Here is a 57,671-nt window from a genome sequence, read left to right as displayed (position 1 = left end):
ACCGTGAGTAGAACGATGCTGATCTACTTGATAAATATATGAGAAAACCTCAGCTACTACCTCATATAATTCATTTGGAATTGCTTGATGTATCTCCAATTGTGATAATAATTCAACTAATGAAGCATCTTCCTGTAAGGGAATTGCATGCTCTTTCGCCCTAGCTATAATCTCTTCAGCTACATATCCTTTTCCTTTTGCCATAACTTTAGGAGCAGGCTCACGTGTTGGGTCATATCGAAGGGCAACAGCTTGCTTACGTTTAGAGTTTTGTTCACTCATATACGAATATCAACTCCTCTATAAGTTGAATAGTTTTGGTCATTTGTTTGTTGTTTTTGCTCTACTTCATTTAACTTTTTCCAGTTAACTGAAAGGAGCTGATACTCTTTTTGCTGTAATGCATTTTTTAACGTTGGTGTTAAAAGACTAAGCAATGAATGAGGTTGATCCTGTTCATTGTGAATCGTTACCGATACAATTCGATTTTGAATCATGACATCAACGACTGTCTCTTGCAAATGTTCTAACGTTAAATAAAATAAGATTCTACAATAATCAGGATTTAATTGTCCATCTTCATTCTTTTGTCCTTCCCATTGCATGGTCATATTTGTATGGAATGCACCTAGCTGTAAAGGAATTGAAAAAATATATTGATGAAATGACCCTAATTGCTCATGTGATAGAAGTTGCTGAGCTGTCAATTTATTCACAATTGTTGATGCAACGGTTTGAAGGTCCGTCCTCCCATTTTGTTGCTGCATCGATAGTAGCAAAGCCTTAAGGTTTTGCTGAGCGATTGTAAGGGGTGCTAGTTCATTTGCTTGAAGGTGCTTCGTTAGTACTTGTTCGTAATCAAACCCTAGTAATGAACCTAGTAACTGAAACTGAGGCATTTGCATTCGACTTCTTTCTCCCCCGTACAATTGCATAAGTAATTGCCTTTCCCCTTGAGAGAGTGCTTCAGAATGGAGGCTACTTAATCTTGACTCCATAGCATGTAGTGATGGGTGATTAGAAATTTGTCGAATAAACATTTCGATTTCACTGTTGCGCATTTGTGAAATAAACGTGGTGAATTCATTTCTTTGCCTTCCCTCTCCTACATTTGCCTCGGTGTGTCCAAGTGCATGGTAGGATTGTTGCGCTCTAAGTGCTTGTATAAGCTCTTCTTGGTTCAAATGAACCCCTAGACGTTGTAAAATCATACGAGCAGATTGTTCTTCCTTTCCCCCCTCACTCAACGCAGTGATTAGTAGTTGCTGAATAGGGGAATGTGCTGATTTTGACAAAGTCGAAGCTTGCATAATTGATTGTACTTGTTGAAGCCATTGTTTTGAGCGAGAATCACTTGATTGGCCGAGAAGCTTGATCAGTGCTTGTAATTGCTCGGATAATTCCCCTGTACTTCCACGTGCCCAATAAGCATCGAATACCGCGGGAGTTAACGGTAAATTACGCTGCACCATTTGTCCAATGAGCTTCATCGTTTTATCCGATGGCAGTGATGAATGATTTAACAGCTGTGAGCTTGCTTGAATCATCTCTCTTGAAAAGGAAAGACCTTGCCGTTGAAACGCTGTAATGACCGTTTCAGCTTCCTTGATATGAGAAGCTCCTAAATGACGCAGTAAATCTGCTATTGATGCAGCTTTCTGTTGATTAGCTCCCTTCGACTGATTAGAACGATACTCCAACACTTTCAAACGAGGTAATCCTTTACTTTCCTTCACCTCAAACCAATAACGTTCACCCGCTATTAACGATGCCTCTAATACCCCTGTCATTTTCATCCCGTTAATTTGTAAGGAGGCTAAATGGTTCGGAAATAGCTTTAGCACTTTCCCTTGGAAAATTTGACCTGGTGTGAATGAAATGGTTCGTACTTGGTGCTGAGGTGAATGAATTTGTTGAGTAGATTGAGTTGGAATCATACGACCACTCCTTTCATAGAGGCCACGGAAAAAGTGAAAATCGCACTTTTTTTCGTGGCCTTTAAGTAATGTGCGTAACCGTTGCCTATTTTGAAAAGCTTGATACGAGTGGGGTTCTCGTATCATGCTAGCAACGAGTGAAGCCATTACTCTTCTTTGAGTTACTAGAAAGGACTTTTTCAGTGCCCTTCTTTCATAGAGGGAATCAATTGCAGTTGTAAAAGTTTGGTTTTAACTTGTTTGATGCCCTCCTAATTTGCTAATAGATCAGTAATTGGTTTAAATGATTGACGGTGCTCCTTTGTAACTCCTAAACTCTCTAATGCTTCAAGATGTTCTTTCGTTCCATATCCTGCATGATTAGCAAAGCCATAACCCGGATATTGATTTTCTAACTCCTCCATATAGCGATCACGGGCTACTTTAGCAAGAACAGAACTGGCCGCAATCGATATACTTTTTTGGTCACCTTTAATAATAGACGTTTGCTTCGTTACAATCGGCAATGTCATCGCATCAACAAGTACATGGTCTGGTTCATATTGTAGCATTTCAATCGCTTGACACATCGCTTTTTTCGTAGACTGATAGATGTTCATTTGATCAATTTCAAACGCATGTACCATTGCTATCGAATAAGAAACGGCTTCCTTTTTAATTTGTTCAGCAAATGTTTCTCTTTTCGCCTTCGAAAGCTTCTTAGAATCCGTTAGACCTAATAACTTAAAATCAGTAGGTAAGATGACTGCACAAGCAACTACAGGGCCCGCTAATGGCCCTCTGCCTACCTCATCGATTCCTACAATCATATTGGATCCATTCTCACGTAACGTTTGTTCATAAACTGTCATTTGTCTGTGCATATCTTCAAGCTGTCTTTCTTTCTCTTGACGTCTTGTAAAGGTTCGTAATAATCTTTGCGCTCCTTTTCGATCATCACTTTTTAATAGTAAAAGACATTCCTCCATATCCTCATTGTTTTTTAACTTCATTTCTATTTCTTTAAGAGATAATCCCATGACTAATGTCTCCTTATGATATGTATCGGATTATTGAAACCAATTCTTAATTGCGACGTACATAGTTGTTATGTAAAAGTTGATCTTTTTTTGTATGTGTCGTTCTTACAGATAAACGTTTAACATCCAAAACCGACGCCATCTAATCAGTAAAAATGACACCTACATCCAACGTAATAGATGTAGGTGTATGTGAGTCTATTCTTCTACTCGCTCTAATGTAACCGGTCCTAACGTTCCAGCACGTAGCTCTCTTAAAATAATCTCTGCAGCTTTGTCATAATCAACGTAACCACCACTCATTAAACAACCACGCTTTTTTCCGATTTCATCAAACAATTCAATTGGATCTTCAGGAATTTCATCAAGCTTATAACGTTCTTTCAAGCGATCTTGATAATACACCTTCATTTTTTTTAAAACAAATAGGGCAATGTCTTGAAAGTCAAGAAGCTCATCTTTTATAGCACCTGTAGCTGCTAGCAGGTAACCTGTTAATTGATCCTCGAACTTAGGCCATAAAATACCTGGTGTATCTAACAATTCAAGGGTTTTCCCGACTTTAATCCATTGTTGTTGCTTCGTTACACCTGGACGATCTCCTACTTTGGCCGTTCGCTTCGACGCAAGTCTATTAATTAATGTTGACTTCCCGACATTTGGAATGCCTAAAATCATCGCCCTTATCGCTCTTGGCTTCATTCCCTTTGCTTTTAACTTTTCTATAAGGGGAGATGCAAGCTCTCGACATGCTTGGGCGATTTTTTCCGTTCCTTTTCCGTTTTGACTATTGATCACTAATACTTTCATACCCGCTTCTTCAAAATAACGTACCCACTCTGTCGTTACTGCTGGATCTGCTAAATCAGCCTTATTCAATAAGATAAGACGTGGTTTATGTGCGGTTAGCTCATCAATCATCGGATTTCTCGAAGCTAGTGGAACACGAGCATCCACTAGCTCAATAACTACATCAATTAAAGATAATTTCTCTGTTACTTCTCTACGTGCCTTTGCCATATGGCCTGGAAACCATTGGATTGTCATATCATCACCTACTCCGCCATTCTTATGTTAGATAAAGGCCAGAAAACAATATTAGCCCTCCCAATTACTTCATCCATATGAATCGTGCCAATATCTCGGCTGTCTTTGCTTCGGCGACGATTGTCTCCTAACACAAAAACTTGGTCTTCAGGAACAATAATCGCCTCAAAATCATGAGTAAGATTCTCAGAAGAGTAACTCGTTCTTAGCTCATCTAAATAAACCTCAGCAACTTCTTCTCCGTTTACATATAATATATCGTTCTCAAATTTAATTTCATCACCAGGTAAGCCAATAATTCTCTTTATGTAATCTTTTCCTGCTGGAGCGTGAAACACAATAATATCAAATCGGTTCGGATCACTAAATGTGTACGCCATTTTATTAACAATCATTCGATCACCATGTTCCAATGTGGGTACCATCGACTCTCCATCGACAATCACCGGCGCAAATAAAAATTGTCGAATGATAAACGCAATCGCAAAAGCAATAAGTATTGCTTTTATCCACTCCCATGATTCTTTTTTTCCTGCTTTTTCTTCCTCTATTAAGGTTTCTTCACTCATAAAGGCGCCCTCCATTTTCTAACTAACAAGCTTTAGTTTATCATACCTTTATGAAAATCTCATGCCAAAAATAAGACTTGTCATGGATTTTAAAGATACCTATATAAAAATGAAAAGAGGGTGTTCAAAACAAGGCTAGCACCTCATATGAACACCCTCAACTCAATTATTTCTTCTACATGCTACTTAACGAATTTCTTTAATACGAGCCGCTTTACCGCGTAGGTACGTAAGTAATAAAGCTTAGCACGACGTACTTTACCGCGACGCTTCACTTCGATCTTATCGATCTTAGGTGAATGTAATGGGAATGTACGCTCAACACCTACACCATAAGAAATCTTACGTACAGTGAATGTTTCACTAATACCAGTACCACGACGTTTAATGACGACACCTTCAAAAAGCTGAATACGCTCACGAGTTCCCTCTACTACCTTAACGTGAACGGTTAACGTATCACCAGCACGGAACGTTGGAATGTCATTACGTAATTGTTCATTCGTAATTTCTCGGATAATGTTGTTCATAACTTCCACTCCTTCCTTACAGATGCTCTTATCAGTCGAACCTGCAGCGGAACATCGTAATTACGGGCAATTAGCCACAAGCCTTATAATACCATAGCATTCATAACTTCTCAAGATGATTCATCTTTTTTTTGTGAAAATTCACGTATCCATTTCTTTTCTTCATCATTTAGCTGCTTCCCCTTTAGTAAATCAGGGCGACGGCTCCATGTTCTCTTCAATGCTTCTTTTCTACGCCACTCCTCAATTCGTTCATGATGACCTGAAAGTAATATATCCGGGACTACCTTCCCACGAAATTTAGCTGGTCTTGTATATTGGGGGTGTTCCAATAACCCCGTTGAAAAAGAATCTAGCAAAGCTGAATTGGCATTTCCTAACACCCCAGGTAATAATCGAACAATGCTATCTGTCATAGCCATTGCTCCGATCTCACCACCCGTTAAGACATAATCACCTATCGAAATGTCTTCATCTACTAGATGCTCTCTGATTCGCTCATCATACCCTTCATAATGACCACAAATAAAAATCAAATGCTCTTTTTGCGTTAATTGTTCTGCTTTTGCCTGTGTATATGGCTCTCCTTGTGGGCAAAGAAGAACGACGTGAGGGTGCTCATACTCAGATGCTTGCTTCACATGCTCGATTGCATCAAAAATAGCTGCGGTTTAAGTACCATTCCAGCACCTCCGCCATAAGGATAATCATCCACTTTTTGATGTTTATCATTGGCAAATTGACGATAATTAATCGTATTTAATGAAACAATTCCAGCCTGCTGTGCTTTTTTCAAAATCGATGTTTCAAACACCCCATCAAACATTTCAGGAAATAGCGTTAAAATGTCAATCTTCATTCAAGTAACCCTTCCATTAAATGAATCGTTATCTTTTTATCCGCTATGGAAATGTCTTTAACAACATCATCAATAAAGGGGATCAAAATGTCCTTGCCACCACTACTTCTTTGAACAACCCAAACATCATTCGCTCCCGTTTGAACAATTTCCTTTACCTTCCTATCGTTGCTCCTTGATCTGTCATAATGCTACAACCGATGATTTCATAATAGTAATACTCATCCTCATCAAGATCTGTTAAATACTGACTAGACACATATAATGTACACCCTTTAAATTTTTCGACATCATTTATCGAGGAGTAGCCTTCAAATTGAAGTAAATCAAACTGCTTATGTATGCGATGATGACTAACTGTTACGCTTACTTCCTCATTCGTCTGTAAGCGTATCATTAGTTCAGAACCTACCGCATATCTTTCATCACTGAAATCAGTTGATGAAATAACCCGCACTTCGCCCCTAACTCCATGGGTATTAACGACTTTGCCTACTCGAAACCAATCCTCAGCCATCACTTACCCTCCTTATTCGTAAGTATTGTATATTCCTCACTAAATGGATAATATATTTGTTTAAATCAATCATGATGTAACAACAGACACATCTTGTTATTTTAAGCTAAATTCAAAGACTATATTCTTAATTTGTACAAAAGGAGGTTGAGGCAAAAGTGTTTTCATAAATAAGAACCCGAATAAATACATGGCGGTGTAAATAAGACACTCCTAAAAATATAACTTCGCTTTCCGCGGGAAGCTGACGAGCCTCTTCATGCTACGCGAGGCCACTGAAAAAGTTTAGTTTTAACTTTTTCAGTGGCTTTCTTTACATCCCGCAGGAATCTTCGCATATGTCATTCGCTTCGTTCGCCCATTGTTCGAATCTTCAATTTAACACTTTCGTTATGTCCCAGCCTCAATATGTACAGAAAATGGGTGAGGATCCCCTCACCCATTACTTGCACATTACTATTCCATGATGTCTAATTGAACACGCTTATACGATGAAGGTGCTGCATAGAGAATCGTACGAATGGCTTTAGCTGTTCGTCCTTGCTTCCCTATTACTTTCCCAATATCCTCGCGATGGACATACAATTGCAACCGCAACGTCTGTCCTTCCGTGACTTCTTCAATCCGAATATCTTCTGGATGATCGACAATTGCTTTCACCATATGTTCTAGTAACGCTCTCATTAGATTCTCCTTTTCGAAGAATTACTTTTGGTTTTTGGCATTATGAAGCTTTTCCATTAAACCAGCATTTGAAAACAGGTTACGCACTGTATCAGAAGGCTTTGCACCTTTTAACATCCATTCAAGTGCTTTTTCCTCTTCAAGATCAACCTTTGCTGGCTGTGTTAATGGATTATACGTTCCAATTTCTTCAATGAAACGTCCATCACGTGGTGAACGTGAATCTGCTACTACTACACGATAAAATGGGGCCTTTTTTGAACCCATGCGCTTTAAACGAATTTTTACTGCCATTCGTTAAACACCTCCACTAAAATTTAAAATATATGATCAATTTTTATCACATACCACCGTACATGATAAAAAAGGATTTAACTAAAAAGGTAACTTGAATCCACCAAGACCTTTGCCTTTTTTCTTCCCTTTCCCTGAAGACATATTGGTCATTTGCTTCATCATCTTCTTCATATCTTCGAATTGTTTTAATAGTCGGTTTACATCTTGAATAGACGTTCCACTTCCTTTAGCAATTCGTCTCCTTCTACTTGCATTAATGATAGAAGGCTCTTGCTTTTCCTTTGTCGTCATTGAACGAACAATGGCTTCAACTTTCCCAACCTGCTTTTCATCAACTTGTAAATCTTTCATTCCCTTTTTGTTCATTCCAGGCATCATATTGAGAAGTTCATCTAATGGCCCCATATTACGCACTTGATCTAGTTGCTCGAGAAAGTCTTCGAACGTAAAATCCATCGTTCTCATTTTCTTTTCAAGTTGCTTTGCCTTTTCTTCATCAATATTTGTTTGAGCCTTCTCAATGAGTGAAAGGACATCTCCCATACCAAGAATACGGGAAGCCATACGTTCAGGGTGGAACGGTTCAAGTTGATCAATCTTCTCACCCATACCAGCAAATTTAATTGGTGTGTTCGTAACAGCCTTAACAGAAATCGCTGCCCCTCCACGAGTGTCACCGTCCAATTTGGTTAACACTACTCCAGTCACATCCAATTGTTCATTGAAGCTCTCAGCTACATTAACTGCATCTTGCCCTGTCATTGCATCGACAACAAGTAGAATCTCATCAGGACTAGCTATTTCTTTTACTTGCTGCAATTCTTGCATTAACTCTTCATCTACGTGTAAACGACCAGCTGTATCAATAATGACATAATCATGATGATCTTCTTTTGCTTTATCAATTGCTTGCTTAGCAATCTCAACAGGACTAACTTGATCACCTAGGTTGAACACAGGCATGTTAAGCTGCTTTCCTAGCGTCTCTAGCTGTTTAATTGCTGCTGGCCGATAAATATCAGCGGCAACTAATAATGGCTTACGGTTATGGTTTTTACGTAAATGGTTCGCTAACTTAGCTGTCGTTGTTGTCTTACCAGCACCTTGTAAACCAACCATCATTACAACCGTCGGGGATTTAGATGAAACGGCAATCTTACTCTGTTCTCCCCCCATCAATGCTGTTAATTCTTCATTAACAACCTTAATGACTTGCTGTCCTGGCGTTAAGCTCTTCATCACTTCTTGTCCAAGAGCTTTTTCACGTACACTTGCTATGAATTGCTTTACTACTTTAAAGTTAACATCCGCTTCTAGCAAGGCTAAGCGAACTTCACGCATCATTTCTTTAACGTCTTGTTCACTAACTTTTCCTTTACCACGTATTTTCGTTAACGTTCCTTGCAATCGCTCCGCTAAACCTTCAAATGCCATGTTGTCGCCTCCTAGTCTAATTTCTCAAGAGTGTCAAGCAGTGACAGAACCTCTTCAGGAGTCGCTTTTTGATGAATCAATGTTCGTAACCTCGCCATAAGATCTGTACGCTGCTCAAATTTGAACAAGAGCTTAAGCTTATTCTCATATCCTTCAAGCATCGCTTCTGTTCGTTTAATATTATCGTAAACAGCTTGGCGACTAACGTCAAATTCTTCAGCAATTTCACCTAAAGAGAAATCATCTAGGTAGTAAAGTGACATATACTTACGTTGCTTCTGTGTTAGTAACGACTGATAAAAATCAAACAAATAGTTCATTCGGAGCGTCTTATCTAACACATCATCAACCCCTTGTTAAGTGATTTCCCTTTACGAATCATTATCTTACACGAATGAAAAGTATGTGTCAAGTTTTTTTCTTAACAAGTACTATTTCCCTTCTTGATCCTGCTCTTCAATCACTTCTTTAAACAGGCCATACACAAACTGTTCCGCATTAAAAGCTTGCAGATCGTCAACCTTTTCACCTAATCCAACAAACTTCACTGGAATATCTAGCTCATGTCGGATCGCTAGTACAATTCCACCTTTTGCTGTACCATCTAGCTTTGTCAAAACAATGCCTGTAACATTTGTTGCGGCGCTGAATGATTTTGCCTGTGAAAGAGCATTCTGCCCTGTTGTCGCATCCAATACGAGTAGCACTTCATGAGGAGCACCAGGAACCTCTCTTTCGATCACGCGTTTCACCTTTGCTAGTTCGTTCATTAAATTCACTTTATTTTGTAACCTTCCAGCAGTATCACAAAGTAAGACATCAATATTTCTTGCCTTTGCCGCTTGTAGAGCATCATACATGACAGCAGCTGGATCAGACCCTTCCTGGTGCTTTATAACATCAACACCTACACGTTCTCCCCACACTTCAAGCTGTTCAATCGCTCCAGCTCTAAACGTATCACCCGCTGCAAGTAAAACTGATTTCCCTTCTTCTTTCAATTGGTTCGCTAACTTCCCAATTGTTGTCGTTTTACCTACACCATTTACTCCAACAAAGAGGATGACACTCATGCCATTTTCATTTAATTGTAACGCCGTTTCATCTTGCTTCTCTAATAAACCTGCTAGCTTTTCTGAAATAATCGGTTGAATATCCTTTGTATCTTTAATGTTTTGAAGTCTAACCTCGTCCTTGATCTCATCAATTAAATCCATCACTGTTGTTACACCAACATCTGATTCAATTAAAATCTCTTCTAGCTCTTCAAAGAACTCCTCATCTACTTTGCGATAGCGTGAAACGAGCTCATTCATTTTACCGACGACCGAATCTCTTGTCTTTTCTAATCCTTCTTTAAACTTGTCTGTCACGTCTACTGTTTGGTTGGTTATTTTTTCTTTCAGTTTTTTAAAGAAACTCATGTGCTCACACCTAACTTTCTATTAATTCTTTCGTTTCCTCCAGCCGGACAGAAACGAGCTTTGAAACACCTGATTCTTCCATTGTCACACCGTAGAGAACATCTGCTTCTTCCATTGTCCCGCTTCGATGTGTAATAACAATGAATTGAGTCGCTTCACTAAATTCCTTTAAAAATTGTGCAAATCTACTGACATTTGCTTCATCTAATGCTGCTTCTACCTCATCAAGAACACAAAACGGAACAGGCCGTACACGTAGTATCGCAAAAAGTAATGCGATCGCTGTCAATGAACGTTCTCCTCCTGAAAGCAAACCTAAGTTTTGCATTTTTTTTCCTGGTGGCCGTGCCATAATTTCAACACCTGTATCAAGTAGGTTGTCTGGCTCTGTTAGAACTAAATCGGCTTCACCACCACCAAATAGCTTTTTGTATATCACTTGAAAATGTGAGCGAATATGAACATACGTATCGTAAAATCGTTTCGTCATTTCTTGATCCATTTCAGTAATAACCGTATGCAGTGTCTCTTTAGCTTCCTGCAAATCCTTTTGCTGTGTCGTAAGAAAATCATAGCGTTCACTCACACGTTCATATTCCTCAATTGCACCAATGTTTACTGTACCTAATTCATCAATAGACCGCTTCATTAACCTTACCTTCGTCTTCGCTTCATTGGCATCAATTGTAAGCTGATAGGCCTGTTGTGCAGCTTCAAAGGAAAGCTCGTATTCCTCCTGGAGAGAAGATAAGCGATTATCTAGATCGACATCCATTCGATTAACCTTTACTTCAATCGACGTACATTCATTGCTAACAGCAGACTGTAATTGTTGTTTTTCCTTTTGCGCTTGTTCTACTTGTACTAATCGCTGCTCTTGCTGTTCTCTTTCTTCGCGCAATGATGTAATTTGTACAGTTAATTCTTGCTTTTTTAGCCTGCTTTCACTAATCATTTCATTAATGTGATCTTCCCCATTCGTACGGTCAGACATTTCATGAAGTAAATCTTTATATTGATCATTAAGGTCACGATATTCACTCTCAAATTGTTCTTTCATCGTCCCCCAATAATCGACCTGTGACGAAATCGCTTGGTATTGTTCTTTTATACGCGCAAGTTCAATTTTTCCAGTCGTTAATTGTTCTTGTAATGTTTCCTCAGATTCTTTTTGTTCTTTTTGTTTTCGCTCTAATGCCTTTACCGTTTGTTCTAATTGCTGACCTTTCTCTACCATAACGTCATAGGTTGAGTTTAACGTTTGAATCCGTTCAGTCATTTGACTGATCTCATTCGTAAAGCTATCTTTTTCTCGATCGAAGCGTGTAAATTGATCTTTTGTCAATTCCAACTCTCGCTCAATGACTGTAACGTGAGATTTCATCTCCTGCCATTCTTGCCTAATGGTCTCTCCGCTTCCTCTTAATGATTCTCGTTTCTCCATTAATTGTTGAGAAACATTTTTTAACTCCTTCACTTCCTTTTCTAATGAATCGGCGACTTTCTTTAGATCTGAAAGCTTATTTTGTAAATCTTCTAGTTCTCGTTTACGACCAAGAAGTGGTGTTTGCTTTTGTTTCACTGCCCCCCCGGTCATCGAACCACCTGTATTAACAACATCTCCTTCTAATGTCACGACACGAAAGCGATGTCCAATCCTCTTGGCTAACTCATTAGCAGCCTGTAAATCTTCAGCAATAATAACATTGCCGAGCAGATGCTCTAATACAGGTCGAAATCGCTCATCCGAACGTATAAGACTTGCTGCAACACCTAAGAAGCCTGAATGTTCACTCAAAGCCTGTACTTGGGCTGCTGGTATCGTCCTTGCCTTTAATACAGGTAAAGGTAAAAATGTCGCTCGTCCAATTCGGTTCAGTTTTAAATATTGAATCGCCTTTCGTGCATTCTCTTCACTATCAACAACAATATGTTGTGTTGCTCCACCTAATGCAATTTCGATCGCCGTTTCATATTGCTTCGGCACACGTAATAATTCAGCAACAGCCCCGAGTATCCCTGTCAATTTACCATTTCGTTCCTTTAGGATTTCCTTAACACCATGAAAAAAACCAGAAAAGTCCGATTGCATTTCCTCCAATACATCTGCACGTGATTGGAGCTTTTGCTGAAGCTGAAAGGTTTCATACAGCTTTGATTCTTTCTGTTGATACATCGACTCCTGCTTTTCAGCTTGACTCGAAATTCGCCGATATTCGTCCGTTATTCGCTCCAACTCTCGTTGCTTAACCGACTCTTTGTGCTTAGCTTCCTCAAGCTCATTTAGCCACTTTTGATGAACTTGAACAATATCTTCATTTTCTGTTAACAAACGTTGTTGCTTCTTTTTTTGATGATCAATTTGTTCTTCTAAGTAACGTTTTTCATTACGAATACTCGCTTGTTCATTCAAAACTTCTATATAGTCTGATTTTAATTGATCCATTTCCTCTTCTAAATCGGTTGCAGAACGATTAGCAAGCTGCTCCTTTTCTGAAACAGTACGCTTAAATTCATTTAAACGAGATCGAATTTCTTGCTCTTTCTTCTGCTCTTCTTCGAACTTTTTTTGTGCTGACTCTAATTGCTCTTTCTTTTCAGCAATCGATTTCTCTAACTGCTCTTTATGTTGTGATGCATTTTTCCGTCGTTCTTTTAATACTTCTTTACGACCTTCATTTTTCTCTAACTCTTCACTAGAATGAAGGAGTTCATCCTGCATATTAGATAGACGTTGACTCATATTACTTAAGTTCTCACGTACCTTAAGACGCTGCTCTTCTAAATCAGTCAACTCTTCATTTAGATGTTGAAGTTTCTCCGTCTCTGTCGCCAGTTGTTCTTTTTTTAATAGCCAATTCTCATGTAATTGCTCAATTTCAAACACCATTAAGGCAATATCTATTTCTTTTAATTCCTCTTTAATCGCTAAATATTCCTTCGCAAGTGAAGCTTGTTCCTTTAATGGCTCCACTTGCGACTCAAGCTCATGGAGAATATCCTCCACACGAAGTAAATTATCTTGTGTCTCGGTTAAACGTTTCTCGGCTTTGACTTTTCTCGTTTTATATTTCAAAAACGCCGGCGGCTTCTTCAAAAATGACACGACGATCTTCAGGCTTATTGCTTAAAATTTCTTCTATTTTCCCTTGGCCAATGATTGAATAGGCTTCCTTTCCAAGTCCAGAATCAAGGAACAAATCAACAATATCCTTTAAACGACAAATCTGCTTATTAATAAAATACTCACTATCACCCGACCGATAAACCCGCCTCGTTACACTGACTTCACTATAATCGATCGCTATGTATTGATCCTCATTGTCTAGTATTAAGCTCACTTCAGCATAGTTTAGTGGTTTACGACTATCACTTCCAGCAAAAATGATATCCTCCATTTTTGCTCCTCTTAATGACTTCGCCGATTGTTCCCCAAGAACCCAGCGTATACTATCTGAAATATTACTTTTCCCACTTCCATTTGGTCCAACGACTGCCGTTACACCTGGAACAAAATCAATATTCATTTTTTCAGCAAATGATTTAAATCCGACGACCTCTAGTCGTTTGAGGAACATAGTCTTCTCCTCCTAACTATGTATGACAACTAAATAATTTTATCATATTAACAAAAGAATTGACATATAGAGGTTGTTCAAAATGGACGGTTTTTCCCTTTTTGAACATCCTCTAGGCAATGAGTGTAGTCGCTACATCGTTTAAAGTCTTGTGGTGAGTGTTTTTTTCGCCACAAGACGAGTAGCAAACGAAGCCATTGCTTGTCAAATCAAAGATACTGAAAAAGTTGATTTTTACTTTTTTAGTGGCCTCATAAACCCGAACTTTTTCACTACCTTCTTTTTCAATGTAAATTGGATTTAGAGAGGACAAAGTGGAATAGCTATGGTACGATGAAATCACTAGAAATGAGGAGTGAGATCATGAATTTAGATACTCAATCGAGAGAAAACATTGAATTTATGCTTGACTCAATTAAAGACAAGCTACAAATTGTAAATGCTAGCGCATTAAATTCAAAAAACTTCGACACTGAGCAATATGACGATTTACGTGATATTTATGAGCATGTCAAAAAACAGTCTAGTTTTTCAGTAAGTGAATTGGATGCAATCGTTACTGAATTAGGACAACTACGAAAATAATGCAAGTTATTGTTAGGAGAGGCTGGGACAAAAGTATCCAAGCCTCTATTTAGCATTTTTCTTTGTTTTTAAAATGCTCCATAAACACCCCATTGAAATGATCAGACTTTTATTTAATTGTACTCGTTTCATGGTAAAATAAATTTGGGACAATAATTGAACAGTTACAACAAGTATATAGGTCTGTTATTTATACTGGAGGATGTAGCAATGGAAAATTTGGATTTCAAAAAAAAGTTAACGATTATGGTCGCTGTCATGTCTGCCCTTCTTTTTGCTGCTTTAAACATGACAATTATAGGAACGTCATTACCTAAAATTGTTGCTGATATTGGTGGAATGGATTTTTATAGTTGGGTGTTCACGATTTATATGTTAACAGCTAGTACAACCGCTATACTAGTTGGTAAATTATCTGATATTTATGGTCGCAAGCCATTTATTTTAACTGGTATTGCCATCTTTACAATTGGTGGCTTACTAAGTGGCTTTTCAAATACGATTATTCAACTCATTATTTTCAGAGGCATTCAAGGTTTTGGTGGAGGCATGATTATGTCATCTGCTTTTACGACAATTGGAGACTTATTTTCACCTCGTGAACGAGGTCGCTGGCAAGGATTAATGGGTGGTGTATTTGGAGTTTCTAGTTTAATTGGTCCAACATTAGGTGGTGTCATTGTCGATAACCTTAATTGGTCATGGGTATTCTGGATTTTTCTACCTGTTGGTGTTTTTGCATTCTTGATGATTCTCAGACTGTACCCTCAAGTTGAGAAAAAAGCAGGCGAGAAAATTGATTATTTCGGATCAATAACATTAGCTGTGGCTATCCTTTCATTATTGCTAGCAGTCAGCTGGGGAGGGAACGATTACGGTTGGACTTCCATTCAAGTCATAAGTATGTTCCTAGTATTCTTCGTATCATTCTCACTTTTTCTATGGATAGAGCAACATGTACCAAGTCCTGTTGTTCCTCTCAACTTATTTAAAAATCGTATCGTTTCTGTTTCGAATTTAGTTTCTTTTTTATCAGGGGTTGGTATGTTTGGAGTCATTATGTACGTTCCTTTTTTCGTTCAAGGGGTTTTAGGACGCTCAGCTACAGTTTCTGGATTAACCGAAATCGCTATGACTCTGTCGATGGTCGCCTTCAGTACAATTGCCGGGCAGCTCATTACGAAAACTGGGAAATATAAACACTTTGCTTTAATTGGTTTTCTACTATTTTCTATTGGCCTTTTTCTTAATTCCACTTTATCAACTGAAAGCTCACTAATTACACTCATTTTTTACTTAATGATTTGTGGTATAGGCCTTGGTTTAACGATGCCGATTTTTACTTTAACCGTGCAAAACGCAGTCGAACATCGATATTTAGGTGTCGTAACAGCAACTTCTCAACTTTCTAGACAAATGGGAGGAACAATTGGCGTCGCTTTACTTGGTACGATTTTAAATGCTCGTATGGGAAAACAATTAAACGAAATGAGTATCCCAACTTCATTAGAGGGAATGTCTATTGATCCCTCTCAGCTAATGAACCCTAGCTTATTAATGGAACCAGGAGAAGTTGAATTAATCCGAAGTCATGTACCGCATGAGTCCATCGCTATCTTTGATCAACTTCTCTCTTCCTTACAAGAAATGTTAAGTGCTTCTTTATCCTCTGTATTTCTTACAGCATCCATTATAATAGGCTTAGCCTTAATCGTGACAGGCTTCTTAAAAGAAATCCCACTTCGAGAATCGAATGAAGAAAAGTCGATGTGATGATAGCTACACTAGCTACTCACATCGACTTTTTTAATCGTCGCGATCACGATCAGACTTTTCCAATTCAGCTATTAAAATATGCTGAGGCATATGCATATTTTGCTACAGTGGGAGCTTTAATTTTTCTGACCAGCTTATGCGATTATCGACAGGCTGAGAGTCACTCTATGACTAGCTCCATTATTTTAACTTTTCTTTTTCATTTACATTCATAAGTGCTTGTTGAGCAGCATGTTGTTCAGCTTCTTTCTTTGAGCGCCCTGTACCGACTCCAAGAGTTTCCCCATTTAATTGCACCTCTGATACAAATTCACGATTATGGGCAGGCCCACGCTCTTGAACGATTAAATATTGGATTAAACCGAGGTTATCACGTTGAATAAATTCTTGAAGCTGACTTTTAAAATCCATCATATGAGAAAAAGCACCATCGTTTATCTTAGGATAAATCGTATGATTTAGAAATTCTAAAACCGTATCAAGTCCTTGATCAAGGTAAAGAGCACCAATAAATGCTTCAAATACATCGGCTAATAAAGCCGGTCTTGCTCTTCCACCTGTCATTTCCTCGCCTTTTCCTAACAACACCATCTCCCCAAATTTTAACTCTTGGGCAAATAGAGCTAGAGAAGGTTCGCATACAATAGAAGCACGGAGCTTTGTCATATCTCCCTCACTCATCGTATTAAATTGTTTAAATAAAAATTGAGAAACAGATAGTTCAAGAACAGCATCACCGAGAAATTCTAAACGTTCATTATCTTGACAAGAAAAAATACGATGCTCATTCACATAGGATGAATGGGTAAAGGCTTGAATTAATAATTTACGATTATCAAAATTTAATTGCAATCGCTCCATTAACTCATCAAACTTTTGCTTTTGATCTTTTGAAAGCACCATTTTACGAGGTGCACGTCTACGATCATGCTGGTACCTAGCACGTTTTGAAGGTCTTGAAGATTGTGGCATTCATAAACCACCTCCGTCTTTTTCTAACACAAAAAAATAACGTAGCAATCTTTTCTTAATAAACAGTAGAGGTTGGGACAAAAGTGTTTTAATCAATGAGAAATCGAACAAATACACAGTCGTGCAAATAAACCACTCCTGACATTCGTTCGCTTTCTGCGGGAAGCTAGTGAGCCTCCGCGTTCTACGCACAATGTTCGAATTCTCAGCTAAACACTATCGTTATGCCCCAGCCTCCATGCCTTCCTATTAATTACGGCTGTTTATGTAATCAACGACATCTCCAACCGTTGAAATTTTCTCCGCTTCTTCGTCGGAAATTTCTAGGTCAAATTCATCTTCTAGCTCCATTACAAGCTCTACAACATCTAATGAATCTGCACCAAGGTCGTCTTTAAATGAAGCTTCTGGCTTCACTTCTGCTTCTTCAACACCTAGACGATCAACAACAATCTTCGTAATACGTGATAAAGTATCTGCCATTTTCGTTCACCTCCTCTCAAGAGTACCATTCTATCTTATGGCATAACCATTCCGCCATCAACATGTAATGTTTGTCCTGTCATGTAATTCGCATCTGAACTTGCCAAAAAGCGAATGGTATTGGCTATATCTTCAGGCTTACCTAATGTTGCCAGCGGAATTTGATTTAACAGCTGAGCTTTCATGTCTTCTCCTAGCTCATCTGTCATATCCGTTTCAATAAAACCTGGAGCAACTGCATTCACATGAATATTACGGTTAGCTAACTCCCGTGCAAGAGTCTTTGTTAACCCGATTACACCCGCTTTCGCTGCGACATAATTCGCTTGACCCGCGTTTCCTAAAACAGCTACTACCGAAGCAACATTAATAATACGACCATATCGTTGCTTCATCATTTGTCGACTAACTGCCTTTGCACATTGAAAGACTCCTTTTAAATTCGTATTGATCACATCATCCCATTCGTCATCCTTCATACGCATTAGCAAGTTATCTCGTGTGATTCCAGCATTGTTAACAAGAATATCGATACGCCCGAATGCATCAACTGTTTGCTTAATTAACGCTTTCACTTGTTCTCCATCAGCAACGTTTGCTTGAATGGCAATAGCGTCAACTCCAAACCCTTTAATCTCCGCGACCACCTCTTCTGCTCTTGCTTGACTACCTGCGTAATTCACGACAACATTAGCCCCATTACGTCCAAGCTCAAGTGCCGTTGCACGACCAATCCCACGAGAAGCGCCTGTCACAATCGCTGTTTGACCTTGTAGCATTATTCACTCACTCCTTCTAATTGCTCCTTGACTTTCATAACATCTTCTTTTGACTGTACAGAGATCGCTTTTACTTTTCTGTTGATCTTTCGAACTAGCCCGGTTAAAACATTACCGCTTCCTATTTCAACAAATGTGTCGACACCATTATCTAATAAAGTGTGAATCGTATCCTCCCATAAAACAGGCGAATAAACTTGCTGAATCAGGTTCTCACGAATGGCTGAAGCATCATTGACCGCAGTCGCAGACACATTAGCAATCACAGAAATGTTTGCATCTTCTATTTCTAACTTTTCTAGCACCGTTGCAAGTTTCTTTGCAGCTGGTTTCATTAACGACGAATGGAACGGTCCGCTCACTTGCAATGGTAACACACGACGTGCTCCTTCTTCTTTCGCTAATCGGCTAGCCTCTTTTACACCAGCAGCAGAGCCTGAAATCACAATTTGTCCTGGACAATTTAAATTAGCTAGCTCAACTATTCCTTTATGTTCCTCGGCTCTCGTACAAATTGTTTCTAATGTAGCACGTTCCAAACCTAATACAGCGGCCATTGCACCTTCACCATTTGGTACAGCTTCCTCCATAAACAATCCACGTTGACGCACCGCATAAACGGCATCCTCGAATCTCATCGCTCCTGCTGCAACTAAAGCACTGTACTCACCAAGACTGTGACCAGCAACAAAGTCAGCCGTTAAACCTTCTTCCTGCATTATTTGAAGTAGTGCCACACTCATTGTAACAAGTGCTGGTTGAGTATGTTCTGTTTTCTTCAACTCTTCTTCTGGACCTTCATACATAATCGTTGATAACGAGTAATCAAGAACGTGATCTGCGCGTGCAAAACAATCAGAATCTACATCCTTACCCATTCCAACTGATTGTGATCCTTGCCCCGGAAACAAAAACGCTACCTTCCCCATCATATCTCTCCTATTCTTCATTTACTGATTTAGCTACTTCACTTTTAATGATTGTTACCACCTGCTGATCAACCATCTCATACGCCTGTCTAATAGCATGAAAAACAGCCGTCTCATCTGAAGATCCGTGAGCTTTAATCACGGGTGCTTTTAAACCATAAAGCCCAGCGCCCCCATATTGCGAATAGCTCATTTGATTTTTTATTTTTCGAAAGCGCGGTTTTAATACTGCCGCAGCCATTTTTGAAAAAAGTGAGCTTGTTAATTCTTTCTTCATAATCGAAAAAAGAGCTCCAGCAGTCCCCTCAATGGACTTTAAAACAAGATTTCCAGAAAATCCATCACTTACAACGACATCGGCAACTCCATTAAGTAAATCTCTTGCTTCTATATTACCAACAAAATTGATGTTAGCATTCTCAAGCAATGAAAAGGTTTCTTTAGTAAGCTCATTTCCTTTTCCGTTTTCAGTACCTACATTTAATAAACCAACGCGAGGTTGACGAACATTTCGCACCATCTGCATATAAGTGTGACCCATTATAGCATATTGTACTAAATGCTGAGGCTTAGCATCCATGTTTGCCCCAACATCAAGTAGTAAAAAGCCTTTTCCATTTAGTGTTGGTAACATTGGTGACAAAGCCGGTCGATCAATTCCTTTAATACGGCCAACATGTAACAGGCCAGCTGTCATTAAGGCTCCTGTATTACCAGCAGAAATCGTTGCATCCGCTCTTCCTTCCTTCACTTCTCTAACAGCCAATACCATTGATGAATCTTTCTTTCTTCTAACAGCTGTCGTCGGCTGATCCGTATCCTCAATCTTTTCAGTCGTATGTAAAATCGATATTCTCTCTTCTTTAATTAAATATTTCTTAATCTCTTCTTCGTTACCAACAAGCGTTATTTCCAAATCGGAATAAGTTTGAGCTGCTTTTTGAGCAGCCTCTACTTGAGCTTTAGGCGCGTTGTCGCCTCCCATTGCATCAATTGATATTTTCATCATGGTCTCTCCTTTTAAGAATCCTTTACCGCTGATCGGAACATGACAAACTCTCCTGAAAATACTAACTCATCTCCGACATAGCTTTTCACGTGAACGATCGTTCGTTCACGTTGCTTTCCTGAAACACTCGCTTTAGCAATCACGCGCTCCCCAGCTTGTACTTGACGCGAGAAACGAATATTAGCTTTTGCCGTTAAAGCCATTTCATCATTAATAATAGCAACTGCCAAAGAATTGGCCTGCGCGAACAGGTGATGTCCTCGAGCTATTCCCGTGCGCGCAAACACATGCTCCGTGCCGACATCTAATATAGATATCGCACGTTGGTCAAGTTGAAGGTCGACGATCTCTCCTATCACTTCATCGGGTGCAAGTGCTTTTAACTCATCAAGTTGCTTTTGAGCCACTCCTTTAATACGCTCCCTCAGTTCAGGTATCGATAATTCTAATCGGTCAAGCCGTATCGTTTGTATACTAACTGAAAATGCTTCTGATAAATCCTCATCGGTTAAAAATGGATTTAACTGCAACATTTCCTGTAAACGTGTTTGGCGTTCCTTCTTTTTTAATTTCATCGGTTTCACCATCCACACTATTCACTTTTATTACTAGGTACTAAGAGTAGTATATAATTGGTACAAGTTGATTTCAATAGTTAATCAATTTTTTGCCCATCCAATACACCTTCTTTTTCTAAATACTCCCGAAGTAAGGCGAATTCTTCTTCCTTCCAAAACGAGGTAGAAAAAATAAGTGATTGTGCATCTTGCCTTGCCACTTCTAATGCTCGATAATCATGAACGACATCGGCTACTTTAAATTCAGGCAACCCACTTTGTTTAGATCCAAAGAAATCTCCTGGCCCCCGTAATTCTAAATCCTTTTCAGAGAGTACGAAACCATCATTCGATTCGGTCATAATCTTCATACGTTCTTTTCCAATTTCCGACTTAGGGTCAGCTAGTAATATACAGTACGATTGAGCATCGCCTCTTCCAACTCTTCCTCTTAGTTGATGGAGTTGAGCAAGCCCAAAACGCTCTGCATCATAAATAATCATCACTGTCGCATTCGGAACGTTTACTCCAACTTCTACAACAGTTGTTGACACCAATAGTTGCGTTTCGTTTTGACTAAATGCATTCATTACCTCGTCTTTTTCGCTCGGATGTAATCTCCCATGCATTAATCCGACTTTCCATTTCCCTTCAAAATGCTGCTGTAACAATAGATGAACATCAATTGCATTTTGAACGTCAAGCTTATCAGATTCCTCAATTAATGGACAAATGACATATACTTGTCTACCTTTATTTAGCTCTTTTTCAGTGAAATCTAATACTCTCGTAAGCATATCAGGCTTAGCCCAATAAGTCTCTATTGCTTTACGTCCCGCCGGCATCTCATCAATGATCGAAACATCCATATCACCAAATACTGAAATAGCCAATGTTCTGGGGATAGGAGTAGCCGTCATAAATAGAACATCCGGGTGTTGTCCTTTATCACGAAGTATCCTTCTTTGATTAACGCCAAAGCGATGCTGTTCATCAGTAATGACAAGCCCTAACTTTGAAAAGTGTACATCATCTTGAATGAGTGCATGTGTCCCTACAATGACTTTTGTTGACCCTGATAAAACATTTGCTAGTAAGTCCTTTCGATTACGCCCTTTTACCGATCCAGTTAACAATTCTACTTCTATGCCGAACGGCTCAAATAATACTTGTAACGATTGAACATGCTGCTCAGCTAAGATTTCAGTTGGAACCATAAGGGCTGCTTGATAACCAGCTTCAACAACAGCATACATAGCGATTGCTGCCACAACTGTCTTGCCTGATCCAACATCGCCTTGTAATAACCGATTCATTTGATAAGAGGATTTGATATCTGCAATAATTTCATCCTTTACTCGACTTTGTGCACCTGTAAGTGGAAAGGCCAAATGCGAAACAAACGTTTGAACCGCTTCATCATTTATATTTAAGCTCTGACCATTTGAGTGTTCTCGTGACATCTTTCGAAAAGCTTGCATTTTTAATTGAAAGAATAAAAATTCCTCATAAACGATACGTCTTCTTGCATGCTTTAAAGACTCATGACTAGAAGGAAAATGCAACTCCTGTATCGCTTGTGCTTTATTCGGAAGCTTATATGCCTGCAAGTAAGAAGCTGGTATCGGGTCAATGATTTCACTTTTATATTGAAGGAGAGCTTGTTGAATATACTTTCTCATTTTCTTAATCGTTAATGAGCCTGTTGTTGAATAAATAGGCATTAATGTTTGTTCACGTTCTTGCTCACCTTGCTTAAACTCCGACGCTGTAATCATTAAACGGTGTTGATCCCATTTACCCGTTACAGTCGCTTTGGCACCTACTACAATTTGCTTCTTTAAAAATGCACGATTAAAAAAAGTCACTGTTGCCAATACGCCATTTATTAACATCCTAAAAGATAGACGATTTTTCTTTTTTCCATAATACCTAATAGAGGGCTCAGTTTGAATCGTACCTATGACTGTCACTCGTTCCTCATGTTTCACATGATGTAAATCTTTAATTTGATAATCTTCATACCGATAAGGAAAGTGCTCAATTAATTCAGCAATTGTATGAATTCGAAGGTCAGCAAGCTGAACTGCTGTTTCTTCACCTATCCCTTTTACCTCTGTTATAGGTAAATGTTGCATATCCCTTCACCTCATTTCTAACAACCATTCAAGCTTATTTTAACATATCTTTTCTGAAGGAAGAAAAAGGAGTGATCCAACTAACGCAAGGGAAAAAACTCAAGGCCACTCATTTGACTAACAATGGTTTCATTTATTGCTTGATACACTATTTCCGATCGTATCAAGCATTTACCGTTTCGCACATCGCTTAAAGGGCACTGAAAAAGTTAAAAATCAAACTTTTTCAGTGCCTTGATAACTCCTTTTACAAACATTTATATCATTCAACGACTTCATTCTTTGCCCGAGTGATTGAAATGGCGATCGTTCCAGGCCCGACATGTGCCCCAATGACCGCTCCAATAGATGTAATCACATCACTTTGAACATTAAACCTTTGCTGGCAAAGTGACAAAACATCACGAGCATATTGTTCATTAACTGCATGAGAAATACCTACATGTACAGGCTCTCTCCCAAATTGTTCATCAAACACTTCAAGTATTCGATTTAGTGCCTTCTTTTGACCTCTAGCCTTTTCAAATGAATACACTTCTCCTGCTTCATTTAATGAGAGAATCGGCTTAATTTTCAACATTGAGCCTAATAATGCTGATGCTTTACCAATTCGGCCATTTTTTTGCAAATATTCTAATGTGTCGACCATAAAATAAACGGTTGTATCGTTAAGTAACTCCTCTAACCTCGAAAGACAGTCCTCTAAGCTCTTGCCTGACTTTGCATATTTCGCTATTTCGACAACGATAATGCCTATCGCATATGAAGCTCTCTTTGAGTCAATCACATGAATCGAATCCATTTCCAAAGCTTGCTTTGCAATGGTTGCAGCCTGATACGTTCCACTTAATTTAGATGATAAATGTATAGAAATAATTTCGGTATCCTCGTCTGACAACGAACGATACAATTCCTCAAATTGATAAGGAGTCGGTTGAGAGGTTGAAGGAATGACATTACGCTCTTTAACATATTCATAAAATCGATCCGCAGTAAGTGTGACACCATCTTCATAAACTTCTTCATCAGAAAAAATAACATTCAATGGCACTACGGTAATTCCTAATTCTTCGGCTAACGTATTGGGGATATCTGCGGTGCTATCTGTCACAATTTTAATCGTAGACATTTCCGACAACTCCCTTTTTGTATCATTATTTTATTCAACTGACAATAAATAAGAATAAAGTGGCTGATCACCTTGATGAACATCAACTTCTACATCTTCGTATTTCTCTTCAATGTAGTGAACGATTTCCTTTGTTCCTTCATCCGTCGCATCTTCACCTTGTAATAACGTCACAATTTCTGATTCTTCATCAATCATGTCATCCAATAAATCTTTCGTGACTTCAAGTAGACTTTGTCCAGAACTAACAATCTTCTTATCTGCAATGCCCATGTAATCATCTTTTTTAATTTCTACACCATCAATAGTCGTATCTCGAACGGCATACGTAACTTGTCCAGATGTAACAGATGTTAATGCAGCTTTCATTGTATCTTGATTATTCTCAAGTGATTGAGATGGGTTAAATGCTAATAGTGCTGCTAACCCTTGTGGAACTGTTTTAGACGGGACGACGCTAACATCTTCTCCAGCAACTTCTGCAGCTTGTTCTGCAGCCATAATAATATTACCATTATTCGGCAAAATTATAACTTTTTTTGCATTGGCCTCTTTAATCGCCTTAATAATATCTTCGGTGCTAGGGTTCATCGTTTGTCCACCTGGAATCACAACACTAGCTCCTAAGCCTTTAAACAGTTTCGCAATTCCCTCACCCATCGAAACGGTTACAATACCATACTCGCTTTGATTTTGAGATTGACTAAGTTTTCTTTCTTGTTCATGGTGTTGTTTTGATTCTTCTAATAAATTGGTATGCTGCATTCGCATATTTTCAATCTTAATGTTAACAAGCTCACCAAAACGTTGTGCCTTATTTAAAACCTCTCCTGGATGCTCTGCATGTATATGTACTTTTAATAAATCTTCGTCTGACACAACTAATAGTGAATCACCTAACTCACTTAATTCTTGGCGAAAATCAGGTTCATTAAAAGGGTGTGTCGCTAGCTTATCGTCTGCAAATTGAACCATCACCTCTGTACAAAAGCCAAATTCAATATCCTCAGTAGCAAGATGACTTTGAGCATTGTGATGTTCTACTTTTACGAGATCATCCATAGACGGTGCTTCTTGATTCGTAGTTGCAAGCTTTTCTCCTTTTAACACAGCCAAAAAGCCTTCATAAATGTATACTAACCCTTGTCCACCAGAATCAACTACACCAACCTCTTTTAAGACAGGTAATAGATCAGGGGTCCTCTTTAATGATCGGTTAGCTTCTTCCAATGTAGCCTCCATCACATGAACAAGGTTTTCATCCTTTTGCGAAGCCTTCTTAGCTACCTTTGCTGCATCCTTTGCAACCGTCAAAATGGTACCTTCCACTGGCTTCATTACTGCCTTATATGCCGTTTCGACACCATGTTGAAGCGCCAGCGCAAAATCTTCAGAAGTGACAGTCTGCTTCCCTTCAAGTTCTTTTGAGAAACCACGAAATAACTGTGACAAAATAACACCAGAGTTCCCTCTTGCCCCCATTAACAATCCTTTTGCAAAGGCAGAGGCAACTTGACTTGCATTTCCATGTATTTGCTGCTTTACTTCTTTCACTCCTGAAGTAATAGAAAGATTCATATTGGTTCCTGTATCACCATCAGGCACAGGGAATACATTTAATGCATCCACAACCTTAACATGATTTGTTAAATTTGCTGCTCCTTCGATAAACATGTGAGCAAGCTTATTTCCTTCAATTCGCTTCATTGCCACGAACATTTCCTCCTAACATCTTATGGGTTCGTGACGCGGACTCCTTGAACAAAAATGTTCACAGAATCTACATCTAGCCCTAACATTTGATCTAATTGATATTTTACTTTCGTCTGTACATTATAAGCTACCTCTGATATTTTCGTTCCATAGCTCACAATAATATACATATCAATATGAATTTGCTCCATTTCTTCACGGATAACGACTCCGCGCCTGAAATTTTCTTTTCCTAATAAATCAGATAAACCGTCTTTCAATTGTTTTTGCGATGCCATTCCAACAATGCCGTAGCAATCAATAGCCGCCCCACCTGCAATGGTCGCAACAACATCCTTTGATACATCGACAGTTCCTAGTTGAGTTTTCATTTCAATTGTCATTGATCGAACCTCCTCATTCCTTAACATCCATTAGTAATGTTATTTTACTATACAATCCTTCATTTTAAAAGCAAATCTCGGATTTGAACTGTCAAGCAAGATTACTTGATAAAGTTTTCAGTAAGTTATTGCAATCGATCATGTGCTATGCTACTATATCTAAGTATGAAATTGAGCGTTTCGCATCGGAAATAAGGAGGTGCATATGATGGCACGTAAATGTTATATTACTGGTAAGCAAGCACGTAGTGGCAATAAGCGTTCTCACGCTCTGAATAAAACAAAGCGTCGTTGGGGTGCAAATGTACAAAAGGTTCGTATCCTTGTAGATGGTAAGCCAAAACGTGTTTACGTATCTACTCGCGCACTTAAATCAGGTAAAGTACAACGTGTGTAATAGGCTTTATAAGCCCCTTACACAGAGGGTGTTCCATAAGTTCTATATGAGCTTATGAAACACCCTCTTTTCATTATCCTTTTTTAAATGAATTCAATACCGCTTTGACAATACCGCCTAAAAATCTTGGTAGCTTAATCGTGTAAAATTTCATAGCTCCTCCTCCTCAACATAAATAACCAAATGAATAAGGTTGTTGCTGATTGCTAAAGGTGAAACTGCTTACGATACAATTGGGCTTGATCAAGAATGACACGAATCATTTTGATCATTAGAACGACCTATCCTCTTTCAATTATATGCGTGAACAAGATTCTATTCCCCATTTTTTCAAATTCATTTCATATTAAACTTAACTTTATTCCTTCACCTTTAAACATATGCCCTCAATCCACAATATATGATGATTCTTATTGAAAAGTGACCTATAAGAAATCCACCGTAGCGAAGGCCACTGAAAAAGTTTGGTTTTAACTTTTTCAGTGGCCTAAAGCCTTCTTATTATTTACCTCTTAAAACTTCTATTGCTTGTTTACGGTCATTCATATTGTAAATTGATGAGCCTGCAACTAAGACGTTCGCACCAGCCTCTATGCATTGCTTTGCAGTTTCTTCATTCACACCACCATCTACTTCGATATCAATATCCAGCCCTCTTTCTTGTGTAAGCGAATATACATCTTGTATCTTACTTAATACAGCAGGTATAAATGTTTGTCCACCGAAGCCTGGATTGACCGTCATAAGTAATACAAGGTCAACATCATCAATAATGGTTTCAAGTATAGAAACGGGGGTAGCAGGATTAAGGACAACACCTGCTTTAATTCCTAAATCTTTTATATGATGAATCGTACGATGAAGGTGAGGACAAGCTTCTACATGGACCGAAATAATGTCTGCTCCCGCTTTTGCAAAAAGTGGAATATACTTATCTGGATTTTCTATCATTAAATGAACATCTAGTATTAGACGTGTAACAGGCCTTATTGCTTCAACGACTAGAGGGCCTATTGTGATATTCGGAACGAAATGACCATCCATGACATCAACATGAATATAATCAGCCCCACCCTTTTCTACATCTTTAATTTCTTCACCAAGCTTTGCAAAGTCCGCTGATAAAATGGAAGGTGCTATTTTTACCATATTATTAATACCTCTTTTTTTGATTTTTTATCTCTTCTAAAAACTGTAGGTAATGCTCAAAACGCGATTGAGCAATCTCCCCTTTTTCATATGCTTTCTTTACAGCACAATGTGGCTCAGAGCTATGTGTGCATCCTCTGAACTTACATTCCGTAGATAACTCTTTCATTTCAAGAAAATATAGAGATAACTCCTCCGGCAATATGTCAACAAAGTCAAGAGAACTAAATCCAGGAGTATCAGCAACTAATCCACCCGCTATCGGCAGCAGTTCAACATGCCTCGTTGTATGCTTCCCTCTTCCTAAATGAGAAGAAATTTCATTCGTTTCAATATCGAGATTTGGATCTAGAATGTTCAATAATGACGACTTCCCAACACCTGACTGACCTGCAACAACACTCATTTTCCCCTCTATAAAAGGCTTAAGGTCATTAATGTCACTTTTTTCATTCGTAGATGTAAAAAGGACCGTATAGCCAATTGACTCATATAAAGATTTATATGTATGCAATGATACAAAGAGCTCTTCATCAACTAAGTCAACCTTGCTAATAACAAGGAGTGGTTTAATCGCATTCGCTTCAATATGAACAAGAAAACGATCCAATAGTAGTAAGCTAAAATCAGGTTCTAAAGCAGAAAAAACAAGGATAGCCTGATCAATATTCGCTATCGGAGGACGAACTAATTCATTTTTCCGCTCAGAGACGTCTAATATATAACCATCTGTTCGATTTTCAGCTTCAAACTCAACTTCGTCACCTACTAATGGTTTGATTTTTCGTTTTCGGAAATTCCCCCGTGCTCGGCATTGAAACAAACCATCTTCATTTTTCACATAGTAATAACCACTTAAGGCTTTAATAATCTTACCCTTCGCCATTCAAAACCTCCCATTTAGAATAATCAAAATGATTTTCACCTTGGACGAGGGTGGGACAAACGTTTTTATGAATGAGAATCCGAACTAATACGTGACGATGCAAATTAACCAATCTTGAAATATACTTCGCTTTCCGCGCGAGTCTATGCATATTCCACCCGCTACGTTCTAAGATGCTTAGATTCTCTGTTAAACACTTTTGTTCTGTCCCAGCCTCATTCCTTAACAACCATTATAAACCATTAACTTCATATCATGTTCTCGTTTTAGTATTGTTTAGTCATCATAATGAAATACATCTGATTGTTCAACTAACTCTTCATCTACATATACATCATATGATCCAGGATATGATGAGCTGACTTCCAATTGAATGCGGTAGGTCACTGTTTCACTAATCTGTTCTTCAACATATACTCGATCTTCTCCTTTTGTTGAAGCATCACGATATACAATTTTAATGCGATAAGAATTATTTCCATTTTCATCTTCTACTACAATACGGTAATTTTGTGAGAAGAACTTTGATGGTTCTACTTCTGGTTCAGGTTCTGGTTCAGGCCCTTGAGAAATGACGACAATGACATCATCTCCTTTTGATAACATTGTGAAAGCACCCGGATCCTGCCTAATGACCCGGCCTTCTTCTACCGATGATGAATATTCTTCGACGAAATCACCATTCAGATCGACTTCAGCAAAATAGTCCTTTACAGCTGATTCTTCTAGGCCGACAAGGTTTTGTAACCGAATTGGCGCTTCAACACTATAGGTTAGTGTCACCGTCGTTTCTGCTGGCACAACCATGTCCCCTCCACTCGGGTCTTGCTCTAACACAATTCCTGGTTCTTCCTCATTTGTTTCACGTGCATCTCTTTTAACTGTGAAACCTTGACTTTCTAATAATGCTTCAGCACGATCTATATTCGTACCAATGTAATCATCAATCTCCATTTCTTCTTGACCTAAAGAAACAAACAAAGTAATAGGTGCTTGCTCCTTTACCATTGAGCCAGGCAATGGATTTTGTCGAACAACGTGTTCATTTGGAACTGATTCATGGTACACATCTTCTCGTTCGGCTATTAACTTTAATTCAATTAACTCCTCTTCCGCATCCTCAAAAGGGATTTCAGTAAAATCAGGCACTTCTACTTCATTGACGTGTAATAAACGCGGAATCACGGTAAATGCAATAATAATTGATCCTAGCAATATCGCAATGACCGTTAATAGGATGATAAGTTTTTTATTTTTTTTCCTTTTTTTCTTATTAGGAGGTGGCGTTGTCTCTTCTTCCGTTTGTTCTTTTTCTTTTTCGACTGGTGCTTCAATCGTTTTTTCTAAATCCTCATCCTTAATAACTGGAATGACTTTTGTCGCTTCTTCATCAACTGCTTGGTTGTATGGTTCTTCTTCTAGTCTACTAGGATGCAATACAGTCGATAGATCCTCCTCCATATCTTGAATCGAATCATAACGCTTCAATGGATCTTTTTCCGTCGCTCTTTTGATCATATTATCGATACTTTGAGGTAATTGTTCATTCAGATCTTTAATAGAAGGAGTATCGTGCTGTAGATGCTTAATAGCAATTGAAACAGCTGTGTCACCAGAAAATGGAATCCTGCCCGTGACCATTTCATAAAAGACAATACCTAATGAATAAATATCAGATTTAAACGTTACTTGACCTCCACGTGCTTGCTCAGGTGATAAATACTGAACCGATCCCATAACTGAATTTGTATGGGTAATAGTTGCCGCAGATATAGCACGTGCGATACCAAAGTCTGTCACCTTTAAAAGCCCATCATGACGGACTAAAATATTATGGGGCTTAATATCACGATGAACAAGTTGATTTGCATGAGAATGAGAGAGCGCGGAAAGCATTTGTTCCATGTAGCCAACCGCTTCCTCGACATCAAGTGCTCCCTTCATTTGGATCAACTCTTTTAACGTTTGTCCCTCAACATATTCCATCACAATATAATACGTATCATCTTCTTCACCAACATCATATATATTGACAATATTCGGATGGTTCAAACTTGTTGCAGCTTGAGCTTCTCTGCGAAAACGATGGATGAATTGTTCATCACTCGAAAATTGTGGTTGCAGGACTTTAACAGCAACTTCACGATCAAGGATGACATCATGTGCTTTATACACATTTGCCATCCCTCCTCCACCAATTTTTTCAAGAATGTGATAACGTCCACTTATTCGTTGTCCATTCATTAGCTCGAACTCCCATCGGACCTTACTAAAGACATTGAAATGATGGCAACTGTAATGTTGTCTTCGCCACCACGTTCATTAGCAAGTTGAATCAATTTATTTGCCTTTTGTTCTATTTCCTCATGCGCTTGTAGCTGTTCCTCAATATCCTCTATTGAAAGCTTATTTGTCAAACCATCTGAACAGAGAAGAACGTAATCACTCTCGTCTGCTTGAAAGGTAGAAACATCTACTTTTATATCAAGCCCTGTACCAAGTGCACGTAAAAGTACATTTCGACGTGGGTGATGCTCTGCTTCCTCTTCTGAAATTTGTCCGGTATTGACAAGCTCCTGTACGAGTGAATGATCGTTTGTCTTTAATTGAAAACCATCTTGATTTTGTACATAGGCACGACTATCACCGATATGAGCAATCGATACATATTCACTCGTACATAAGGCGACTACCAATGTCGTCCCCATACCTTTACATTCTTCATGTTCGTTTGCGTGGTGAAATAGCTTTTCATTTAATTTGTTAAAATGATCGATTAGCCATTTTTCTGATTCATCGATCGTCATCTTTTCTTCCTTTTGCTCCCAAAGAGAACGAAAATAATCTGTTGTCATTGAGCTAGCAACATCTCCTGCTTGGTGTCCTCCCATACCATCAGCTACAATAGCCAAAATACCAACGTTATTTTTAAAAATACCGCCACTATCTTCATTATGTGGTCGCACCATTCCAGAATCTGTTTGAAATGCAAACTCCATCTCCTAATCACCTCTTCTCATCTCTAAAACACCCGAATGGTGTTCGTTCAATCTTTCACCTTTTCAAAACAGGCAATAAAAAAACCATCTGTTTCAAAATCGTGAGGCAAAATGGTAACCATTCCTGTCTTAATACGCCCACTTTCACTAAGCTTCTCAGGCAACCTTGCTGGTAATGATTGATCTAACTGAAACTCCGGATGATTCTTTATGAAATTCTCGACTGTTCCTTCATTTTCCTCTTTATCAATTGTACATGTACTGTAAAGGATTTTTCCACCTTTTTTCACGTGCTTACTCAACGCAGAAAGCAATTCCATTTGAACGGACTGAATCGCTGCAATATCTGAAGGTTTTTTGTTCCATTTAATATCAGGCTTGCGACGAATCACCCCAAAACCTGAGCACGGTGCATCTACTAATACACGATCAAATTGCTTCTCTCCGACATATTCATCAATCTTCCTCGCATCAAAGGCCACTGCCTTCACATTTGTTAATCCAAGACGGGCTGTTTGTTCACGAATAAGAGAAATTTTATGCTCATGTAAGTCAAATGAGTACAAGCGACCGACGTTATTCATCCTTTCTGCAATATGAGTCGTTTTTCCACCTGGTGCTGCACAAGCATCGATAACTTCCATACCTTCTTTCACATCAAGTGCTCTTGCAACGAGCATTGAGCTTTCGTCCTGAACCGTAATCAGACCGTTTCGATATGCATTTGTAGTGAAAACATGTCCAGTCTTTACAATTAATCCGTCTTCAGACAAATGCCCTCTTTCTACAACAATTCCTTCGTTTTGCAGTGCTTCTAAAGCATCTGCTACTGTTGATTTCATTCGGTTTACACGAACCGTGACTGCTGGGGGACGATGACTCATTTGACAGATCTTCATTGTTTCTTCTTCGCCATATTGCTCAATCCATCTCGAAATGAGCCATTTGGGAAAGCTTAACTCAAGTGCCATAGCTTTTTTCTTGTTTTTTATAGAATGAAACTAGGGCCCCTGACGTTGAAAGGAACGTAAAATACCATTCACCATCCCACTAATTCCTCGATGACCACGTTTTGAGGCGATCGTAACCGCTTCATGGATAACGGCTCTATCAGGGACACGGTCTAAAAATACCATTTGATAAACTGATAAACGTAATAGAACGTGAACCCATTGCTCAATTGATTCAAATCCATGTTTAACATATGGTGTTAAATAATAATCCAGTGTATTTTTCCGTTGAATGGTTCCATAAATCATTTCTGTCATCAAGCCTACATCCTGCTTTGAAAAATGATTTTCTTTAACTTTTTGATTTAATAACAAATGACTGTAAGCTTGATTCTCTTCCACTTGTAATAAAGCATCTAGTGCCACTTCACGTACGAGCTTACTCATCTCCAACCCTCATTCCAACTGTAAGAGATGCCCCTGCACCTCGGATAAATGCTGAACCATCCATCCTTTTCTTACCTGCTGGTTGTAAATCAGTTATTTTGATAGAAGTTGTATTTCCAGTAGCAACGATTATTCCATCTTCCTCAATTCTTTCAATAACACCTGGTTCAAAGTTTCCTTGTTTTGAAACCTTCTCTCCCCACCACACTTTAAGACCTTTATCATTTAACTTTGTGTATGCAACTGGCCATGGATGGAGACCTCTAATATGATTATAAATTTCTTCACCTGATTGCTCCCAATTAATCTTCTCCATTTCTCTTGTAATGTTATGAGCAAAAGTCACTTGAGATTCATCTTGTGGGATCGCTTTAGCCTTGCCACTAACGATATTAGGAATAGTTGACAATAGCAGCCTTGCCCCCTCTTTACTTAACTTATCATGTAATGTTCCAACATGGTCATGCTCTTCTATTGGAACCTTCACATAAGAAAGCATATCTCCTGCATCTAATTTTTCAACCATGTACATAATCGTTACTCCTGCTTCCTTTTCACCATCAATAATCGCTTGATGAATCGGGGCACCTCCTCGATACTTCGGCAATAACGAAGCGTGTACATTAATACAGCCTAACGTTGGATATTCCAACAATTCTTTCGGCAAAATTTGACCAAAGGCCGCCGTTACAATTAAATCTGGCTCAAATTCAAGCACCTTTTCCACCTCTGGCATATCCTTTACCTTTTCTGGCTGTAATACAGAAATTCCATGTGCAAGTGCTTCGACTTTAACTGGAGGGGGGGTTAGTATTTTTTTTCGCCCTACTGGACGATCTGGTTGCGTAACTACTGCAACTACTTCATGATTTGATTCTACTAACGAACGTAATACAGGAACCGCAAAATCCGGCGTCCCCATAAATACTATTTTCATTTTTTAACCGCCTTCTTTCTTCAATAACGATCTTTATGTAAATAAATATGGTTGAAGATCAATAGTTAGCTGTAAGCCTTTATTTAACTCACGCTGATAGTGCTCTCTAATTTCAACTAACACCTTTCTAAGCTTTGGTTCGTTTTTGTATTTTATCATGCATTGATAACGATATCTATCCTTTATACGCGCTAACGGAGAAGCAACAGGCCCTAACACAGTTGTTTCCGTTGATAATTCTCTTCTTAAAAAAGCAACCACGGTTTCTGCAACATCTATCACCTTCATTAACTCTTGGTGAGATATCGTTATAAGAGTCATATACACATAAGGAGGATACTGTCCAAACTTTCTTTGGTTCATTTCTGTTTGAAAAAAAGCTTGATAATCATGTGCTTTAACAAGATCAATACTATAATGTTCTGGTGAATACGATTGAATGACAACTTCACCAGTAAGTTCATGGCGACCTGCCCGTCCACTGACTTGTTCGAGTAATTGAAACGTTCGTTCTGCAGAACGAAAATCAGGAATATGAAGCATTGAATCCGCTGCTAATACACCGACTAATGTAATCGATGGAAAATCTAGTCCTTTCGCAATCATCTGTGTCCCAAGCAAGATATCAGCTTGTTTTTTTTCAAATGCTGATAATAGCCGTTCGTGTGACCCTTTTTTACGTGTCGTATCAACATCCATGCGAATCACTCTTGCTTCTGGCAATACTCGAGTCAATTCTTCTTCAACCTTTTGAGTACCTGACCCAAAGAAGCGAATATGCTCACTTCCACATGATTTGCACGTACGTGGCATAGATTCTTCATGACCACAATAATGGCATTTTAACCGATTTTGACTACGATGATACGTAAGTGAAATATCGCAAGATTCACATGTGGCAACATATCCACAATCTCGGCACATAACGAACGTAGAATGTCCCCTTCGATTTAAGAAAAGCACGCTTTGTTCTCCATTAGCTACACGATCTTTTAATTTTTCAAAAAGAACTGTAGAGAACATCGAACGATTACCCTCTCGAAGCTCCTCTCTCATATCGACTATATGTACTGCTGGCATTTTACGATTCTGAACTCGTTCATCTAACGTTAATAGATGATAGACTTCTTTTTTCGCGCGTGCATACGTTTCAAGCAATGGAGTAGCACTACCTAATATAACAGGGCATTGATGATATTGCGCACGCCATATAGCAACATCTCGAGCATGATATCGTGGATTCTCCTCTTGCTTATAGCTTGTTTCATGCTCTTCGTCAATGATAATCATACCTAAACGATCAAACGGAGCAAAGATCGCCGAACGAGCACCAACAACAACTTTCACTTCTTTTCGTTTAATTTTTCGCCATTCATCATACTTCTCTCCCATTGATAAGCCAGAATGCAAAACGGCTACTTCTGAACCAAAACGACCTTTAAACCGATTCACCATTTGTGGTGTTAACGAAATTTCTGGCACGAGCATAATCGCCTCTTTTTGAAGATCTAGCGCTTGTTGAATAACTTGTAAATACACTTCCGTCTTACCACTACCAGTCACACCATGTAATAAAAAAACATCATGCTTTTCTTTTTGGATACAAGGATTCACTTGATCTACAACCTGTTGCTGCTGATTCGTCAATTTTAATGGCTCTGTTCGTTCAAATTGCAGACCAGATAAGGGGTCTCGGTAAACCTCTTGATCAACTTCCTTAATAATTCCTTTTTCACGCAAAGGCTTTAATGAAGCATGTGTTGTTTGTCCTTCTTCTAATAAAGCTTGAATCGAAATAGGAGCTGGCTGTCTACTTAAAATATGGACAAGCTCTATTTGCTTATTGGCTCGTTTCGTTAGCAACGATAAAGCTTGTTCTAATGACATGTTAAGCTGAACTAAACGTTGCGTTTTCGTTTTTCCTTTCTCAAGTACAACATACTCTACTTCTAACGTGCCCTTCTTAACCTCCGCCTGTACATCAGATAGAACGGAAGCACCCTCTTTTATAAGATCATCCCATTGATAGACCTTCCCTTGATCAAACAATCGCCGTAGATGAGGGGGGAGGCTATCTATTTCATTCGCTTTTAATTGCTTTCTCACCTTCGTTCTTAAAGCAGCGGGAATCATTAATTGATAGGCAGAAACTTTAAAGCTAAGAGTTTCTTCAGCTAACCAATTACCTAGCTGAAGAAACTCATCAGCTAAAATCGGCTCAGCATCCAATAACTCAACAACGGCTTTCGTTTGCTCATACGACGATTGCTCAGAAATGGACATAACAAAACCTTGTATTTTTCTAGGGCCAAATGGTACGACAACACGCATACCTGGTTGAACAATACTTTTCCAATTATCAGGAATTTCATAATCAAATTGACGATCAGTTTGAGCAGATGGAACATCAACAATGACTTTGGCATACATCTTAGTGCACCTTCTTCATGTACAGCATTGTCTCTTCTAAAATACGAAAAGCCGCTTCCTGTTTCGAAAGCAATGGAAATGGTTTCATTTCACCGTTTCTATGAATAATGGTAATTTGATTTGTATCACCTTTAAACCCAGACCCTACTTCACTTATATTATTAGCTACGATTAAATCTAAGTTCTTCTTTTCAAGTTTCTTCTTCGCATACTCAACTACCTTTTCTGATTCCGCAGCAAAACCAACGATTACTTGTGAAGGTGATTTCTTTGTAGAGATCGTTTGAAGAATATCAACGGTACGTTCCATTTCAATGGACCATTCATCTTGCTGTTTCTTTCTTTTTTGATCATATACGACTTTCGGAGTATAATCAGCCACTGCTGCTGCTTTAATAAGAATATCTGAATGTGTAAATGCCTCATCAACTGCATGATACATCTCCTCTGCCGACGTAATGGCAACGACTTTAACTCCAGAAGGATATTGTAAGGAGGTCGGGCCGGAAATGAGCGTTACTTCAGCTCCTAATTGTTTCGCAGCCTCAGCTATTGCATAACCCATTTTTCCTGAAGACTGATTAGTAAAGTAACGTACAGGGTCGATTTTTTCTTGTGTCGGCCCAGCAGTAATAACGACTTTCTTACCTTGTAGTAATTGTGAGCGATTGAAATGCTTATCTAATACATCAAGAATCACTTCAGGCTCTGCCATTCGTCCTTTTCCAACCCATCCACAGGCAAGATACCCTTCTTCTCCTTCAATAAATGAAAAACCATCTTGTCGTAATAAAGCCATATTACGCTGGACTGCCGGGTGTTCATACATGTGAACATTCATGGCCGGTGCAATATAAACCGCTGCCTTTGTTGCAAGGAGGCTTGTCGTCACGAAGTCATCAGCAATTCCTTGAGCGAGCTTAGCAATGATATTAGCTGTCGCAGGAGCGATTATGATCACATCTGCCCAATCGGCCACATCAATATGAGCTATTTTCTCAGGCTCTGGTTCAGTAAATGTATCAACATAAACAGGCCCACGTGATAATGCCTGAAAGGTTAAGGGCGTTACAAATTTTTGTGCAGACTCAGTCATCATCACTTTCACATTTGCACCTTTTTGTACGAGCTGACTCGTTAAGTTTGCAGCTTTATAAGATGCAATTCCTCCTGTAACTGCTAGTACGACATTCTTCCCCTTCATTTTTCGTTTCACTCCTTAAAAAATCTATCTTCTTATTACAACTTACTCGCAGCTTATGTGAAGCTTCTTTTTCTCTTAAATGAAAATGAGGTGTCTCAAAGGTTTGCAACCTTATGAGACACCTTCTAATCCCTTTAAATATGCTTACCGTATTCTTCTCTGATCGCTTCTATGCGTTCATAACGTAAGTGATCATGGACAATCTCTTCTAATGCCACACCTACCGGCTTATAAGATACGGGTCTTTCAACAAGGGGAGTACGCTTTTCATTTTCACGAATTTCTCTAGCACGTTTAGCTGATACGGTTACAAGTGTATATTTCGAATCCAATTTTTCAAGCAATGAATCAATCGATGGATATAACATTAATTTACCTCCACAAGTTCCTTATATTTTTCAATTAATCGTTCTCTTTTACAATGTTCCGCTATAACTATTGACTTAATACGTTCGACCGCAAGCTCCACTTGGTCATTTTCCACAACATAGTCATAGTTTTTCATCATATCAATTTCTTCTTTTGCAACATTCATCCGTTCATTAATGACATCTACTGTCTCCGTGCCACGACCGACAATACGATTTCGCAATTCCGCTAAACTCGGTGGCATGAGAAAGATGAAGACACCTTCTGGAAACCGCTCCTTCACCTTTAATGCTCCTTGTACTTCTATTTCTAAAATAATATCTTTACCATTGTTTAACGTTTCTTGAACGTAATCAATCGGTGTACCGTAAAAGTTACCGACATATTCTGCCCATTCAAGTAATCGATCTTGTGCAATCATTTCTTTAAATTCTTCTCTTGACTTAAAGAAATAGTTAATGCCATTCACTTCACCATCACGCGGTGCCCTCGTTGTGGCAGAAACGGAATATTGAATATCAGTTTCTTGTTCGCGCAAAGCTGAACATACTGTTCCTTTTCCAACACCAGCTGGACCAGACAATACAAGTAAAAGACCTTTCTCTTTTCTCATGAGTACCTCCTACATCTATGTAGCCCCTGTCCTACTTATTAAGACTCTTCAGAACCTTCTTCTTTTGTTGTTAATCGTTGTGCCACTGTTTCTGGTTGTACCGCACTTAGAATAACGTGATCACTATCCGCAATAATAACCGCACGAGTGCGTCGTCCATATGTAGCATCAATTAACATATTTCGGTCGCGCGCATCTTGAATGATTCGTTTGATTGGTGCCGACTCTGGACTCACGATCGAAATAATTCGATTTGCTGAAACAATATTTCCAAAGCCGATGTTAATTAATTTTATATTCATATAGACCCCCACTTTTGGAAAGGCTCTTTTCCCCTCCATTGTTATCCAAACTATTCTTACTATATACGAAATGGCTGAATATTTCTAGATTATTCTATATTTTGTACTTGTTCTTTCACCTTTTCTAGATGACCTTTCATCTCAACCACTTCTTGTCTAATAAAGGAATCACTCGCCTTTGAACCGATTGTATTCACTTCCCGATTCATTTCCTGAATTAAAAAATCCAACCTTCTCCCAATAGGTTCACTCAATTGACAATAACGATGAAATTGTTGAATATGCGTCTTTAAACGAACCATTTCCTCACTTATGTCAACTTTATCCGCTAACAACGCTACCTCCGTCAAAATACGTGACTCATCTATTTCATGACTGGCAACTAACGTATTGATTTGAGCGTGTAATCGATTTTTATATTCATCTAATAATCGAGGAAGCACTTCTGCAATACGATCACAATGATTAGTCACTTGCTCAATCTCGTGCTTAATATTAAGCAACAAAGCGTTTCCTTCCTGTTCCCTCATTGTCACTAATGATTGTAATGCTTGATCCACTCCTTCTAGAACATAGCGCTCAAATTCGTCAGTAAACGACTGCTCTTGATGAGCAATACGCACTAACGATTCATTCATGAGCAATCGATTAATATCTAATGGAAGCGAATTTTTTTCTTTTTTTCGAATCTCATGAAAGGTCGCTATATATTGATCAACTAATAATTCGTCTACTTTTAGTTCTTGACTTGCCCCTAACTCACCCTCTATTCGAACAAAAACCTCGACTTTTCCACGAATGATTAAACTCTTAACCCTTTTTGCAATTGCATCTTCAAGAGATGGTGCTGACTGAAACAGTCGTACCTGACAATCAAAAAAACGTTGATTGACCGACCTCGTTTCAATGACAATTTGGCATTCTCCGTATTCAACTCGAGCAGAACCGAATCCTGTCATACTTTTCATATGATCACATCCAATTGATATTCTAACGAAAACAACAACATTCAACAAGGCATTTAACGATATTCCTTCATTAGTATTACGATATGAAAGGTCCATTCACAAGAAACATGCTCGTAAATGGACCTAGATGTGTTCATTTAACTATATCGAAATGAAGGTCAATGTGCAATTTTCACCGTCATGAGCCTTTCATTAAACGAAACCCACCTAATACAACGGTCGGAATGGAAGCAGAACCAATTATTAACAACCATTCTCTTGCAGATAATGAGACCGTATGAAAAATAGTCTGTAATGGCGGATAATAGATGACAATCAGCATTAGCAGAACTGAAATGGCCACGGCAACTAGTAAGTATTTATTTTCAAATGGGTTACGATGATAAACCGAATATTCACTCCGACAATCAAAAACATGAATGAGTTGAGCCATAACAAGTGTTACAAATGCAACAGTCTGTGCTTTTATTAAATCAGCCGGGTCATTTTGGAGTGTCAGCCAAAATGCAGCTAGTGTAACAACACCAATCATAAAGCCACGACTAAGAATTTTCCACGTTAAACCACGAGCAAACACACCCTCGTTCGGTTTTCGTGGTGGCCTTTTCATGACATCTCCTTCTGCTTGGTCCATCCCTAATGCCATCGCAGGAAGCCCATCTGTAACTAAATTAATCCATAAAATCTGGATAGCTACTAAAGGTAACGGCATACCTAACATCATCGCAAATAACATCACTAATATTTCTCCAACATTCGATGCAAGCATATAACGAATAAATTTACGAATGTTCTCGTAAATATTACGCCCTTCTTTTATAGCGGCTTTTATTGTCGCAAAATTATCATCACTCAAAATAAGCGAGGATGCTTCTTTTGCAACATCTGTACCAGTTATCCCCATTGAAATACCAATATTAGCTGCTTTAATGGCTGGTGCATCATTTACTCCATCTCCGGTCATCGCAACAATATGTCCTCTCGCTTGCAGTGCCCGTACAATTTTAAGCTTATGTTCAGGTGAAACACGTGCATAAACGGCTATATCTTCTACATTAGCTTCGAGTTCAGAAACAGAGAGATGTGAAAGCTCTCTCCCAATAAGACTTCTACTATGACCCTTGTAAATCCCTAGCTTTTTTGCAATTGCAATGGCTGTTTCTTGATGATCACCTGTAATCATCACTGTTTTAATCCCGGCTTGATGACACTCCTTTATTGCACGCTCCACTTCTGGACGTGGAGGATCAATCATGCCCTGTATTCCGACTAATGTTAATCCACACTCAGCTTGTTGATCTACATCACACTTTTCGTTTTTTCCAAGGGGACGATACGCGATGGCTATCGTACGAAGTGCTTTTTGAGCCATTTGGACAATAACATTCTCTGCTTCTCTTTTTCGTTTGGATGTGAACGCTTCTTCCTGAGATCCGTAAATAACTTTTGTACATTGCTCAAAAATCACATCTGGAGCACCTTTCGTAATAACATATCGCCTTCCATTTTGATCCTTCACAATAACAGACATCATTTTTCTTGTCGAATCAAACGGAAATTCTTTAAGCCTTTGATAAGGAACTTGTAGTCCTTTATGACTATACCCTGCTTTTTGTGCAGTCACAATAAGGGCACCTTCTGTTGGATCACCATTTAACACATAATCGTCTACTTTCTTTCTCATCATACCTACTCTTCGTTCCCGCTTCATTATTGTGGCATTGTTACATAACATTCCATAACTCACTAACTGTTGTAGCTGCTGTTCCTTGTTGACATCTACAATTCTACCCTCATGCATAAATTTCCCTTTTGGTTCATACCCACCCCCATCAACATTCCAATAGTTGCCGCCACTCCATAGATCCGTAACCGTCATTTTGTTCTGGGTCAATGTTCCAGTTTTATCTGAACAAATGATCGACGCACAGCCGAGTGTTTCAACAGCAGGTAACTTTCGTACGATAGCCTTTTGTTTGATCATCCGTTGCACGCCTAACGCAAGAACAACCGTTACAATTGCTGGTAAACCCTCAGGTATCGCAGCAACCGCCAACGATACTCCTGACAGTATCATTGTATACACTTCATGCCCTTGCCAAACCCCTATCAAAACAACGAGCGCGGTGAGAAAGAGTGCGACGATAATTAATATTTTTCCGAGTTGCTCAAGCTTAAGCTGTAATGGGGTCATTAACGTTTCGGTTGATTGGAGTAAGTGAGCGATTTTTCCCATTTCTGTTTTCATACCTGTTGCAACGACTACTCCGACCGCACTTCCTTGAGTAATCAATGTACCCATAAATGCCATATTAGTCATTTCAGCTATTTCAACGTCTTGTTCGTTTATTAACTGTGCCTTTTTATCGACAGGCACAGATTCACCTGTCAGTGATGACTCCTCTATCTTTAACCCTGATGCCTCAATAATACGAATGTCTGCTCCAACACGATCTCCACTTGCGAGCTTCACAATATCACCTGGCACAACCAACCTAGAAGGGATTAGCTTCCACACTCCATCTCGTTTTACATACATTTGTGGAGCAGATAACTCCTTTAAAGCATCTAATGACTTCTCTGCCTTTCTCTCTTGTACAAAGCCTAAGATCCCATTTAATAGCACAATGATTAAAATCGTAATTGCATCAATAAATTCACCTAATAATGCTGAAATAATCGTTGCAACTAATAAAACAATCACCATAAAATCTTTAAATTGATTCGTAAACACCGATAGTGAAGAAGTCTTTTTCTCTTGCTTTAGTGTATTCGGACCTATTGCTTTTAGTCTTTTTTCTGCCTCTGCTTCACTCAGACCATGATTGATTGGTGAACGTACAAAACTTGCTAGCTCTTTTTCATTTAACGTATGCCATTCCACAATCTCTAGCTCATCTCCTTCTCCAGCACTTGGCTTATTTTCATTACGTATACAAGCCATTTTATTCAGTAGACAAGCAAAACATGCTATACTAAGGAAATGTACAATGTAAATGTGATCAATCTTTACTTGTTACAGAGAAAGGGTGAACAACATGTCATTCGATGGATTTATGACACGAGCTGTGACGCATGAATTAAGCTCACAATTAACCTCTGGTCGTATATCAAAAATACACCAACCATATAAAACAGAATTAGTTTTTACTATACGAGCGAACCGCAAAAATTATCAATTACTCATTTCTGTTAACGCTAGCTTCGCCCGTATTCATTTAACAAATGAAAAATACGATAACCCGGCAGAACCACCGATGTTTTGTATGCTATTGCGGAAGCATTTAGAAGGCGCTGTCGTTGAGCAAATTGAACAATTAGATATGGAGAGAGTGATTGTCTTTACCATTCGACATAAAGACGAGATTGGCGATGAGACACAAAAGAAGCTTTACATTGAAATAATGGGACGCCATAGTAATGTTAGTTTAGTTGATACGGAAACAGGGATGATTCTTGACAGTATTAAACATGTTGGTCTGTCACAAAGTAGCATTCGAACAGTCCTTCCGGGTCAGCTGTATACTAGGCCACCTGAACAAAATAAAGAAAATCCACTGATAATAGATGAAGAACGCTTATTACAATTATTAGATTTCAATTCCGGTAAGCTTGACAATCAGCTCGTTCACAAGCTTGCAGGACTCTCCCCACAGCTAGCTAAAGAAATTATTCATCTAGCAGGGCCAATGGTAAATAAGCATTCAATCATAGAAGCTTTTTCTTATATCATAGCCAAGCTCAAGTCTCATTCCTACGAGCCTGAAATGATTGTAACTGAAAAAGAAACGTTCTCGCTTATCCACCTCACACACTTGCAAGGAGACAGAAAACAATTTAAATCGATCAGTGAGCTTCTTGACCGTTTTTTCTATGGAAAAGCTGAACGAGATCGAGTGAAGCAACAGGCTCATGATTTAGAACGATTCATGAAAAACGAGTGGCAAAAAAACAAGAAAAAAATCAAAAAGCTTGAAAAAACGTTAATTCAAGCTGACCAAGCACAAGAATATCAAAAGCTTGGTGAGCTCATTACAGCCAATATTCACGCGATTACACGAGGAAGCAAGTCAATTGATGTGGTTGACTACTATGATGAATACGGGCGAACCATTACCATTCAACTTGACCCCAAAAAGACTGGAGCAGAAAATGCCCAAGCCTATTTTAAACGTTATAACAAAGCAAAGAACTCAGTCAAAGTCGTGCAAGAGCAAATAGAGAAAAGCAATGAAGAAATGGTTTATTTCGAACAGCTCATTCAGCAAATGGAGAGTGCATCGCCAAAAGATATTGAGGAAATAAGAGAAGAATTAATCGAAGAAGGCTATATTCGACGTAGACAACAATCGAAAAAGAAGAAGAAAGAAATAAAGCCTCAAATTGAAGCATATCGATCAACTTCTGGCATTAACTTCTATGTCGGCAAGAATAATAAGCAAAATGAATATGTGACGATGCGATTTTCACGTCAAGATGAAATTTGGTTACATACAAAAGATATTCCCGGATCACATGTTGTCATTCGAAGTACGGAGCCTGATGAACAAACATTACTTGAAGCCGCGACCGTTGCAGCCTATTTTAGTAAAGCTCGACAGTCAAGCTCCGTCCCAGTTGACTATACGAAAATCCGTCACGTCAAAAAACCTAACGGGGCAAAGCCCGGCTTTGTCATTTATGAACAACAAACGACCTTATTTGTTACACCAGACGAAGATCTCGTACGTTCATTGAGAAAATGAGATAGAATCTTTTCTTATAAGCGTTGTACGGAGCCGTTACAAAGGTTTTAAGTTATTCTGAAGTGGAGCTTCATTCAAAATAACGCATAAGTGAAATGGAGCGGAAGTCACTCGACTTCTGCGGGAAATAGAGGAAGGCCACTGAAAAAGTGAAAATCGCACTTTTTCAGTGGCCTTTAAGTAATGCGCGTAGCCGTTGCCCGATTTTGAAAGCCTTGAAATGAGTCTGTTTCTCATAGCAAGCCGCAACGAGCGAAGCCATTACTCTTCCTTGAGTTACTAGAAAAATTTTTTCAAGCTCGGCACCTCCTGCGCAAAGGAACGAACCTGTTGCATCTACATATTTCCGTAGAAATAATGCGGAAGAGGCTCAAAAAAATTTCACTAACTTTTCATTTCAGAGGAGGGGTTTGTCCCACCCTCTACAATGCTCATCCTTAGTTAACTAAACCTTCTATTATTGCTCCAGCCATTCAATTGATTGAGGATCGTTTCTCCATTTGCTTAATTTAGTAACATCGTCTTTGTGAATATACCCATTTTGACTAGCGACCTCAACCAATGTCGAATAATTAGTCAAAATATAAGTAGGAATGTTCGCATCCTTCATCGTCTCTACTGCTTTTTGGAATTCATATGTAAAGATTGCTACAACAGCTACAACCTCAGCACCAGCTTCCCTTAATGCTTCAGCCGCTTTTACGACACTGCCACCAGTAGAGATTAAATCTTCAACTAGAACAACCTTCTGCCCACGTTCTACCTTGCCCTCAATTTGATTTTGCTTTCCATGGCCTTTTGCACTGCCTCGTACGTAGGCCATTGGCAACTCTAGAGCATCTGCTAAAAGAGCAGCATGAGGAATACCTGCGGTGGCTGTACCCGCAATCACATCTGCCTTTTTAATGTGCTCGTTATATAATTCGACAAAGCCTTTAATAATATCTTTTCTAACAGAAGGATAAGAAAGGGTTAATCGATTATCACAATAAATAGGGGATTTAATGCCCGATGTCCATGTAAAAGGCTCATTCGGCTGCAAATGAACCGCTTCGATCGTTAATAAATGTTTGGCAATAATTTCCTTCATTTCAAGCCCTCCCATTGTTGCTTCATTGTTTTATATACTGAAAAAGGGTCGTCTGCGGTCGTAATGCTTCTACCGACAACAATTCCCCAGCTCCCAAGCTCTCTTGCTTTTTGTGGGGTAACGACTCGTTTTTGATCACCCTTTTCATCTTCAGCACGTCTAATACCTGGACAAACTGTATAAAAAGTTTCGCCGCACGCGTCATGAATGAACGGCACTTCTTGAGCTGAGCATACGACCCCATCTACACTACTCTTCTTAGCTAGTTGGGCATAGGATTGCACAACTTCGGTCAAAGGCTTTTCAATCAAAAGTTGCTTCTGCATCATATCTTCATCTGTACTCGTTAGCTGCGTGACAGCAATTAGAACTGGACGTTTTCTACCAGTAGGAGTCCCCGCTTCAAGCCCTTCAACAGCACCTTCCATCATTCTTTGACCACCTGCTGCATGTACATTTACGATATCTACATCAAGCGCAGCTAATTCCTTCATCGTCCTTTGAACGGTATTAGGAATATCATGCAGCTTTAAATCTAAGAAAATTCGATGCCCTGACTGTTTTAACTCTTCAATTACTTGCAGCCCTTCACGATAAAATAACTCCATTCCTACCTTAACAAATAAAGACTCACTATTGAAAGAACGTAGTAACTCTAATCGCTTTGCACGATTGTCTAGATCTAATGCAATAATAAATGGACGTGTCGTCGTCACTCTTTCCAACTCCCTCCGATTAATTCATGAATCTCATTTACTTCTAATTCATCTAATAATGATGGGAGTTCTTCAATAAGAGTCGGGCAAATATAAGGGTCTGTGAAATTTGCCGTCCCTATCGCTACAGCACTTGCACCAGCAAGCATAAACTCAACAACATCCTCTGCTGTTTGAATCCCACCCATACCAATAATCGGAATCGTTACAGCTTGACTCACTTGATGGATCATACGAATCGCTACTGGCTTAATGGCTGGACCAGACAGACCTCCATAAAGATTCGATAAAATAGGCTTCCGACGACGAATATCTATCCGACTCCCTAATAGTGTATTAATCATCGATAACCCGTCCGCACCAGCCTGCTCAACAGCACGAGCTATTTCAACAATATCTGCTACGTTTGGAGATAATTTCACATAAACAGGGACTTCAGACACTGCTTTTACTTCCTTCGTTAACTGTGCAGCCACTTCAGGAATCGTCCCAAAAGCGATTCCACCTTGCTTTACATTTGGGCAGGAAATGTTCAATTCGATCGCATGTACGTTAGGAGCTGTAGAAAGCCTCGCTGTTGTTGCTACATAATCATCAATTTCAGTCCCAGCAACATTGGCTACAATCGGAACATCATATCGTTCTAACCAAGGTAACTCATTAGCCATAACCCCCTCAATCCCAGGGTTTTGTAAACCGATGGCATTTAACATTCCAGCAGTCGTTTCTGCTACCCGTGGTGTCGCATTTCCAAATCGTGATTCAGCTGTAGTCGCTTTAATGGCAATCGCCCCTAATTCACTTAAATCGTAAAATGAGGCATATTCCTTTCCGAAGCCAAAGCAGCCAGAAGCAGGCATAATTGGATTTTTCAGTGATAACCCTGGTAATTCCACCTTTAATCGACTCATAATACAACCTCCCCTACTGAAAAGACAGGGCCATCAGTACAAACTTTTCGATAGCTCGTCCCAGATTCATCACCTACGACGTGACAAACACAAGCAAAGCAAGCACCGACTCCACAGCCCATTCGTTCTTCAAGAGAGATATAGAGCTTTTGATCTGCATAACAATCAGATAATGCCTTTAACATCGGAGTCGGTCCACAGGAATACATATAGTCAAACTGTACCTCTTCAGCTTGTAAAACATCTGTGACAAAGCCTTCTGTCCCATACGTACCATCAGCCGTTGCCACATACGTATTTCCTAATTGGCTAAATTCCTCTTCATAGAAAACATCACCTTTTGATTGAAAGCCGAGAATGTGAACGACATTCACACCCTTTTTCTTTAGTTGCTTAGATAAATAATAGAGAGGAGGGACTCCTATTCCACCTCCAACGAGGACAGCCGTTTCATTAGGCTTGATGTCCTCAATTGGAAAACCGTGACCTAATGGTCCTAAAATATCAAGCGAATCACCTGCTTTTTTTCTGACAATCGTTTCGTTCCACTTCCTTCTACGCGATAGAGCATCTTGACCGTTTCTGCATCCAAGTCAACATCACAAATACTGATTGGGCGTCTTAAAAGTAGGTCATCACTATTGCTTACTCGCAAGTGGAGAAATTGCCCCGGTGTTGTCATTTCATTTACAAGCGAACCGCTACAGACCAATTCATATACATTAGATGTTAACGGTCGTTGCGATTGAACTGTTACAAGTTCTTTCTTCATCATAAGTCCCCCCACTCCTTTTCTAAAGCTTTAACTCTGGCATATGCTCCGAAGAAAACGTGATCGATTCAAGTACTCTTAACAATGCTTCTGCAGTATCCATTGATGTCAAACATACGACACCATTCTCGACTGCTTCACGTCGAATGCGGAAGCCATCTCGAGCTGGCTGCTTTCCTCTCGTTAATGTATTAATCACAAATTGTGCTTGTCCTTGTTGAATCACATCTAATAAATGTGGTTTTTCCTCACCAATCTTATTCACTACTGTGACAGGAATATGTGCTTCCTGAATAAATTGTGCTGTACCAGCCGTTGCCATAATATCAAATCCTAATCCATGGAAACGCTCTACAAGCTCTAAAGCTTCTTCTTTGTCTTTATCCGCTACTGTAAACAGAACAGAGCCGTGAGTCGGAATTTGCATACCAGAAGCAACTAAGCCTTTATACAAAGCCTTCTCTAGCGTATGATCTCTCCCCATAACTTCTCCAGTCGATTTCATTTCTGGACCAAGTGTAATATCAACTCTTCTTAGCTTCGCAAATGAAAAGACTGGCACCTTTACCGATACTTCTTTTGCCTCTTCCTGATATCCCGTCTCATAACCAAGCTCAGGTAACGTCTTACCAAGCATTGCTTTTGTAGCAATATTCGCCATTGGCACTCCGGTAATTTTACTCAAAAATGGAACCGTACGGCTTGAACGTGGATTAACTTCAAGTACGTATACTTCATCTTGATGCCAAACAAATTGAATATTTAACAAACCGATGATCTTTAACCCTCTTGCAATAGAGATGGTTCGGTCAATTAATTTTTGTTTTAAATGCTCAGGAACGGTTTGTGGTGGATAAACAGCAATTGAATCTCCTGAGTGTACCCCTGCACGCTCAATATGCTCCATAATCCCTGGAATAAAGACATTTTCTCCATCTGAAATGGCATCTACTTCAAGCTCTTTCCCTGTTAAGTAACGATCGACAAGAACCGGGTGCTTCGGATTAACATTAACAGCATTTGTCATGTAATTTAATAGCTCTTCTTCTTTATAAACAATTTCCATAGCACGTCCACCTAAAACATATGAAGGGCGAACAAGAACAGGATAGCCAATGTCACTCGCAATTTCAACTGCCCCTTCAACCGAAGTTGCTGTTCGACCAAGTGGTTGCGGTATATCAAGCGATAATAATGTTTGTTCGAATTTATCACGATCCTCAGCACGATCCATACTTTCTAATGATGTCCCGATAATTGGTACACCACGCTCTTCTAAATCAGCGGCTAAGTTAATCGCCGTTTGACCACCAAATTGAACAATAACACCTTCAGGCTTTTCCTGTTCATAGACATGCATTACATCTTCAACCGTCAATGGCTCAAAATATAATTTATCTGAAGTACTAAAATCTGTTGATACCGTTTCAGGGTTATTATTCATAATAATCGCTTCATATCCTGCTTCTTTTATCGCCCAAACGGTATGAACAGTTGCATAATCAAATTCAATCCCTTGTCCAATACGAATCGGTCCTGACCCTAATACGAGAATACTCTTTTTATCTGTACGCACAGATTCATTTTCTTCTTCATAGGTTCCATAAAAATAAGGAGTGGCAGATTCAAATTCCGCAGCGCACGTATCGACCATTTTATAAACAGGGACAATCTTGTTCTTCTGACGGAAATTATACACGTCTTTTTCCTCTTGATCCCATAGACGAGCAATCGCTATATCAGAGAAGCCTCTTTCTTTCGCAAGCTTTAATACGTCAACATCATTTTTTGAATCTTTTAGCTTTATTTCAAGCTGAATCATTCGATGAAGCTTTTGCATAAAGAAGCGATCAATTTGGGTCAAATCACAAAGCGTTTGGACCGTTTCACCTCTTCTTAATAGCTCCGCTAAAATAAATAACCGTTCATCGTCCGCTTTAGGAATGCGTTCCAATAATTCTTGAGAGGCAATCGTTGTAATTTTTTTATCAAACAAATGATCATAACCTGCTTCTAACGAACGCACAGCCTTGAGTAAAGACTCTTCTAAGTTACGACCAATGGCCATTACTTCTCCAGTTGCTTTCATTTGTGTTCCTAATGAACGATTAGCTGAATCGAATTTATCAAATGGCCAGCGCGGAATTTTCGATACAACATAATCAAGTGCAGGCTCAAAGCTTGCATACGTTTTTCCTGTAATAGGATTCATTAATTCATCCAGGCTATAACCTACAGCTATTTTCGCTGCCATCTTCGCAATTGGATAGCCAGTTGCTTTTGATGCTAGTGCTGATGAACGGCTGACCCTGGGGTTTACTTCAATAATATAATATTGGTCACTATGTGCGTCATGAGCGAATTGAACATTACATCCACCTTCAATGCCAAGTGCACGAATAATTGTTAATGATGCATTACGTAAACGCTGGTAATCACGATCCGTTAACGTTTGACTCGGTGCGACAACAATCGAGTCTCCCGTATGAACACCTACTGGATCGATATTTTCCATATTACATACAACAATGGCATTGTCGCTAGCATCACGCATCACTTCATATTCAACTTCTTTAAATCCAGCAATACTTTTTTCAACTAAACATTGTGTAACAGGACTATATTTCAATCCACTTGAAACAATTTCTTTGAATTCTTTCTCGTCATGTGCAATTCCACCGCCCGTTCCACCTAACGTATAAGCCGGACGAATAATAACTGGATAACCAACCTCTTCAACGAACGCAAAGGCTTCATCGAGGTTATGAACAATTTCACTTTCTGGAACTGGCTGATTTAATTCATGCATTAAACTTCTAAATAAGTCTCGATCCTCAGCTTGCTTAATTGCTTCAAGGTCTGTTCCAAGTAATTCGATTTGATAACGTTCTAGAATACCTGATTCTTCTAACTCCATAGCCATATTTAAGCCTGTTTGTCCACCTAATGTAGCAACGATACCATCTGGTCGCTCTTTACGTATGATTTTACTGACAAATTCTAGCGTAATTGGCTCAATGTAAACACGATCAGCCATCGTTGTATCAGTCATAATCGTTGCTGGGTTTGAATTAATAAGAACGACTTCATACCCTTCTTCTTTCAATGCTTGACAAGCTTGTGTACCTGCATAATCAAACTCTGCAGCTTGTCCAATGACAATTGGACCTGAACCAATGACAAGTATCTTTTGAATATCTTTACGTTTTCCCATTTTTGTCCTCTCCCCTACTAGACGTGTACCGAACGTTTCTTAGCTGTTTCCATCATTGAAATAAATTGATCGAATAAGTCATTTGCATCATGTGGTCCTGGTGAAGCTTCTGGATGATATTGCACACTAAATGCCGGTGCATTTTTCACTCTAATTCCCTCTACAGTCCCGTCATTTACTGCTACATGAGTTAACTGTAATGATGTTCCTTCTAATGAATCCACATCTACTGTAAAACCATGATTTTGAGCAGTAATGGCAATTTTTCCTGTTTCTAAATCTCGAACTGGGTGGTTCGATCCTCTATGTCCAAATCGTAATTTGCTTGTTGTAGCACCACCTGCGAGTGCCAAGAGTTGATGACCTAAACAAATCCCAAAAATCGGTACGTTTCCAATTAACTCTTTAATCATTTCTATCGCCTCTGGCACATCGATCGGATTTCCTGGACCATTACTTAGCATCACACCATCTGCACCTAAACGAATGATTTCTTCTGCTGTTGTGTTATACGGTACGACTACGACATCACATTGACGAGCGATCAGCTCTTGCAAAATACCATGCTTCATTCCAAAATCAACTAATACAACACGGTTTCCTCTACCTGGGGCATGATATGGATCTTTTGTAGAAACTCGTTCAACTTGATCATGCGGGAAGTCAGCAGCCTTTAGTTCATTGATAACAGATGCTACATCCACTTCCATTGAACAAATTCTTCCTTTTAGCGTTCCGTGCTCTCTTATCAAACGTGTTAACTTACGCGTATCAATCCCGGCTAGTCCCGGAATATCCTTTGCAGTTAATAATTCATGCAAAGGCTCTTCTTCATGGCAATGACTTGGCTCAGGCTCATATTCCTTCACAATTAATCCGTTAATGGAAGGCGTAATCGATTCAAAATCATCACGATTAATGCCATAATTTCCGATAAGAGGATACGTCATCGTCACAATTTGTGCGCAATAAGACGGATCAGATAAAATCTCTTGATACCCTGTCATTCCTGTATTAAATACAACTTCTCCACTTAATTCTTTCAACGCTCCAAAGCCTTCACCTACAAACACAGATCCATCTTCCAAAATCAATTGACGTTTCATGAGGTCACCTTTCCTTTCGTAAATACAAGTTGTCCACCTACAAATGTATACTCAGGCCATCCTGTACATGTCCAGCCTATAAACGGTGTGTTTTTTCCTTTTGATAAAAAATTCTTCGCACTAATTTCTTTTTCGGTTTCAAGGTCAATAACGGTCATATCAGCAAGTGAGCCTTCTTTTAACGTCCCGAATGGTAAATGGAACGTTTCAGCTGGTTTAATCGTTAACCAATCAACTAATTGCTTCAAAGAAATCTTTCCTGTTTGGACAAAGTTTGTAAACAAAAGCGGAAATGCTGTTTCTAAACCAACAATACCAAACGGAGCTTTTTCGATTCCTTGCGCTTTCTCTTCGGCTGAATGTGGTGCATGATCTGTCGCGATAAAATCAATCGTTCCATCTAGTAATCCTTCCCACAACGCTTCACGATCTTCTTTTCCCCGAAGCGGCGGATTCATTTTATAGTTAGGGTCCACTCCTTCAATATCCTCATCACAAAGTAATAGATGGTGCGGAGTCACTTCAGCAGTCACACGAATTCCAGCTTTTTTAGCATCACGAACAACTCGAACCGACTCCTTCGTGCTAATATGACATACGTGATAATGAGCACCTGCTGCTTCAGCTAACAGGACATCTCGGGCAATATGTACAGATTCACAAACAGAGGGAATTCCTTTTAACCCTTTTTCCTTTGAATAAATCCCTTCATGTACAGCTCCACCATGAATTAACGTGTTTTCTTCACAATGGGCAACAACAGCCATATTTAATTCTGCTGCTTTTTGCATCGCTTGAAGCATCATATCAGCAGATTGAACACCTACTCCATCATCTGTAAACGCAAACGCCCCTGATTCTTTTAAAGCAGCAAAATCCGTTAATTCCCTACCAAGCTGTCTTGTTGTAATGGCGGCATATGGCAACACACGAACAATAGCCGTTTCCTCAATTCGATTTTGTAGCCATTCCAGCTGCTCCTTTGTATCAGGTACTGGACGAGTATTGGGCATAGGACAAATCGTTGTAAACCCACCCGCTGCTGCTGCATGTGTGCCTGTTTCTATCGTTTCTTTATGCTCTCCACCAGGTTCTCGTAAATGCACATGGACATCGACAAAGCCTGGTGCAACTAATTTTCCAGCTATATCTAGCTCTTTTTCAATGTGTTCATTTGTCTGAAATTGAATGCGACCATCAATTAAATAAATATCTTTTTGAACTAATTCCCCATCTTGTAACATGAATCCACCTATTAATTTCGTATTCATCTCGTTTTCCCCCTACAATGATTGGTTTAGAATCGCACGTTTCATAACAGCTTTTCGAACAGCAACTCCATTCTTCATTTGTTTAAAAATTCGGGAATGCTTGCCCTCTACTAATTCATCTGCTAGTTCAACACCACGGTTTACAGGTCCTGGATGAAGAATAATTGCATGTTGCTTTAAATGACTCTCACGAGCTAATGACAACCCATATTGACGATGATACTCCTCTTTCGAATAAGACATCGATTGATCATGACGCTCGTGCTGAATTCTTAGAAGCATTACAACATCTGCTTGTGGTAGATACGTATCAAAGTCGACATGCTCATATAAATGAGTATAGCCCTCCATCCAATCAATCGGCCCAGCCACTTTCACATTTGCTCCTAAGCGAGTGAGCGCAGCAGCATTAGAACGAGCCACTCGACTATGTCGTAAATCACCTGTTATAACAATATTTAAGCCTGCGAATGTTCCAAATTCTTGCTGGATTGTTAGCATGTCAAGTAATGACTGTGTTGGGTGATGTCCACTACCATCACCTCCATTTACAATCGGAATGGATAAATGGTCTTTAATTTGTTCGTAATATTCATTTTCTGGATGACGAATGACTAAGACATTAGCACCAATTGACTCAAAAGTTTTCACCGTATCTAACAAAGACTCTCCCTTTTGAACGCTTGATGACTCTTCACTAAAGGATAAGACATGCAACCCGAGAAGTTTTTGTGCAACTTCAAAGCTATAACGCGTTCGCGTACTAGGCTCAAAGAATAAATTCGCAACGACAGCTTGTTGATTCGCTGTCCACTCATAACCTGTAGCAAATTGTTCAGCTTCTCCTAGCAGTTGTAAAATTTCCGTTGTAGACATGTTATCTAACGTTAAAAGGTCTCCTCTTTGTTGCAACTCCATTGCAGTCATCATACTCATCATCCCCTTTTTAAAATTCTTACCTAGTGTTCAAGCTTTTCCGTAAAAAAATACCCTGAGAGTGAGCTTCTCAGGGTATTAGAAATGAAAGAGGGAGTCCCCTCTTCAAAACAACCCCTTTTGAAGTCTCTCTGTACTTCTTTTAAAAGGATCTTCTATTCATCTGTCTCAAACATCGATTTCTTTCCATAGCTAACTTCTTTATTTGGTAATACTTGATGCAGGATAATACCAATAATTGCTGCTAAAGCCATACCTGGAATTTCGATATGTTCATTTACTTGAATGACAGCTCCACCAATTCCGACAACTAGTATAATGGAAGAAATAATTAAGTTGCGCTTCTCTCCAATATTAATCTTATTATCAATTAACATTCTTAAACCAGAAGATGCAATGACACCAAACAATAAGATCGATACGCCCCCCATAACTGCTGTTGGAATCGATTCAATAAACGCCGCAAACGTACCAATAAACGATAGGAAAATAGCAATGACTGCAGCACCTGCAATGACAAACACACTAAACACTCTCGTAATCGCTAGAACCCCAATGTTCTCACCGTAAGTTGTATTAGGTGGACCACCAATTAACGAAGCAATAATAGTTGCTACTCCATCCCCTAATAATGAGCGGTGTAAACCTGGCTTCTTAATAAAGTTTCGACCGACGACCTTACTAAGTACCATCTGATCTCCAATATGCTCAGAAATCGTTACGACAGCAATCGGAACCATAATGAACAAGATCGTCCAACTTAAACTAGGTGTATACGTGACAAACGGAACGAGCAGCTCAGGTGCAGAAATGAAATCTGCCTTTCTAACAGGAGTAAAATCAACAATTCCTACAATCAATGATGTGATATACCCGCCAACAATCCCGAACAAAATAGGTACTAAACTAAAGAATCCTTTGAAGAAAATCGACGCTAGAACGGTTATCCCAAGAGAAACAAGTGCTACAAATAAGAATGTTCCATTATATTCACCGGTTCCTTGGTCATTCATCGCCATATCAACGGCAACACCTGCTAGCCTAATCCAATGACCATAATGACTGGTCCAACAACTATTGGAGGTAGTATATTCATAATCCATTTTACTCCAATGGCTTTAATGACTAATGCAACAATCCCGTATACGATCCCAGCAAAAAAGCTCCCAACCATTGCCCCTTCTGGACCACCAATTGCCGTAGCTGAAATGATCGGTGCAATAAAAGCGAAGGATGATCCTAAGTAAGCAGGAACTTGGCCTCTAGTTATGAGTAAATACGCAATTGTTCCAAGACCACTTGAAAGCAATGCGACTGATGGACTTAGATCGACTAAAAATGGAACTAAAATCGTCGCTCCAAACATGGCAAATAAATGTTGGATACTTAATACGATCCATTTATCTAACCTTGGTTTCTCCTGAATTCCAATTTCATGATTTGATGCCATTGTCTATCCCCCTACTGTCTCTTCTCTGCAATCACTATTTTATTTATGATCAATCGTCACTTCATCTACATCATCAATTTCGTTTAATTTTGCTGCGATGATTTCACTTTTCGACGTTGGTACATTCTTTCCAACATAATCTGGCCGAATCGGTAATTCCCGGTGACCACGGTCAATTAAAACGGCCAATTGGATTTGTGCAGGCCTTCCTAAATCAACTAATGCATCGAGAGCTGCACGAACAGTTCTACCCGTATATAGAACATCATCAATTAGAATTACTTTTCGATTACTAATATCAACATTTATGTTCGTGCCTTGTAAAATCGGCTCTTCTGTAGGCGATTTCTTTGTTAAATCATCACGATATAGTGTAATATCAACTTCACCAACCGGAACCGAAACACCTTCGATTTGTTCAATTCTCTCAGCTAGACGGTTCGCGATATAAATCCCCCTCGTTTTAATGCCAATTAAGACACAATTTTCGACACCTTTGTTACGTTCAATGATCTCATGTGCGATTCGAGTGATGGCTCTTCTAATTGCCTGTTCATCTAAAATGATACGTGACATATTGGCCTCCTTTTATATACATACAAAAAACTCTCATACCGCATATAGGCATGAGAGGGCTTTGCAAACATACGTAGGCAAATTAAGCATAGTATAATACCTACCGTTTGTTTCCGACTTCCTTCTCAGCCTCACGGGACTGATGTTAAAGGACTTATTTAATTAATCATAGTATGAACGAGTTGTGTTAAAATGTCAACGACTTTTTTCGACTATTGCGACCGCAGAAACGTTAATTGTTGACTCATATCTGCAGGAATAGGAACTTCAAATAATAGATCTTCCCCAGTACGAGGGTGGGTAAATCCAAGAATTTCTGCATGAAGCGCTTGACCATTTATTTGTAGTGATTTACGTTTCGGACCATATTTGGGATCACCCGCTAATGGGTAGCCAATATATTTCATATGTACACGAATTTGGTGAGTTCTCCCCGTTTCCAACTCACATTGGACATATGAGAAATTTTTAAACGTCTCTAAAACTGTAAAATGAGTAACAGCATCTTTACTATTTTTCTCAGTGACGGTCATCTTTTGCCGATCTGTATAATCACGGCCAATCGGAGCATCAATCGTACCATGATGATGTGGAATAACGCCATGAACAATCGCTTTATATATACGTTTTGTTGTTTTCTTCTTCAATTGATTGACTAATGACTCGTGTGCATGGTCATTTTTTGCGACCATTAAAAGCCCTGAAGTATCTTTATCAATTCGATGAACAATTCCAGGTCTAATGACCCCATTAATGCCTGATAAGTCTTGGCAATGATACATAAGGGCATTAACTAACGTTCCAGATCGATGACCAGGAGCTGGATGTACAACCATTCCTCTAGGTTTATTCACGACAATCACATCTTCATCTTCATAGACAACT

Annotated in this window: 46 protein-coding genes and 7 pseudogenes (2 of these 53 cut by a window edge); 4 read left to right on the top strand and 49 right to left on the bottom strand. The window is 39.1% G+C overall.

The features are described from left to right. From JCM9152_RS02625 to smc, 14 genes and pseudogenes are all read right to left on the bottom strand, one after another. Nucleotides 1-282 carry the 5' portion of an EscU/YscU/HrcU family type III secretion system export apparatus switch protein gene (locus JCM9152_RS02625; protein WP_035340546.1) on the bottom strand. It extends 6 nt beyond the left edge of the window, so only the first 282 of its 288 coding nucleotides appear in the window; its start codon is at nucleotides 280-282; the stop codon falls past the left edge of the window. After that, complete coding sequence (locus tag JCM9152_RS02620; RefSeq protein WP_035340544.1) at nucleotides 279-1,937, bottom strand: hypothetical protein; 1,659 nt, start codon at nucleotides 1,935-1,937, stop codon at nucleotides 279-281. The genes JCM9152_RS02625 and JCM9152_RS02620 overlap by 4 nt, the downstream gene beginning before the upstream one ends. A 251-nt stretch (nucleotides 1,938-2,188) precedes the next feature. Then, nucleotides 2,189-2,956: a ribonuclease HII gene (gene rnhB / locus JCM9152_RS02615; protein WP_035340542.1), complete on the bottom strand. Its 768-nt coding sequence runs from the start codon at nucleotides 2,954-2,956 to the stop codon at nucleotides 2,189-2,191. 198 nt (nucleotides 2,957-3,154) lie between these two features. After that, the gene (gene ylqF, locus JCM9152_RS02610) at nucleotides 3,155-4,003 is read right to left on the bottom strand and encodes a ribosome biogenesis GTPase YlqF (RefSeq protein ID WP_035340540.1); all 849 of its coding nucleotides are present in this window, start codon (nucleotides 4,001-4,003) and stop codon (nucleotides 3,155-3,157) included. A gap of 8 nt (nucleotides 4,004-4,011) precedes the next feature. Further along, on the bottom strand, nucleotides 4,012-4,572 hold the full coding sequence (lepB, locus tag JCM9152_RS02605) for a signal peptidase I (RefSeq protein ID WP_148296418.1): 561 nt from the start codon (nucleotides 4,570-4,572) through the stop codon (nucleotides 4,012-4,014). A gap of 186 nt (nucleotides 4,573-4,758) precedes the next feature. Next, nucleotides 4,759-5,102 (bottom strand): annotated as a pseudogene (rplS, locus tag JCM9152_RS02600) (50S ribosomal protein L19). A gap of 110 nt (nucleotides 5,103-5,212) precedes the next feature. Further along, a pseudogene (gene trmD / locus JCM9152_RS02595) lies at nucleotides 5,213-5,961 on the bottom strand (tRNA (guanosine(37)-N1)-methyltransferase TrmD). Beyond that, nucleotides 5,958-6,478: pseudogene (gene rimM, locus JCM9152_RS02590) on the bottom strand (ribosome maturation factor RimM). Before rimM ends, trmD begins: the two co-directional pseudogenes overlap by 4 nt. Nucleotides 6,479-6,934: 456 nt before the next feature. Beyond that, nucleotides 6,935-7,162 carry a KH domain-containing protein gene (locus JCM9152_RS02585; protein ID WP_035340538.1) on the bottom strand — a complete coding sequence of 76 codons (228 nt, stop codon included), beginning with the start codon at nucleotides 7,160-7,162 and terminating at the stop codon, nucleotides 6,935-6,937. A gap of 21 nt (nucleotides 7,163-7,183) precedes the next feature. Next, nucleotides 7,184-7,456, bottom strand: a complete 273-nt coding sequence (gene rpsP, locus JCM9152_RS02580; protein WP_035340536.1) for a 30S ribosomal protein S16 — start codon at nucleotides 7,454-7,456, stop codon at nucleotides 7,184-7,186. An 81-nt stretch (nucleotides 7,457-7,537) separates the two neighbouring features. Further along, nucleotides 7,538-8,893 (bottom strand): signal recognition particle protein, encoded by a 1,356-nt coding sequence (ffh, locus tag JCM9152_RS02575; RefSeq protein WP_035340534.1) that lies wholly within the window; start codon nucleotides 8,891-8,893, stop codon nucleotides 7,538-7,540. A gap of 11 nt (nucleotides 8,894-8,904) precedes the next feature. Next, nucleotides 8,905-9,213: a putative DNA-binding protein gene (locus JCM9152_RS02570; protein WP_439644187.1), complete on the bottom strand. Its 309-nt coding sequence runs from the start codon at nucleotides 9,211-9,213 to the stop codon at nucleotides 8,905-8,907. A 111-nt stretch (nucleotides 9,214-9,324) separates the two neighbouring features. Further along, nucleotides 9,325-10,317, bottom strand: a complete 993-nt coding sequence (gene ftsY / locus JCM9152_RS02565; RefSeq protein WP_035340530.1) for a signal recognition particle-docking protein FtsY — start codon at nucleotides 10,315-10,317, stop codon at nucleotides 9,325-9,327. A gap of 10 nt (nucleotides 10,318-10,327) precedes the next feature. Continuing rightward, nucleotides 10,328-13,895, bottom strand: a pseudogene (smc, locus tag JCM9152_RS02560) (chromosome segregation protein SMC). A 363-nt stretch (nucleotides 13,896-14,258) separates the two neighbouring features. Here smc and JCM9152_RS02555 point away from each other — a divergent pair. Further along, nucleotides 14,259-14,480 carry a DUF1128 domain-containing protein gene (locus tag JCM9152_RS02555; RefSeq protein WP_035340528.1) on the top strand — a complete coding sequence of 74 codons (222 nt, stop codon included), beginning with the start codon at nucleotides 14,259-14,261 and terminating at the stop codon, nucleotides 14,478-14,480. Nucleotides 14,481-14,690: 210 nt separating this feature from the next. Then, on the top strand, nucleotides 14,691-16,253 hold the full coding sequence (locus JCM9152_RS02550) for an MDR family MFS transporter (protein ID WP_035340526.1): 1,563 nt from the start codon (nucleotides 14,691-14,693) through the stop codon (nucleotides 16,251-16,253). A gap of 183 nt (nucleotides 16,254-16,436) precedes the next feature. Here the strand turns inward: JCM9152_RS02550 and rnc are convergent, their stop codons facing one another. The 10 genes from rnc to JCM9152_RS02500 all read right to left on the bottom strand — a co-directional run bounded on the left by rnc (nucleotide 16,437) and on the right by JCM9152_RS02500 (nucleotide 26,348). Next, the gene (gene rnc / locus JCM9152_RS02545; protein ID WP_081727866.1) at nucleotides 16,437-17,228 is read right to left on the bottom strand and encodes a ribonuclease III; all 792 of its coding nucleotides are present in this window, start codon (nucleotides 17,226-17,228) and stop codon (nucleotides 16,437-16,439) included. Between the two features lie 249 nt (nucleotides 17,229-17,477). Next, a complete protein-coding gene (gene acpP, locus JCM9152_RS02540) occupies nucleotides 17,478-17,711 on the bottom strand; it encodes an acyl carrier protein (RefSeq protein ID WP_035340524.1) in 234 nt (77 codons plus the stop codon). A gap of 35 nt (nucleotides 17,712-17,746) precedes the next feature. Next, a complete protein-coding gene (fabG, locus tag JCM9152_RS02535; RefSeq protein WP_035340522.1) occupies nucleotides 17,747-18,490 on the bottom strand; it encodes a 3-oxoacyl-[acyl-carrier-protein] reductase in 744 nt (247 codons plus the stop codon). Then, the gene (gene fabD / locus JCM9152_RS02530; RefSeq protein ID WP_035340521.1) at nucleotides 18,490-19,419 is read right to left on the bottom strand and encodes an ACP S-malonyltransferase; all 930 of its coding nucleotides are present in this window, start codon (nucleotides 19,417-19,419) and stop codon (nucleotides 18,490-18,492) included. The genes fabG and fabD overlap by 1 nt, the downstream gene beginning before the upstream one ends. 10 nt (nucleotides 19,420-19,429) lie before the next feature. After that, complete coding sequence (gene plsX / locus JCM9152_RS02525; RefSeq protein ID WP_035340519.1) at nucleotides 19,430-20,425, bottom strand: phosphate acyltransferase PlsX; 996 nt, start codon at nucleotides 20,423-20,425, stop codon at nucleotides 19,430-19,432. 14 nt (nucleotides 20,426-20,439) lie between these two features. Then, nucleotides 20,440-21,003 (bottom strand): transcription factor FapR, encoded by a 564-nt coding sequence (fapR, locus tag JCM9152_RS02520; protein ID WP_035340735.1) that lies wholly within the window; start codon nucleotides 21,001-21,003, stop codon nucleotides 20,440-20,442. Nucleotides 21,004-21,083: 80 nt separating this feature from the next. Then, a complete protein-coding gene (recG, locus tag JCM9152_RS02515; protein ID WP_035340517.1) occupies nucleotides 21,084-23,123 on the bottom strand; it encodes an ATP-dependent DNA helicase RecG in 2,040 nt (679 codons plus the stop codon). 262 nt (nucleotides 23,124-23,385) lie between these two features. Next, nucleotides 23,386-24,252, bottom strand: coding sequence for a DegV family protein (locus JCM9152_RS02510; RefSeq protein ID WP_035340515.1), 867 nt, complete (start codon nucleotides 24,250-24,252; stop codon nucleotides 23,386-23,388). 30 nt (nucleotides 24,253-24,282) lie between these two features. Continuing rightward, nucleotides 24,283-25,965: a DAK2 domain-containing protein gene (locus tag JCM9152_RS02505; protein WP_035340512.1), complete on the bottom strand. Its 1,683-nt coding sequence runs from the start codon at nucleotides 25,963-25,965 to the stop codon at nucleotides 24,283-24,285. 20 nt (nucleotides 25,966-25,985) lie between these two features. After that, nucleotides 25,986-26,348: an Asp23/Gls24 family envelope stress response protein gene (locus JCM9152_RS02500; protein ID WP_035340510.1), complete on the bottom strand. Its 363-nt coding sequence runs from the start codon at nucleotides 26,346-26,348 to the stop codon at nucleotides 25,986-25,988. Nucleotides 26,349-26,556: 208 nt separating this feature from the next. Here JCM9152_RS02500 and rpmB point away from each other — a divergent pair, with 208 nt between their 5' ends. Next, complete coding sequence (gene rpmB / locus JCM9152_RS02495) at nucleotides 26,557-26,745, top strand: 50S ribosomal protein L28 (RefSeq protein WP_035340508.1); 189 nt, start codon at nucleotides 26,557-26,559, stop codon at nucleotides 26,743-26,745. Nucleotides 26,746-26,818: 73 nt separating this feature from the next. Here the strand turns inward: rpmB and spoVM are convergent, their stop codons facing one another. The 14 genes and pseudogenes from spoVM to JCM9152_RS02425 form a co-directional block, all read right to left on the bottom strand. Then, a complete protein-coding gene (gene spoVM / locus JCM9152_RS02490; RefSeq protein ID WP_035340506.1) occupies nucleotides 26,819-26,899 on the bottom strand; it encodes a stage V sporulation protein SpoVM in 81 nt (26 codons plus the stop codon). A 347-nt stretch (nucleotides 26,900-27,246) separates the two neighbouring features. After that, nucleotides 27,247-27,894: a ribulose-phosphate 3-epimerase gene (gene rpe / locus JCM9152_RS02485; protein WP_035340504.1), complete on the bottom strand. Its 648-nt coding sequence runs from the start codon at nucleotides 27,892-27,894 to the stop codon at nucleotides 27,247-27,249. A 4-nt stretch (nucleotides 27,895-27,898) separates the two neighbouring features. Further along, nucleotides 27,899-28,780, bottom strand: a complete 882-nt coding sequence (gene rsgA / locus JCM9152_RS02480) for a ribosome small subunit-dependent GTPase A (protein WP_035340502.1) — start codon at nucleotides 28,778-28,780, stop codon at nucleotides 27,899-27,901. A gap of 276 nt (nucleotides 28,781-29,056) precedes the next feature. Next, entirely contained in the window at nucleotides 29,057-31,024 is a 1,968-nt protein-coding gene (pknB, locus tag JCM9152_RS02475; RefSeq protein WP_035340500.1) for a Stk1 family PASTA domain-containing Ser/Thr kinase, read from the bottom strand. Continuing rightward, nucleotides 31,024-31,779 (bottom strand): Stp1/IreP family PP2C-type Ser/Thr phosphatase, encoded by a 756-nt coding sequence (locus JCM9152_RS02470; protein ID WP_035340498.1) that lies wholly within the window; start codon nucleotides 31,777-31,779, stop codon nucleotides 31,024-31,026. The genes pknB and JCM9152_RS02470 overlap by 1 nt, the downstream gene beginning before the upstream one ends. Nucleotides 31,780-31,826: 47 nt before the next feature. Next, nucleotides 31,827-33,176, bottom strand: a pseudogene (rsmB, locus tag JCM9152_RS02465) (16S rRNA (cytosine(967)-C(5))-methyltransferase RsmB). Next, the gene (gene fmt, locus JCM9152_RS02460) at nucleotides 33,169-34,113 is read right to left on the bottom strand and encodes a methionyl-tRNA formyltransferase (protein ID WP_035340496.1); all 945 of its coding nucleotides are present in this window, start codon (nucleotides 34,111-34,113) and stop codon (nucleotides 33,169-33,171) included. The pseudogene rsmB and the gene fmt overlap by 8 nt, the downstream one beginning before the upstream one ends. 33 nt (nucleotides 34,114-34,146) lie before the next feature. Continuing rightward, the gene (gene priA, locus JCM9152_RS02455) at nucleotides 34,147-36,543 is read right to left on the bottom strand and encodes a primosomal protein N' (RefSeq protein WP_035340495.1); all 2,397 of its coding nucleotides are present in this window, start codon (nucleotides 36,541-36,543) and stop codon (nucleotides 34,147-34,149) included. Between the two features lies 1 nt (nucleotide 36,544). After that, a complete protein-coding gene (gene coaBC, locus JCM9152_RS02450) occupies nucleotides 36,545-37,747 on the bottom strand; it encodes a bifunctional phosphopantothenoylcysteine decarboxylase/phosphopantothenate--cysteine ligase CoaBC (protein ID WP_035340493.1) in 1,203 nt (400 codons plus the stop codon). Between the two features lie 134 nt (nucleotides 37,748-37,881). Next, complete coding sequence (rpoZ, locus tag JCM9152_RS02445; protein ID WP_035340491.1) at nucleotides 37,882-38,115, bottom strand: DNA-directed RNA polymerase subunit omega; 234 nt, start codon at nucleotides 38,113-38,115, stop codon at nucleotides 37,882-37,884. Continuing rightward, nucleotides 38,115-38,729 carry a guanylate kinase gene (gene gmk, locus JCM9152_RS02440; protein WP_035340489.1) on the bottom strand — a complete coding sequence of 205 codons (615 nt, stop codon included), beginning with the start codon at nucleotides 38,727-38,729 and terminating at the stop codon, nucleotides 38,115-38,117. Before gmk ends, rpoZ begins: the two co-directional genes overlap by 1 nt. Nucleotides 38,730-38,767: 38 nt before the next feature. Beyond that, on the bottom strand, nucleotides 38,768-39,031 hold the full coding sequence (gene remA, locus JCM9152_RS02435; RefSeq protein ID WP_035340487.1) for an extracellular matrix/biofilm regulator RemA: 264 nt from the start codon (nucleotides 39,029-39,031) through the stop codon (nucleotides 38,768-38,770). 89 nt (nucleotides 39,032-39,120) lie between these two features. After that, nucleotides 39,121-39,999 carry a YicC/YloC family endoribonuclease gene (locus JCM9152_RS02430; RefSeq protein ID WP_035340485.1) on the bottom strand — a complete coding sequence of 293 codons (879 nt, stop codon included), beginning with the start codon at nucleotides 39,997-39,999 and terminating at the stop codon, nucleotides 39,121-39,123. A gap of 178 nt (nucleotides 40,000-40,177) precedes the next feature. Beyond that, nucleotides 40,178-42,883, bottom strand: a complete 2,706-nt coding sequence (locus JCM9152_RS02425; protein WP_035340727.1) for a calcium-translocating P-type ATPase, SERCA-type — start codon at nucleotides 42,881-42,883, stop codon at nucleotides 40,178-40,180. Between the two features lie 154 nt (nucleotides 42,884-43,037). Between JCM9152_RS02425 and JCM9152_RS02420 the strand changes: the two genes are divergently transcribed. Beyond that, on the top strand, nucleotides 43,038-44,744 hold the full coding sequence (locus tag JCM9152_RS02420; RefSeq protein WP_035340482.1) for an Rqc2 family fibronectin-binding protein: 1,707 nt from the start codon (nucleotides 43,038-43,040) through the stop codon (nucleotides 44,742-44,744). A 457-nt stretch (nucleotides 44,745-45,201) separates the two neighbouring features. On the opposite strand, the gene pyrE is transcribed toward JCM9152_RS02420, so the two are convergent. The 11 genes and pseudogenes from pyrE to JCM9152_RS02365 all read right to left on the bottom strand — a co-directional run. Next, the gene (gene pyrE / locus JCM9152_RS02415) at nucleotides 45,202-45,834 is read right to left on the bottom strand and encodes an orotate phosphoribosyltransferase (protein WP_035340481.1); all 633 of its coding nucleotides are present in this window, start codon (nucleotides 45,832-45,834) and stop codon (nucleotides 45,202-45,204) included. Further along, nucleotides 45,831-46,550 (bottom strand): orotidine-5'-phosphate decarboxylase, encoded by a 720-nt coding sequence (gene pyrF / locus JCM9152_RS02410; RefSeq protein ID WP_035340479.1) that lies wholly within the window; start codon nucleotides 46,548-46,550, stop codon nucleotides 45,831-45,833. The genes pyrE and pyrF overlap by 4 nt, the downstream gene beginning before the upstream one ends. Further along, nucleotides 46,547-47,461 (bottom strand): dihydroorotate dehydrogenase, encoded by a 915-nt coding sequence (locus JCM9152_RS02405; RefSeq protein WP_035340477.1) that lies wholly within the window; start codon nucleotides 47,459-47,461, stop codon nucleotides 46,547-46,549. Before JCM9152_RS02405 ends, pyrF begins: the two co-directional genes overlap by 4 nt. Further along, nucleotides 47,458-48,236, bottom strand: a pseudogene (locus JCM9152_RS02400) (dihydroorotate dehydrogenase electron transfer subunit). The gene JCM9152_RS02405 and the pseudogene JCM9152_RS02400 overlap by 4 nt, the downstream one beginning before the upstream one ends. A gap of 19 nt (nucleotides 48,237-48,255) precedes the next feature. After that, on the bottom strand, nucleotides 48,256-51,447 hold the full coding sequence (gene carB, locus JCM9152_RS02395) for a carbamoyl-phosphate synthase large subunit (RefSeq protein WP_035340475.1): 3,192 nt from the start codon (nucleotides 51,445-51,447) through the stop codon (nucleotides 48,256-48,258). Between the two features lie 17 nt (nucleotides 51,448-51,464). Then, nucleotides 51,465-52,553, bottom strand: a complete 1,089-nt coding sequence (locus JCM9152_RS02390; protein ID WP_035340473.1) for a carbamoyl phosphate synthase small subunit — start codon at nucleotides 52,551-52,553, stop codon at nucleotides 51,465-51,467. Then, a complete protein-coding gene (gene pyrC, locus JCM9152_RS02385; RefSeq protein WP_035340471.1) occupies nucleotides 52,550-53,824 on the bottom strand; it encodes a dihydroorotase in 1,275 nt (424 codons plus the stop codon). Before pyrC ends, JCM9152_RS02390 begins: the two co-directional genes overlap by 4 nt. Nucleotides 53,825-53,836: 12 nt before the next feature. Continuing rightward, on the bottom strand, nucleotides 53,837-54,754 hold the full coding sequence (locus tag JCM9152_RS02380; protein WP_081727863.1) for an aspartate carbamoyltransferase catalytic subunit: 918 nt from the start codon (nucleotides 54,752-54,754) through the stop codon (nucleotides 53,837-53,839). Nucleotides 54,755-54,915: 161 nt separating this feature from the next. Continuing rightward, nucleotides 54,916-56,210: pseudogene (locus JCM9152_RS02375) on the bottom strand (solute carrier family 23 protein). Between the two features lie 39 nt (nucleotides 56,211-56,249). Continuing rightward, nucleotides 56,250-56,786: a bifunctional pyr operon transcriptional regulator/uracil phosphoribosyltransferase PyrR gene (gene pyrR, locus JCM9152_RS02370; protein WP_035340469.1), complete on the bottom strand. Its 537-nt coding sequence runs from the start codon at nucleotides 56,784-56,786 to the stop codon at nucleotides 56,250-56,252. A gap of 212 nt (nucleotides 56,787-56,998) precedes the next feature. Then, nucleotides 56,999-57,671, bottom strand: partial view of an RluA family pseudouridine synthase gene (locus tag JCM9152_RS02365; RefSeq protein WP_035340467.1) — the 3' portion only. Its footprint extends 242 nt past the window's final position; 673 of the gene's 915 nt are visible here — the last part of the coding sequence; its start codon lies beyond the right edge, outside the window; the stop codon is at nucleotides 56,999-57,001.

Origin of the sequence: Halalkalibacter hemicellulosilyticusJCM 9152, from assembly GCF_000513115.1 — a bacterium.
GTDB lineage: Bacteria > Bacillota > Bacilli > Bacillales > Bacillaceae_D > Halalkalibacter > Halalkalibacter hemicellulosilyticus.
This window is presented reverse-complemented; position numbering and strand designations above follow the sequence as displayed.

Bases quoted from the DNA above. Each gene is read 5' to 3' on its own strand.
- carB (WP_035340475.1), bottom strand. From the start codon at position 51,447: ATGGGAAAACGTAAAGATATTCAAAAGATACTTGTCATTGGTTCAGGT.
- rpmB (WP_035340508.1), top strand. From the start codon at position 26,557: ATGGCACGTAAATGTTATATTACTGGTAAGCAAGCACGTAGTGGCAAT.
- ffh (WP_035340534.1), bottom strand. From the start codon at position 8,893: ATGGCATTTGAAGGTTTAGCGGAGCGATTGCAAGGAACGTTAACGAAA.
- gmk (WP_035340489.1), bottom strand. From the start codon at position 38,729: ATGAGAAAAGAGAAAGGTCTTTTACTTGTATTGTCTGGTCCAGCTGGT.
- JCM9152_RS02510 (WP_035340515.1), bottom strand. From the start codon at position 24,252: ATGTCTACGATTAAAATTGTGACAGATAGCACCGCAGATATCCCCAAT.
- pyrC (WP_035340471.1), bottom strand. From the start codon at position 53,824: ATGAATACGAAATTAATAGGTGGATTCATGTTACAAGATGGGGAATTA.
- JCM9152_RS02470 (WP_035340498.1), bottom strand. From the start codon at position 31,779: ATGGAGTTTGCATTTCAAACAGATTCTGGAATGGTGCGACCACATAAT.
- ftsY (WP_035340530.1), bottom strand. From the start codon at position 10,317: ATGAGTTTCTTTAAAAAACTGAAAGAAAAAATAACCAACCAAACAGTA.
- rpe (WP_035340504.1), bottom strand. From the start codon at position 27,894: ATGGTAAAAATAGCACCTTCCATTTTATCAGCGGACTTTGCAAAGCTT.
- JCM9152_RS02405 (WP_035340477.1), bottom strand. From the start codon at position 47,461: ATGAGTCGATTAAAGGTGGAATTACCAGGGTTATCACTGAAAAATCCA.
- fmt (WP_035340496.1), bottom strand. From the start codon at position 34,113: ATGAAAATAGTATTTATGGGGACGCCGGATTTTGCGGTTCCTGTATTA.
- JCM9152_RS02555 (WP_035340528.1), top strand. From the start codon at position 14,259: ATGAATTTAGATACTCAATCGAGAGAAAACATTGAATTTATGCTTGAC.
- JCM9152_RS02500 (WP_035340510.1), bottom strand. From the start codon at position 26,348: ATGACAATTGAAATGAAAACTCAACTAGGAACTGTCGATGTATCAAAG.
- JCM9152_RS02430 (WP_035340485.1), bottom strand. From the start codon at position 39,999: ATGAAAAGTATGACAGGATTCGGTTCTGCTCGAGTTGAATACGGAGAA.
- plsX (WP_035340519.1), bottom strand. From the start codon at position 20,425: ATGAAAATATCAATTGATGCAATGGGAGGCGACAACGCGCCTAAAGCT.
- remA (WP_035340487.1), bottom strand. From the start codon at position 39,031: ATGAATATAAAATTAATTAACATCGGCTTTGGAAATATTGTTTCAGCA.
- JCM9152_RS02620 (WP_035340544.1), bottom strand. From the start codon at position 1,937: ATGATTCCAACTCAATCTACTCAACAAATTCATTCACCTCAGCACCAA.
- JCM9152_RS02390 (WP_035340473.1), bottom strand. From the start codon at position 52,553: ATGAAACGTCAATTGATTTTGGAAGATGGATCTGTGTTTGTAGGTGAA.
- JCM9152_RS02550 (WP_035340526.1), top strand. From the start codon at position 14,691: ATGGAAAATTTGGATTTCAAAAAAAAGTTAACGATTATGGTCGCTGTC.
- ylqF (WP_035340540.1), bottom strand. From the start codon at position 4,003: ATGACAATCCAATGGTTTCCAGGCCATATGGCAAAGGCACGTAGAGAA.
- rpsP (WP_035340536.1), bottom strand. From the start codon at position 7,456: ATGGCAGTAAAAATTCGTTTAAAGCGCATGGGTTCAAAAAAGGCCCCA.
- rnhB (WP_035340542.1), bottom strand. From the start codon at position 2,956: ATGGGATTATCTCTTAAAGAAATAGAAATGAAGTTAAAAAACAATGAG.
- fabD (WP_035340521.1), bottom strand. From the start codon at position 19,419: ATGGGGAAGGTAGCGTTTTTGTTTCCGGGGCAAGGATCACAATCAGTT.
- fabG (WP_035340522.1), bottom strand. From the start codon at position 18,490: ATGCTACAAGGTCAAACAGCGATTGTGACAGGCGCTTCTCGTGGGATT.
- recG (WP_035340517.1), bottom strand. From the start codon at position 23,123: ATGCAACATTTACCTATAACAGAGGTAAAAGGGATAGGTGAAGAAACA.
- priA (WP_035340495.1), bottom strand. From the start codon at position 36,543: ATGTATGCCAAAGTCATTGTTGATGTTCCATCTGCTCAAACTGATCGT.
- lepB (WP_148296418.1), bottom strand. From the start codon at position 4,572: ATGAGTGAAGAAACCTTAATAGAGGAAGAAAAAGCAGGAAAAAAAGAA.
- rpoZ (WP_035340491.1), bottom strand. From the start codon at position 38,115: ATGTTATATCCATCGATTGATTCATTGCTTGAAAAATTGGATTCGAAA.
- pyrR (WP_035340469.1), bottom strand. From the start codon at position 56,786: ATGTCACGTATCATTTTAGATGAACAGGCAATTAGAAGAGCCATCACT.
- JCM9152_RS02380 (WP_081727863.1), bottom strand. From the start codon at position 54,754: ATGATGACTGCAATGGAGTTGCAACAAAGAGGAGACCTTTTAACGTTA.
- JCM9152_RS02585 (WP_035340538.1), bottom strand. From the start codon at position 7,162: ATGAGAGCGTTACTAGAACATATGGTGAAAGCAATTGTCGATCATCCA.
- rsgA (WP_035340502.1), bottom strand. From the start codon at position 28,780: ATGGCGAAGGGTAAGATTATTAAAGCCTTAAGTGGTTATTACTATGTG.
- rnc (WP_081727866.1), bottom strand. From the start codon at position 17,228: ATGCCACAATCTTCAAGACCTTCAAAACGTGCTAGGTACCAGCATGAT.
- JCM9152_RS02420 (WP_035340482.1), top strand. From the start codon at position 43,038: ATGTCATTCGATGGATTTATGACACGAGCTGTGACGCATGAATTAAGC.
- fapR (WP_035340735.1), bottom strand. From the start codon at position 21,003: ATGAAATTAAAAAAGAAGGAACGCCAAACACGTTTACAGGAAATGTTG.
- JCM9152_RS02570 (WP_439644187.1), bottom strand. From the start codon at position 9,213: ATGAACTATTTGTTTGATTTTTATCAGTCGTTACTAACACAGAAGCAA.
- spoVM (WP_035340506.1), bottom strand. From the start codon at position 26,899: ATGAAATTTTACACGATTAAGCTACCAAGATTTTTAGGCGGTATTGTC.
- acpP (WP_035340524.1), bottom strand. From the start codon at position 17,711: ATGGCAGATACTTTATCACGTATTACGAAGATTGTTGTTGATCGTCTA.
- pyrE (WP_035340481.1), bottom strand. From the start codon at position 45,834: ATGAAGGAAATTATTGCCAAACATTTATTAACGATCGAAGCGGTTCAT.
- pknB (WP_035340500.1), bottom strand. From the start codon at position 31,024: ATGAATGGACAACGAATAAGTGGACGTTATCACATTCTTGAAAAAATT.
- coaBC (WP_035340493.1), bottom strand. From the start codon at position 37,747: ATGAAGGGGAAGAATGTCGTACTAGCAGTTACAGGAGGAATTGCATCT.